We start from the raw sequence: 50,011 nt of genomic DNA, 5'->3' as shown, positions 1-50,011 counted from the left end.
CGTTGGGGGGCGTGGGGGTGTTGGGGGGGGGGCGGGGGGTGGGGGGGTGGTGTGTGGTCGGGGGTGACCCCCCCTCCTACCCCCCCCCCCACAACCCGCGCCGGGGCTCAGCCGAGGTTGATGGCCTTCGCCACGTACGTTCGCGCCGGCGTTTCCAGCTGCGCGTGCAGCTGGAAGAACAGCTCCGCCGCGCGGATCCCCGACCAGTCGCGCGGCAGGAATTCCGCCGGCAGCCCGGGATCGAGGTACGGCATCCGCCGCCAGCCGGTCAGCACCCGGATGTAGTCGGCGAACGCCTGTTCCTCGGTCACCGGCTTGCGGCGCAGGGCCGGGCCGTGCTCGTCGAGGAACGTCGTGTACAGCTCGTCCAGGCGGTCGAGGTCCCACCACTCGCGGACCTTCGCCGCGACGTCGCCGAACGCCAGGTGCTCGGCGCGGAACAGGTCCGCGTACCCGGCCAGGCCGAGGCGGGTCAGGGCCTCCTCGGTCGCGCCGTGGAGGTGGGCCGGCGCGATCCAGACGCCGGAGGCCGCCGTGCCGAAGCCCATCCGGGCCAGCTGGGCGCGCAGCAGGTGGCGCTTGTGACGCTCGGTCTCCGGCACCGAGAACACCGCGAGCAGCCAGCCGTCGGCCGGGGTCGCGCGGCCGCGGCGGAAGATCCGCTCGTCGCCTTCGCGCAGGATCTCCCGGGCCTCGTCGGACAGCTCGTAGCCCGCCGTCGCGTCGCGGCGCACCGCTTCGAGGATCCCGCGCCGCTTCAGCCGGGAGATGGACGAGCGCACGGCGGGCTCGTCGACACCCACGGCGGCGAGCAGGTCGATCAGCGAAGCGACGGAGAGCCAGCCGCCTTCCGTGCGCGAATAGAGGCCGTACACCGTCACGATCAGCTGACGCGGCTGGGCTGCCCGGCCGGAGCCGTCCAGTTCGGTTGCGTCGGGTACGGCCGTCATCGGGCCACGATAGCAACTCCGGCCCGGAACGCTCCGCTACGATTTCGCCGCGATGCTGCCAGCCACCAAGGGGATCTTCGACCGGCTCACCCGCCGCGGCCGCCTGATGACCAAGCGGGCCTGCGACCGGCAGGGCCATGTGGTGCGCGCCGGGCGCTTCCTCTTCCGCACCCCGACCGCGTGGGAGTACGCCGCCGCCGTCGCCTGCGGCAGCGATCCGGCCGCGCAGCGCTGGCTCGGCTGGCAGCGCGATTCGATCGTCGCCGAGCCGGCCCGGGCGGACGCGCTGCGCGTCGTGCCCGGCACCGGCCCGGACTGGGCGGCGCCGGACCCGCAGTCGGTCGACCTGGTGATGATCGACGTCGAGGCCAACCGCTGCGTCGGCCTGGTCAGCGTGCACACCGGCGACGACGGCGGCCCGGAGACCGGCGGCTACCTCGCCCCGGACTACCGCGGCCGCGGCCACGGCCGGGTGCTCTTCGCGGCCGGCCTGACCCTGGCGCACGACCACCTGGGCCTGCCGCGGGTGCGGGCGGGCGCCGAGGTGGGCAACGTGGCGAGCGCGCGGTCGCTGCAGGCCGCCGGGCTCGCCCGGGTCGCCGGCCCGCCGACGTACCGGCTGCCGGACGGCCGGGTCACCGAGGCGTGGTGGTTCCAGCACGACGTCCCGCGCGTGACGCGCTGCGGCGGCCCGCAGGCGACGTGGTTCCCGGTGTCTTCGGTGCTGTAAAACTTCGGCCGCGACCGACGTTTCCCGTGGCTAACTTCGCCGTATGACACCGCTTTCCGCTCCGGTCCCGCCCGTTCCCTCCGAAGTTCCGCTCGGGACCGTCGCCTGGCTGCGCGCGTCCGTCGCCCGCTTCAGCAACGGACCCGACCACGTCCGGCGCCGCGCGCTGGCGGTGGACGCGCTGGCGCCGGTCGACGTGGATGCGTTGCAGCGCAATGCTTTCGAGCGCACGAGCCGGATCGCGGCCGGTCTCGACGTCGTCGACGTGATGGCGGACATCGCGCGCCCGGTGCCGGTCGGGGTGCTCGCCGAAGCGCTGGGCCTGCCGGACGTCTCGGCCGACGTGGTGCCGGTGGCGGCCGCCTACCACCCGCACGTGACACCCGATGCGGCCGCCGAAGCGGCGTTGACCCGGCTGATCGCGGCCTGCGGCGGGCCGTCCGAACGCACGGCGGCGCGGATCGGCCTGCTCGTGCAGGCCTGCGACGCCACGGCCGGCCTGATCGGCAACGAGCTTTTCGCGTCCCTGACCGGAAAACCCGCCGGGCAGCCGGTGCTCGCCACCCGCCGCCGGATCGGCGGCGAGGACGTTTCGGTGCCGCTCGCCGGGACGCCGTTCGGCGCCGGCCCGCGCGCCTGCCCGGGCTCGCGGCACGCCGTGGCCCTCGCGACCGGCGTTCTCGAGGCGTTGCGTGGTTTCCGCCTGACAGAACGGGAAACGCCGTGGGTGGGGGCGCCGAACCTCCGGCTGCCCGCGCACCTGTGGGTGACCCGCGGCCGGGCGGTCAGCGGGTTCTGCTAAGACTTACCGCGTTCATCTTCTGGGGGAAGGTCGCGAATTGCTGTACTTGGATGGTCTGCTCGGCTTCGTCACGTTCGGGTTGTGGATCTTCTGCCTGGTCGACGTGATCACGACGGACGAGTCCTCCTGCCGCAACCTGCCGAAGGGGCTGTGGTTGCTGCTGGTGCTGGTGGTGCCGCTGGTCGGCTCGATCGTCTGGCTGGTGGCCGGCCGTCCGGAGCAGGTGGCGCGGGCACGCGGGCGGTACGAGCGCGCCACGCCGGCGTTCCCGGAGTACGACCGCCCGGGCCGGTTCGCGGCCACGAGCCCGGACGACGACGAGGAGTTCCTGCGCCGGTGCCGGGAACGCGCGGAGGCGCAGCGCAAGCTGGCCCGCGAAAAGCGCGGCGAGGACTAGCAGCCGGGGCCTTCGCAGGTGCCGCGTTCGTAGGCTTCCAGCGTCGTGATCACCAGCCGGCGCTCGGCGGGGGTCAACGGCGTCAGGGCGTCACGCCACGCCTGGGCGCCGCGGGCGAGCCAGGAGTCGACGGCCGGGCGCCTGTCCGGGGGGATGCTCACGATGGTCCGGCGCCGGTCGGCCGGGTCCTCCTCGCGGTTCAGCACGCCCTGGCGGCTGAGGTCGCCGACCATCAGGCTCGCCGTCGTCGGTGCCACCTGGAGGCGGGTCGCCAGCTCGGTGACCGTCATCGGGCCGTCGAAGAGCAGGTACGACAGCAGGGAGAGGTGCCGCGGCGCCAGCGCGCAGCCGTTCAGCTCCGCCGGCACCGGTGTCCGCTTCGCGCGGCCTACCAGCCGGGGCATGAGCAGCAGCAGCTGCCGAACGCCGTCCTCGACACTCGGTCCGGCCTCCGTTGACACCGATTGCCTCCCCTCGGTAACTTTGTTTGCAAAGCAAACGCTTTGGCTCGAGCGTACCTTGCGTCCGGTCGAGCGTACCGGCCAGAAACAGGGGATCCCATGACGACGCCATCCGAGATGAACGACTTCAACAAGCAGATCGTCGAGGAGTTCCGGGCCAACGAGGGCAAGGTCGGCGGCATGTTCGAGGGCAAGAACGTGCTCTTGCTCACGACAATCGGAGCGAAGAGCGGCGCCGAGCGCCTGTCGCCCCTGGTCTACACCCGCGACGGCGACCGCTACGTGATCGCGGCCTCGATGGGCGGCGCGCCGAAGAACCCGGCCTGGTACCACAACCTGGTGGCGAACCCGAAGGTGACGGTCGAGGTCGGCACGGAGAAGTTCGAGGCCACGGCGACGGCGATCGCCGACCGCGCGGAGCGGGACCGCCTGTACGCGGGGATGGTCGCGCACGCGGAGGGCTTCGCGGACTACGAGAAGAAGACGGACCGGGTCATCCCGATCGTCGTTCTGGAGCGCTAGGAGCCGACGGGAGCCGGCTCGGTGGGCGATGGCGCCGGTCGAGCCGGCTCCAGGCGCCGCTCGCGGCGCTCCTCCTTGCGGGCGATCACGCGCTTGCCCACGTCGATCAGCGGCTTCTCCACCCAGCGGTGGATCAGGTCCGCGATCGCCAGGCCGACCAGGAACACCACCAGCGCCGAGACCGTCCGGCTCTGGGCGAGCCCGGGCACCGCCTGCACGACGACGAAGTGCACCGGCCCCTGCAGCAGGTACAGCGAGTACGACCGCTCGCCGACGAACCGCATCGGGGCCGTGCCGAGGAGCGCGCGCAGCGGGCCCGGGCTCACCAGCACGATCAGCAGCAGCATCGTCAGCCCCGCGTACGCCACCAGCCACCACAGGTTCTGCCCCGACGCCGTCCACACCGTGTCCAGGTTGACGTGCAGCAGCCCGAACGCCGCGACGATCGGGATCGCCGCCAGCGGGTGGGTCAGCGGCCGCAGCAGCGCGTAACCGCGGCGGTAGTGCAGCGTGATCGCCAGCAGGCAGCCGCCCGCGAGGATGAAGTAGTGGATGGTCGAGTGGTAGATCGCGACCTTCGAACCCTCGAGCGCCCAGCCGCTGGTCAGCGGCACCAGCGCGAGCAGCACGGCCATTGCCGCGGCCACCAGCACGAACTTGCGCTTCGCCGCGCCGATCCCGATCGCGACCAGCAGGAACGGCCAGACGAGGTAGAACTTCTCCTCGATCCCGAGCGTCCACGAGCCGCTGAAAAAGTTGTCCGCGGCGTGGTCGGCCGTCGACGGGAAGAACTCGTTCATGAACGTCAGGTAGTACTTCAGCGCGCGCGGGAAACCGCGTTCGAGGAACTCGGCGCGCAGCAGGACGAACGCGATGATCCCGCCGAGGATCACCAGGTACGGCGGCAGGATCCGGAACACGCGCCGCAGGTAGAAGTTCGACAGCGAAATCCGGCCGGTCCGGTCCTGTTCACGCAGCAGCAGCGTCGTGATCAGGAAACCGGACAGCACGAAGAACAGGTAGACGCCGACCCAGCCCGACAGCCACGTCCAGTTCGGCCCGCCGAAGTGGAAGAAGATGACCATCGTCGCGGCGAGTGCGCGCAGGCCGTCGAGCCCCGGAAACCGCCGCATGCCGAGGTAGTCCTCGTGGCTCATCGTGCGCAAGGCGGTCCCCCATCGGTGTGATCGACCGGCCGAGTATATGGCCCCGTTTTCGCGGCCATTTCCCCGGCCGGATCCCCTTTACCGGGCCCGGAAGACGTTCCGCGGGTCGAACCGGCGGCGGAGTTCGCCGAGCCGTCGCAGGTCCGCGGCCGGGTAAACGCTCTCCGTGACCTCCTCCGGCGCGTGCTCGCCGTAGACGAACGGCAGCAGGCGGCCGGTCGTCCACGGCGCCAGCGCGTCGAACAGCTTCGCGTGCGTCCGCCGGACGGCCGCGACGCCGTCGTCCCCGACCATCGACAGGGCCCGGACGACGAACTCGGCCGAGCGGTCCCAGCCCACGCCGGGGGTCTCCGGCGTCCGGGCGAGCGCGCCGCCCAGCCGGTCGACGATCAGCACCGGCGGGGTCGCCGCGCCCGGGCCGGCGTGTTCGAGGACCGCGTCGAGCATGGCGTCGTTCAGCTGGGACACGGTCGCGTTGGTGCCGTGGTAGCCGTGCGGCTGCCGCGGCTCGGCGGCGATCGAGCCGGACTCGGTGAACGGCAGCACCCGCAGCGTGTCCGCCAGGGCAGGAGCGACCGCCCGCAGCGGCGCCACCAGGTCGTCGCCGCCGTCACCGAGGTAGGCGATCCGGACCTGGGCGACGTGCCGGCCGCGCAGGGCCTCCGGCAGCACCGGCAGGTCGGGGTAGCGGATCAGGGCGATCGACGTCGTCAGCGTGTCCGGCGCGGCCGCCGACCACGTCCGCCACGCCCGCAGCACCGACGGCACGTCCGCGCTGTCGAAGGTGAGGCTGCCGCCGTAGAGCTCGGCCACCGGGACCAGGCCGAACTCGATCGCCGTCACGACGCCGAAGCCGTCACGGCCGCCGCGCAGCGCCCAGAACAGGTCCGAGCCGGGGCCGACCCGCCGCAGCTCGCCGTCGGCGGTGACGACGTCGAGGGCGGTGACGTGGTCGGCGGCCCGGCCGTACCGGCGGGCCAGCAGCCCGAACCCGCCGCTGAGCGTGTAGCCGACGACGCCGACGTCCGGCGACGAGCCGCTGAGCGGCGCGAGGCCGTGCTTCCCGGCGGCTTCGACGACGGCCTCCCACCGGACACCGGCCTCGACGCGGGCGGTGCGGGACTCGGCGTCGATCTCGACACCGGTCATCCGGCGGGTGCTGATCAGGACGCCGTCGGTGCCGGCGGTCAGGCCGTGCCCGGTCGCCTGGACCGCGACGGCCAGCCCGTGCTCGGCGGCATAGCGGACGGCGGCCACGACGTCCTCGGCGCTTTCGGCGGCGACGACCACCGCGGGCGAGCTCGGGACCGCCGTCTGGAAGCCGGCGACCTCGTCGGCGTAACCGTCTTGACCTGGGCGGAGGGTGTGCATCTCGGCTCCTTTCGTTCGCTGCTTCCAGCTTCGGGCGAACTCGATCAGAAGTCCAAGATCTGATTTGTCTAATAGCTAGAATCAGTGATTATGGAACTGCACCAGCTCGCCTACTTCGTCGCCGTGGCCGAGGAGGGCAACTTCACGCGCGCGGCGGAACGGCTGCACGTCGCCCAGCCCGGGGTGAGTGCGCAGGTGAAACGCCTGGAGCGGGAGCTGGGGCAGGAGCTGCTGGACCGCTCCGGCCGCACGGTCCGGCTCACCGACGTCGGCGCCGCCGCCCTGCCGCACGCCCGGGCGGCGCTCGCCGCGGTCCAGGGTGTGCGCGAAGCCGTCGAGGAGCTCGCCGGGCTGGTCCGCGGCCAGGTCGCGATCGGGGCGGTGACGTCGGTGGGCCCGATCGGGCTGCCCGACATCCTGGCCGGCTTCCACGAGCGGTACCCGGCCGTCGAAATCACGCTCTCGGAGGCCGACTCCGAAACCATGCTGGCGGCGCTGCGCGAGGGACGGCTCGACCTCGCCGTCGTCGGCATCTCGACGGCCCCGCCGCCCGGCATCGCGACGCAGGTGCTGCTGGAGGAGCCCTTCGTGGCCGTCACCGCGCCGTCCGGCCCGCTGTCCGGCCGGGCCGAGGTCGGGATCCCCGACCTCGACGGCCTGCCGCTGATGGCGCTGCCGAAGGGGACGGGCCTGCGGACCGCGCTGGACGCGGCCTTCGCGCAGGCGGGGCGGAAGCCGCGGATCGCGTTCGAGGCGGCCGACCCGAACGTCCTGGTCCAGCTGGCCACGCGGGGTCTCGGGGTGGCGATCGTGCCGGAGTCGCTGGCCCGGTACCACCAGGCGGAGCTGCGGGTCATCGGCATCCGCGGGCCGGGGCTGCGGGGCGCGCTCGCGCTGGCGTGGCGGACGGAGGGGCCGCTGAGCCCGGCGGCACGGGCGTTGATCGCGTTCGCCCGGGCGGCCCAGCGCTCTTGACACGTCGTCAACAGGGGCGTTCCCTGGGTGGGTGACGGACACCGCCCTCCGCGACGCCGTCGTCGGCGCCGGGCTGCTGGTCGGCAGCGCGAACGTGATCATGCAGCTCTCGCGCGCGCCGGTCGGGTACGGCGTGCTGGAGAGCCGCGTCGACAGCGGCAACCTCTTCCGCCACCCGGTGAAGCGGACCCGCACCACGCTGACCTACCTCGCCGTCGCCACGATGGGCACCGACGCCGAGCGCGCGGCCTACCGCCAGGGCGTCGACCGGGCGCACGCGCAGGTGCACTCGACGGCGTCGAGCCCGGTCGCCTACAACGCCTTCGACACCGACCTCCAGCTGTGGGTCGCGGCTTGCCTGTACAAAGGCTTCGAGGACGTCTACCGCGCCTTCGTCGGCGGTGAACCGGAGCGGTTCTACGCCGAAGCCGCGCCGCTGGGCACGACGCTGCAGGTGCGGCCGGAGATGTGGCCCGCGGACCGTGTGGCCTTCGAGGAGTACTGGACCGGCGGGGTGGCCGCGGCCGGCATCGACGACACCGTCCGCCGCTACCTCACCCGGATCGTCGACCTGGAGTTCCTGCCCCGGGTCCTGGCCGTGCCGGGGCGGCGGTTCCACCGGTTCGTGACCACCGGGTTCCTCCCGCCGCGCTTCCGCGACGAAATGCGGCTGCCCTGGACCCCCGCCGACCAGCGCCGCTTCGACGCGCTGCTCGCCGCGCTCGGCCGGGTGGTGCGCGTGCTGCCGGGCCCGGTGCGGCGGTTCCCGTTCAACGTCCTGCTCGCCGATCTGCGGTGGCGGCTGCGCACCGGACGTCCGCCAGTTTGAGAGTTGACCGCTCCCCGCGGGGACGCGAGGGTGGGCCGATGAGCGGCGACGAAATGCGGCACGGCGTCAAGCTGAGCAGTCTCGACCAGGAGGTCTTCCCGGACGCGGGCGTCACCAAGCGCGAACTGCTCGACTACCTCGAGGCCGTGTCCGCCCGGATGCTGCCGGAGCTGCACGACCGGCTGCTGACCGTGCTGCGGGTGCTGCGCGGGCAGGGGCCGTTCATGCAGAAGAACCTGCCGAAGTACACGCCGGACTGGGTCGAGCGGGCCTCGATGTGGGCCGAGACGTCCAAACGGGACGTCTCCTACGCGCTGTGCAACGACCTGCGCACGCTGCTGTGGTTCGGCAACCAGCGCGCGATCGAGTACCACACGTCGTTGTTCCGCCGGGAGGTCGCGAACGGGCCGACGCACCTGGTCCTCGACCTCGACCCGCCCGCGGACGCCCCGTTCTCGCTGGCGGTGGGCGCCGCGAAGCTGGTGCGGGAGGCGTTGCGCAACGACGGCCTCGACGGCGCGGTCAAGACCAGCGGTTCCAAGGGCGTCCACGTCTTCGTGCCGCTCGCGCCGGGACAGGCCATCGAGGACATCGCGGCGGCGACCCGCGCGGTCGCGGTCCGGGCCGAACGCATCGACCCGGCCCTGGGCACGACGGAGTTCGTGGTCGAGCGCCGCGAAGGCAAGGTGTTCCTGGACTCGACCCGCGCCGGCGGTGCGACGGTGGTTTCGGTCTACAGCCCACGCCACCGCCCGGGCGCGCCGGTGTCGTTCCCGGTCCGCTGGGCCGACGTCGACGGCGTCAAGCCGGGCGACTTCACCGTCCACACGGTCCCGGACCTGCTGGACGGCGGTGACCCGTGGACGGAGGAGATGCCGGAGCCGTTCGTGCTGCCGGCGGACCTGGTCGAGGAGGGCCACACGATCCCGATCGCCCGGGTGGCCGCGATGCACGAGGGCAAACGCCGGGCCCGCGCGGCCCGCGAGTCCGGCTGAGAGGACTCAGGCCGCCTGGTTGTGGCCGTAGCCCAGCGGGCGGCGCAGGGTCGGCCGGGTGAGCGTGATGATCCGCGCCGGTGCCACGCGGTGCCGGGCCAGCCACACGACGTCCCGGCCGAACGACCACGCCAGCGACGCCAGCGCGAGCGCGACCGCCGTGAGCGTCACCGACGACGGCAGCAGCCCGGACACCGCCACCACCAGCACGACCCCCTGCACGGCCGCCACCGTCTTGCGGGCCATGCTCGGGTACAGCGGCGCCGTCAGCCACGGCATCGTCCACGACGCCGCGACGAACGCGTAGCGCATCAGGCCGATCGCCAGCACCCACAGCCCCAGCGTGCGGGACACCTGGATGCACAGCAGCAGGATCAGGAACGCGTCGACCTCCATGTCGAAGCGCGCGCCGAACTCCGACGTCGTGCCGGTGCGGCGGGCCACCTGCCCGTCGAGGCCGTCCAGCAGCAGCGCGACGCCGACCAGGCCGACCAGCCAGCCGAGCGAGAAGTCACCGGCGGCGATCAGGGACGCGGCGCAGCCGACGAGCACCGCGCGGGCGAACGTGATCCAGTCCGCCGGCCCGAAGGCGGGACGCCCGCTGCGGCGCAGGCCGACTTCGGTGAGCAGCACCAGCGCGAGGCCGTAGACGACGCCGGTCGCCCAGGCCAGCGGGCCGGAACCGCCCGCGACGACCCCCGCGGCGAGCACCGGCGCCGGGATCACCGAGCGCAGGAGAAGGTCCTGTTTGATCATCGTCGACTCCGCGAATTGCTCATAGGGTGGCGACACCAGCCTCCGGTCGCCCGCTGAGGAGAAACACGTGGAACAGGCTTTCTGGGTTCAACGGCCCGGCTCGGGTCAGCTGTGGGAGGAGCGGCTGCCCGAGCCCGGGCCGGACGACGTCCTCGTCCGCACGCTGTACTCCGGCGTCAGCCGTGGCACCGAAACCCTCGTCTTCCGCGGCGGCGTCCCGGCGAGCCAGCACGACGTCATGCGCGCGCCCTTCCAGGAGGGCGAGTTCCCCGGCCCGGTCAAGTACGGCTACCTCAACGTCGGCGTCGTCGAACGCGGCCCGGCGCACCTGACGGGCAGGACCGTCTTCTGTCTCTACCCGCACCAGACCGCCTACGTCGTCCCGGCGAGCGCGGTGACGCCGGTGCCGGACGCCGTCCCGCCCGGGCGCGCGATCCTCGCCGGCACGGTCGAGACCGCGGTGAACGCCGTGTGGGACGCCCGCCCGCGGCTCGGCGACCGGATCGCGGTCATCGGCGCCGGGATGGTCGGCGCGAGCGTCGCCAAGCTCCTCAGCGGCTTTCCGGCGACCCGGGTCCAGCTGGTCGACGTCGATCCGGCGCGGGCCGAAACCGCCGCCGCGCTCGGCGTCGACTTCTCGGCTCCCGAGGAGGCCCGGGGCGACTGCGACCTCGTCGTGCACGCGAGCGCGTCCGAACAGGGCCTCGCCCGAGCCCTGGAGCTGCTCGCGCCGGGAGGGGAGGTAGTCGAGCTGTCCTGGTACGGCGACCGCCGGGTGAGCGTCCCGCTCGGTGAAAACTTCCATTCGCGGCGCCTGGTGATCCGCAGCAGCCAGGTCGGGACGGTCGGGCGGCCGGACCGCAGCTACGCCCAGCGCCTCGGCGTCGCCCTGGAACTGCTCGCCGATCCGGCGTTCGAAGCGCTGGTCAGCGGCGAGTGCGCGTTTAAAGATCTTCCGTCCGTGCTACCCGGCCTCGCCGCGAATGAACTTTCCGCCCTGTGCCTCCGTGTTGTGTATCAGCCGCAGTGACCACGTCCACCCGAACGCATCGGAGGTCTTGGTGTTCAGCATCACCGTCCGTGACCACGTGATGGTCGCCCACAGCTTCCGCGGGGAGGTCTTCGGACCCGCGCAACGCCTGCACGGCGCGACCTTCGTGGTGGATGCGACCTTCCGCCGGGCCGAGCTCGACGAGGACAACATCGTCGTCGACATCGGCAAGGCCACGGAAGAGCTCAAGGCGGTGCTGAGCGACCTGAACTACCGCAACCTCGACGACGAGCCGGAGTTCAAGGGCGTCAACACCTCCACCGAGTTCCTCGCGAAGGTCATCGCCGACCGTCTCGCCGACGCCGTCCACGCCGGACGCCTCGGCGAAGGCGCGCGCGGCCTCGAAGGCATCGCCGTCTCGCTGCACGAATCGCACGTCGCCTGGGCGAGTTACGAGCGTGCGCTGTGAACTCCCTCTACGTGATCCTCCCGGGGGACGTCGACGACTCGTCCGTCCCCAGCGGCGGCAACACCTACGACCGGCGGATGTGCGACCGGCTCGCCGCGGCCGGCCTCGACGTGCACGAGATCGCCGTCGCCGGCAGCTGGCCGCGGCCGGACACCGAGGCCCGCGCGGTCCTCGGCCACCTGCTCGCCGCGCTGCCCACCGGCTCGGCCGTGCTGCTCGACGGCCTGGTCGCGTGCGGGGTGCCCGAGGTCGTCGTCCCGCAGGCGCGGCGCCTTTCGCTCTCGGTGCTGGTGCACCTGCCGCTGGCCGACGAAACGGGCCTGCCGCCCGCCCTCGCCGCCGAGCTCGACGCGCTGGAGCGCGAGACGCTGCAGGCGGCCGGCTCGGTCGTCGCGACCAGCGAGTGGGCCGCGCGTCGCCTGATCGCCCACCACGGCCTGGCCCCGCACCGCGTCCACGCGGTGACGCCGGGCGTCGACGAAGCACCGCTGGCCATCGGCACCGACGGCGTGTCCCGGCTGGTCTGCGTGGCCAACGTGACCCCGCGCAAGGGCCAGGGCGTGCTCGCCCAAGCCCTCGAAACCGTCGCCGACCTGCGCTGGACCTGCGAGTGCGTCGGCGGGATCCGCCGCGAGACCAAGTACGTCGAGCGGCTGCGCGAGCACCGGCTCGGCGCCCGCTTCACGCTCACCGGCCCGCGCACCGGCGCGGCACTCGAAGCGACCTACCACACCGCCGACCTGCTCGTGCTGCCTTCGCGCGCCGAGACCTTCGGCATGGTCGTCACCGAGGCCCTCGCCCGCGGCGTGCCGGTGCTGACCACCGACGTCGACGCGCTGCCGGACACGGTCGGCGTCGCCCCGGACGGCTCGGTGCCCGGGATGCTCGTCCCCGGCGACGACGTCGAAGCGCTGGGCGCCGCCCTGCGCCGCTGGCTCACCGAGCCGGCCCTGCGGACGCGGCTGCGCGCGTCGGCGAGGTCGCGGCGCGAGACCCTGACCGGCTGGGACGACACCGCCCGCCGGATCGCCGACATCCTCCTGCGGCAGGAGGCGGCGGCATGACCGCGTTCGCCCCGGACTGGCTCTACCTGCGGGAACCCGCGGACGCCGCGGCCCGCGCCACCGAACTGCTCGACCCGCTGCGCGCCCATCTGACCGACGACTTCACCGTCCGCGACCTCGGCTGCGGCACCGGCTCGCTCGGCCGCTGGCTGGCCGCGCGCCTGCCCGGCACCCAGCACTGGATCCTGCACGACCACGACACCGAGCTGCTCACCCACGCGCAGGCGAGCCTGCCCGGCACCGCCCTCGACGGCAGCCCGGTCGACGTCGTCGCCGAGCAGCGGGACGTCACCGCGCTGCGGGCCGCCGACCTCGCCGGGACGTCGCTGGTCACCGCGTCGGCGCTGCTCGACCTGCTGACCCGGGACGAGATCACCGCACTGGCCACGGCGGTCGTCGAAGCCGGCTGCGCGGCGCTGCTGATGCTGTCGGTCACCGGCAAGGTGGAGCTCTCGCCCGCCGATCCGCTCGACCCGGCCATCGCCGCCGCGTTCAACGCCCACCAGCGCCGGATCGCCGAGAACGGCCGCCGGCTGCTCGGCCCCAACGCGGTCGACGTCGCCGCGACGGCGTTCGGGCGGCTCGGCGCCACCGTCCGGCGCGCCGACAGCGCCTGGCGGCTCGGCCCCGACCAGGCGGAACTGCAGCGGCAGTGGCTCGAGGGCTGGGTCGCCGCCGCCGTCGAGCAGCTGCCGCAGCTGCGCCCGGTCGCCGACGTCTACCTGCAGCGGCGGCTCGAAATGGCGGCGGCCGGCGAGCTGCACGCGGTCATCCACCACGGCGACCTGCTGGTCCTGCCGCCGAGCCTGGAGGTGGCGGCGTGAAGCGCTTGTTCGCGTGGCTGCGGATCCTCGGTGCCTTCGCCATCCTCGCCGTCCTGGTCTGGCAGCTCGGCAGCGCCGCCTTCCTCGACGGCCTCGGCCGGATCAGCGTGCCCGGCGTGGCGGCCGCGCTGGTCATCGGGTGCGCGACGACGCTGTTCAGCGCGGGCCGCTGGCAGATCGTCGCCACCCGGCTCGGCCTGCGGCTTTCGCTGCGCACCGCGGTCGGCGACTACTACCGCGCGCTGTTCCTCAACGGCGTGCTGCCCGCGGGCGTCCTCGGTGACGTCCACCGCGCGGTGCAGCACGGCCGCGACAGCGGGGACGTGCCGCGCGGCGTGCGGGCCGTCGTCCTGGAACGCACCGCGGGCCAGGTCGTGCTGATCGCCTCCGCGGTCACCGTCGTGCTCGGGGCGCCGGACGTCGTGCCCGCCGCGTTCCGCGAGGTCGTCGTGGTGGCCGGGGTGGTCGTCGTGCTGGCCGCCGTCGCCGCGCTGGTCGTGGGCCGGCTGCTCGGCGGGCGCTGGATCCACAGCCCGTCGAAGGTCCGCCGCGGCTTCGCCGTCACCCTCGCCGACGTCCGGCTCGGCCTGCTGACCCGCGAGACCTGGCCCGCCGTCGGCTTCCTGTCGGTCGCGACGCTGGCCGGGCACCTGGCGCTGTTCGTCGTCGCGGCCCGTGTCGCCGGGGTCGGGGCGCCGGTGTGGCAGCTCGTGCCCCTGATGGTCCTCGCACTGCTCGCGATGGGCCTCCCGCTCAACATCGGCGGCTTCGGCCCGCGCGAGGGCGTCTGCGCCCTGCTCTTCGGCGCGGCCGGTCTGGGTGCCGCCCAAGGTGTCACCGTCGCCGTGGTCTACGGCGTGCTCACGCTGGTCGCGAGCCTGCCCGGCGCCGGTGTCCTGCTCGTCCGCAGCGTGGCCGGGGTGCGCCGGACCGCTCTTTTGCGGGGAAGTGCCGCACGAACAGCCCGTCGCTTCCAGGTGGAAGTGCCGGGATAGAGAGGTGGAGACCATGACAGCAAGCGATCTCGTAGGGGATCTTCCACGCCGGGCGGTGGTCGAGCGCGTCGTCGAGACCCGGTTGCCGACCCGGCACGGGACGTTCCGCGCGGTCGGCTACCTCGACCGCACCGGCACCGAACAGGTCGCGCTCGTGTACGGCGAGATCTCCCCGCTCGGCGCACTGACCCGGGTGCACAGCGAGTGCCTGACCGGCGACGTCTTCGGCTCGACGCACTGCGAATGCGGCGACCAGCTGGCGGCGGCCCTGGACCGGATCGTCGAGGAGGGCTCGGGCGTGCTGGTGTACGTCCAGGGGCACGAGGGCCGCGGGATCGGCCTGCTCGCGAAGCTCGAGGCGATGCGGCTGCAGCAGGACGAGGGCCTCGACACGGTCGACGCGAACGTCGCGCAGGGCCTGCCGGTCGACGCCCGCGACTACCACGCGGCGGCGGGCATCCTGACCGACCTCGGCATCCGCTCGGTCCGGCTGCTGTCCAACAACCCCAAGAAGGTCGAACAGCTCACGCGGTACGGAATCCGCATCAGCGAGCAGGTTCCGCTGCTGGTTCCGCCGAATCCGGAGAACCTGCGGTACCTGCGCACCAAGGCCGAGCGGATGGCCCACCTGCTCCCGCACCTGGACCAGGCGTTCACCGGCTCGTGAGTGGTAAGGCGCGTTCTAACGCGCCTTACCACTCACGAGCACGTCGAGCACCGTGGCGAAGCGCTGGACCAGCGTGTCCAGTACGACGTGCCCCTTCGCCGCGCTCGCCAGCGAAGGACGGCCGACCACCCCCGACTCCGTGTACGCCCGCAGGCCCAGCGTCAGCAGGTGCTCCCGGTCGGTGACGTGGTCGGCCTCCTCGTGTCCCGGGCGGACCAGGTGCGGGTGGGCGTGCAGCAGGATCGACGTCTCCAGCTCGCCCGCGTGCATGTCGTCGTCCAGCGACGTCCGCAGGCCGGCCGCGGTGTGCGCCGCCTGCCAGTCCGCGACCCCCGGGAACAGCGCCAGCGCGCCCGCCGCCTCCTGGACCACATTGGACAGTACGTAGTTGCCGCCGTGCCCGTTGACCAGCACGAGCCGTTCCACGCCCGAGGCCGTCAGCGACGCGGCGACGTCGGTGACCACGGCGTGCAGCGTGCGCGCCGAGATGCTCACCGTGCCGGCCCACCCCGCGTGTTCGTGCGAGCACGAGATCGTGACCGGCGGCAGGTGGAGCACCGGGTACGCCTCGGCGACGGCTTTCGCCAGCGTCGCCGCGATGATCGTGTCGGTCGCCAGCGGCAGGTGCGCGCCGTGCTGCTCGAAGCTGCCGACCGGCAGCACCGCGACCTTCGCGCCCCGCTCCTGCTCGTCGGCGGTGGTGGCGAGCGGGAACAGATCGGTCATGGCCGCGGCCCTTCACTAGGTTGGAGTCATGACCGAGCATGCCGCACTACTGGACGTCGCGCGCGAGGCCGTGGCGAAGGCGACGGAGATCGTCCGGTCGCGCCCGAGTTTTTCCGTTTCCGCGAAAGGCGATCGCGACCTGGTGACCGACGTCGACACGGCGGTCGAGGACGCGCTGCGGGCGTTCCTCGCCGCCGAGACGCCGGAGATCGGCATCCTCGGCGAGGAGCGCGGCCGCAGCGGGCAGCCCGGTGACCGCTGGTGGGCGCTCGACCCCATCGACGGGACGGCCAACTTCGCCCGCGGAATTCCGCTCTGCGGGATTTCCCTGGCCCTGGTGGACGGCGAGCACAGCACGGTCGCCGCGATCGCCCTGCCGTACCTCGGCGTCACGTACACCGCCGCGCGCGGCGAAGGTGCTTTCGCGAACGGAGAGCGCGTTGGCGCGTCAACCGCGACGGAGCTTCGCGACGCGATGATCGCCGTCGGCGACTTCGCGATCGGTGAACTCGCCGAGGAGAAGAACCGCGCCCGGCTGACGCTGCTGTCGGACCTCGGTGCGCGGGCGCAGAAGATCCGGATGCTCGGCACGGCGGCCATCGACCTGTCCTGGGTGGCGGACGGAAAGCTCGACGCCGCACTGATCCTGTCCAACAACCCGTGGGACACCATGGCCGGCGTGCTCCTCGTGCGCGAGGCCGGCGGCGCCGTCGTCGACCGCGACGGCAGCGAGCACACGGTTTCCTCCGCGGCGACGATCGCCGTCGGCGCCGGGCTGCGCAAGGAGATCGTGGACGCACTTGATCGCGCGTACGGGGTTGTTCGTTAGGATTCCGGGGTACACCGTGGGCGGCGCCACAGCGCGCGTTTGCGCTGTCCGCGCAAGGTTTTCGGCTACGTTGGTACCGGTCGGGCGCCCGGCCTGGCATGCTGACCGGATCTCGTCGGCCACATCGGAGAATGGTGGATGCTCGTGGAAAGTCGCCGGATCCGCGATCGGTACCGGCTGGTCGAGCCGATCGGCGGCGGCGCGATGGGCACCGTGTGGCGGGCGCAGGACGAAAAGCTCGACCGCACGGTGGCGATCAAGGAACTCCTGCTGCCGCACGACCACGACGAGCAGCGCACCGAAGAAGCGAAGAACCGCGCGATGCGCGAGGCGCGGATCGCCGCGCGGCTGCAGCATTCCCACGCGATCACCGTGTTCGCTGTCCTCGAGGAGGAGGACCGGCCGTGGCTGGTGATGGAGTACCTGCCGTCGAAGAGCCTGGCGGCGACGCTCGCCGACGGGCCGTCGACGGTGGACGACGCCATCCGCGTCGGCGTGCAGATCAGCTCGGCGCTGGCCGGCGCGCACCGCGCCGGGGTGGTGCACCGCGACGTGAAGCCGGCCAACATCCTGGTCGCCGAGGACGGCACGGCGAAGATCACCGACTTCGGCATCTCGCGCGCGATCGGTGACGTCAAGCTGACGGCCACCGGCGAGATCGCCGGCACGCCCGCGTACCTCGCGCCCGAAGTGGCCCGCGGCGAGGAAGCGGACTTCGCCGCCGACGTCTTCTCGCTCGGCGCCACGCTGTACGCCGCCGTCGAAGGGCAGTCGCCGTACGGCACCGCCGACAACCCGATCGCGTTGCTCTACAAGGCGTCCAGCGGTGAAGTGGTGCCGCCGGAGAAGGCGGCCCGGCTGACGCCGCTGCTGCTGCGGATGCTCGCCACCGAGCCGGCCGAGCGGCCGTCGATGGACGAGGTCGAGCAGGAGCTGCTGGCGCTGCTGCCGGACGCCGAGCCGGGCGACTCGGTGCTCGCCGCGACGGTCCCGGAGAGCGAGCCCCCGGCGGTGCCGCCGGTGCCGGCCGCGGTCACCGTGCCCGCGGGGGAGGTCACCACGGTGTCGCCGGGCGCGCGCAAGGGCCTGATCGCGGTCGGGGCGGGCGCGGCGCTGCTGTGCGTCGCGGTCGTCGTGGCGATCCTGCTGGTCGTGCGGCAGAAGGCCCCGGACGGCAACGTCGCCGCACCGCCGCCGACGTCGTCCACGCCGTCCACCTCGGCGTCCGCGGCCCCTTCGGCCCCGCCGTCGACACCCGCGCCCTCCTCGACGCCGGCGCCGGCGACCTCCGCGCCGCCGACCTCGCCGACGGTGTCGACCGTGGCTTCGTCGAAGACCCCGCTCGATGCCCTCACCGGCTACTACGGGCTGCTGCCGAGCAACCCGGCCGCCGCGTGGAACCTGCTCACGGACCGGTTCAAGGCGTCCCGCAGCCAGACATACGAGACGTACAAGAACTTCTGGAGCCGGTACAAGCAGGTGAGCGTGCTCAACCCCCGCGAGGCCGGGCCCAACCGGGTGTCCGCGACGATCACCTACGACGGCGGGAAGGCCGAGAACGACACCTTCACGCTCGTCCAAGAGGGTGGCGTCTGGAAAATCGACGCGCAGAGCAGCTGAACCATCCCGGCTCGGGGTGCGTGTGACGTATGAGCCGTCACCGCCGTCGACCCACGCTGGAGGTAGCTGTGCCCGTTCCCACCGCCTTGCTCCGGCGCGCGCGATGAGGCCCGCCGACCCGATGGTGTTCATCCTCCCGGCCGCGCCGCCGGGCAGCGACACCTACGACAAGCGGATGTGCCAGAACCTGCCCGCGGTCGGCCAGCCGGTGCTGGAGCTGCCGATCGCCGGCGACTGGCCCGAGCCGGACGCGACGTCGAGACGCAGACTGGCGCGGTCCCTCGCCGCGCTGCCGGACCGCACGGTCGTGCTGCTCGACGGCATGATCGCGGCCGGCGTGCCCGAGATCGTCGTCCCGCACGCGCGGCGCCTGCGCCTGGCCGTGCTGGTGCACCAGCCCCTCGCCGACGAGCCCGGCCTCGCGCCCGCGCACGCCGCGGAGCTGGACGCGTGCGAGCGCGAGACGCTGCGGATGGCCGGGATGGTCGTCGCGACCAGCCCCTGGCTGGCGAGGGTGCTGATCGACCGCCACGACCTGGACCCGGGCCGGGTGTACGTGGCCCGGCCGGGCACCGACGCGGCCCCGCTGGCGGCGGGCGCGGACGGCGTGTCCCGGCTGCTGTGCGTCGGCGACGTCACCCGCCGCAACGGCCACGACGTGCTGGTCCAGGCCCTCGGCGAGGTCGACCACCTGGCGCTGTCCTGCGTGTTCGTCGGTTCGCTGCAGGCGGACCCGGCCTACGTCGACGAGCTCGGCTGGTCGATCGAGCGCCTCGGCCTCGGCAACCGCATCACGTTGGCCGGCGACGCGGTCGACCTGGGCGCGGCCTACAACGCGGCGGACCTCCTGGTGGTCCCGGCCCGCGCGGCGACGTCCGGCATGTTCGTGGCCCAGGCGCTGGCCAGGGGAATCCCGGTACTGGCCACCGAGGTGGGCGGGGTGTACGACGCACTGGGCGTCGACGCGGACGGCGAGATGCCGGGCCTGCTGGTGGAGCCGGACGACCCGTACGGCCTGGCGGACGCCCTGCACCGCTGGTACGCGGACCCGGAGCTGCGGCGGTCGTTGCGCACGGCGGCGCTGGGAAGGGGCAGCGCACTGGAGGAGTGGGACGTGGCGGCCCGCCGGCTGACGCACGTCCTGTCCCGGCTGGCGTCGGAACCGCGGATCGTCGCCTGACGCTTGCCGTGCGGACGGCGGGTCCGAGAACCTGGCCCGATGGCGTCCCAGTCCCAGCGGTCCGGCCCCCACCTAGATTCCGAACGCGGATACCTCGCCGTCGCCGGCCCCGAAGCCGACCGGCCCCTGCGCGAGCTGCTGCTCAAGTTCCGCGACCTGGTCGCGGCCGACATGGAATGGGTGGACAGCCGCCGGCGGATCTTCCGCCGGAACGCCTCGATCGTGCGCATCGCCGCGCTCCTGCTCACCGCGGTCTCGACGGTGGTGCTGGGCATCCCGGAGATCCCGGCCCGCGCGTCGATCGCGCTGCCGATGGTCGCACTGGTCACGGTGCTCGGGGGGCTGGAAACGTTCTTCAGCTGGCGCTCGCGCTGGGTGCTGATGGAGGAGACGCGCTACCGCTTCAACCGGCTGCGCGACGAACTCGACTACTACATCGTCGCGACCCCCGCGGCCGAGCTGAGCCGCGACCGGCTCCAGGAGTTCTTCGACGAGCACCAGGGGACGTGGGCGGACGCGAGCCGCCGGTGGGTCGAATTCCGCAAGCTCGACCGGCCACCACAGGCCCCCGAAGTCCGCGGCTGACCGGTTCTCCTGCTCGCTCGTCACGCCGTCCACCGCGGGTGCGCCGGTTGCGGTTCGGCCTCGTCGAACACGGTCCGTAACACCTCGGACGAACGAAGCGACTGCTTCGGGTGTTGGCGAGGAGGGGAGTCGTGATGGCCGGTCAGGTTGTGCCGATGCGGTTCGGTGACGTCGAGGTGCTGGTGGCGACGGTGCCGGTGGTGGTGACCGGGACCGAACCGACGTCCAAGGCCGGCGAGGCGGGCGCGCGGGCGTTGGATGCGCTCGGGCGGGCGCACGACGTGATCGTGGGTGCGGCGGCGTCGACGGCTCGGCTGCTGGGAAAGCTGGCCGCGGAGTCGGCACGTCCGCAGAAGCTGGAGGTCGAGTTCGGGCTGGGGTTCTCGGCCAAGGGCAACGTGATCGTCGCGGGCGGCTCGGTGGACGCCACGATCAAGGTGAAGCTGACCTACGAGCCGAATCCCGCGGAGTAGGCCGGTGCCTCACGACCCGCGCATCCCCGGCTACCTGGGCCGGGTGCTGACCGACGACGGGACGCCGATCGGCACCTGTTTCCAGGTCTCTCCCGGCGTGCTGGCAACGGCCTGGCACGTGCTGAACGATCTGGGCCGCGGCGCCGAGGACGACGTGGTCGACGTCGACGCCCTCAACGGGGCCGTACCGGCGACGAAGGCGCGGGTGGTGCGGACGGATCCGCTGCGCGATCTGGCCGTGCTGCGGGCCGAGGTGCCGTTGCCGGGTTCGGTGGCCGGCTGGTTCGCGACCGACTGGGTGCCGCTGGGCGATCCCGTGGTCGTGACCGGGGTGTCCGAGGTGGATGATCCCGGGCACGAATTCGACTACCTCGACGCGTCCGGCGAATGGGCCGGCGGGACCACGCGCGACCGGGAGGTCCCGCTCGGGCGGCTCTCGTCCAAGGACGTGGTGAAGGGGATGAGCGGCGCCCCGGTTCGCCGGCGTGCCGACGGCCATGTGGTCGGGGTGGTGTCGGCCCGCTACAACTCGGGCGACGACTGGCTGGTGCACACGGTCTGGGTGGCTCGCAGCGAGGACGTGCAGAGCCTGCTGGCCGGGATCGAGGACGTCGCGGTCGAGGGCGCCCCCGATCTGGGGGAGGCGGTGGACGTCGTTCTGACGGTGGCCGACAGCGAGGTGCGGTTGACGGGACCGTTCCCGGAGGTTTCCGCGCCGCACCGCGGGGTCGGCCCCGGGCTGGCGGCCGCGTTGGGTGACGTGCGCCTGGCCCGTGCCCGCGCCGGCGTGCTCGGCCGTACGGCGGCGCCCGAGGCGGAGCGGGAGGAGTCGGTGGGCGCGGTGTCGCTGCGCCGGGCCGGCCGGCTGCTGGCGGAGTCGTTCCTGCCCGAGCCGGTTTCGGACGCGCTCGCGAAGGTGATGCGGCGGGCGACCGCGGAGCACCTGCCGGTCCGGATCGGCGTCGACGCGCCGGGCTGGTCCGGGCTGCCGTGGGAGGCGATCCCGGACCCGCTCACGGCGCAACCGCTGGCGCTCTGCCCGTTGGTCACCGTGTTCCGGCGGATGAAAGCGCCGAAAGTCCGGGACATCCCGGGGCCGTTGCGGATCCTCGTGGCGATCTCCGCCCCGGAAACCGGCGGCGGGGCCGTACTGGACTACGAACGTGAACTGCGCAACGTGATGGCGGCCGTCCGCGGTGCCCGCGCCGGTGCCGCGGACGTCCGGGTCGTGCCGTTCGCCACGACCGAGGCCATCCGAGCCGCCCTGGACGAGGCGCCGGCGCACGTGCTCCACGTGTCCTGTCACGGCGGTCCGGGCACCCTCGACCTGGAAGACGACCAGGGTGCGCTCCGGCGTATCTCGGCGGCCGACCTGGTGGCGGAGGCGATCCCGCCCGGCAAGATGCCGCCCGTGGTGTGCCTGGCCGCCTGCTACACCGACGTCCCCGGCGAAGACGCCCCGTCGCTGGCGGCGGGTCTGGTCGAGCACGGCGCAAGCGTGGTGATCGGAACGGAAACGTCGGTGACGGACTGGTACGCCACCGCGTTGTTCGCCCGCATCTACCAGCAGCTGGCCCAAACCGAGTTCCCGGACGTGGTCGCGGCCGTGGCCGACGCGCGCCGGACCGTCCAGACGCAGCTGGCGTCGTCCAGGCATCCCCGGGAGAGCCGGTTGGCCGGCCTGGACGAGTGGAGCGTCGTCACCGTGCTGGCGGCGACCGGCTCGACCAAGGTGTTCGACCCGGCGACCACCTCGGCGGTGCCGCACCGGCACCGGAAATCCGTGAAAGGGCTGCTGCAACGCGACTACGGAGAATTCGTGGGGCGACGGCGCGAGCAGCGCACGTTGCCGGCGGCGCTCGCCGGACCGGACACCAGCGGCGTGGTGCTGCACGGCATCGGCGGGGTCGGCAAGACCACGTTGGCCGCGGAACTGGTCCAGCACCTGAAATTCGGCGTCGTCGCGGTCATCCAGGGCGAAGCGTCGGTGGACGACATCCTGGCCAAGGTGACCGGCGCGGTCCGCCGTTATCTCGCCGTCAAGGGCGACCAGGACTCGCTGATGAGAGCCCTCGACTACGCCCGGAGTGTGGACGCGCCGTGGCAGGAGCGGTTCACCGTGCTGCGGGAACAGGTCATCGACCACGTTCCGGTGCTGGTGGTGCTGGACAACTTCGAGGACAACCTCACCGAACGCCGGATCGAAGACGGCACACTCGCCGAACTTCTGGCTTCCTGGGCCGGAGACCCGGGCGAAAGCCGGCTGCTGATCACTTCCCGCTACTCCTTCACCCTGCCCGAGCAGGCGCACGAGAACCTTCGGTTCTCGCTGGTGGGGCCGATGTCGATGGCGGAAACGCTGAAGTTGATCTGGGCCCTGCCGGCCCTGGACCTGCTGGACACCGACGATATCGAGCAGGTCTGGCGGCTTGTCGGCGGCCATCCCCGCAGCCTGGAATACCTCGACGCCCTTCTCAACGGCGGCCACGCCCGGTTCCGCGATGTGACCAGACGTCTCGCCAACGCCGTCAAAGCCCGGCCCGACACGCAACCGGCGCTGACGGCGGACACCCTCGATGCCGCGCTGGCCCAGACGTTGACCTTGATCGCCGACGACATCCTGCTCGACGAACTCCTGAAATCCCTGGAGAGCTATCCCCGCGCTCGTGACCTGCTGCTCGGTGCCTCCGTGTACCGGGAGTCGGTGGATCTGAACGCGCTCCTGTTCCAGATCGGGGAAGTGGACGAATCCGCGGAGTACCGGCCGGATTACAAAGGTGCCTGGGATCGCATCAACGGTGTCTTCGAGCAACACGGGATCGATGCGGAGACTTTCGAACCCGGCTTGCTGCCCCCCTCGGTGCTTGCCCAGATCCGGTCCGACTTCGAAGAGCTGGAAACGCCGCCACGTCCACCGCGGCGGACGGCTCTCGACCTGACCGCACTCATCACCGAGCTGGCGGCGACGAGTCTCCTGACCGTCGACTGGGCCGAGAAGTCGGTCTTCGTCCACCGATGGACGGCGTACGAGATCGACCGCCAGATGCGCAAGCAGGACCGGGTGGAGGAGATCCGGCGTGCCCATGCGCGTGCCGCGGAATACTGGGAATGGCGGGTCGGCGTCTGGCCGCAGGATCGCGATCGCGACCTGCACGACAACCTCGAAGCCCGCTACCACCTCATCGCTGCGGACCAGCCGCAGGACGCGGAAGAAGTCACCCGGTTCATCGTGCAGCGGCTGCACGTCATCGGTGCCTGGGATCACGAACACACCCTCATCCACGACACGCTCGACCGCCTGACCGATGCGCCGGATCTGCAAGCCGTCTGGCAGCACCAGCTGGGCATTGTCGCGCAAGCGCGCGGCGATTACGACGAGGCCGAACGCCGCTACCTGGTGGCCCTCACCATCAACGAGGAACTCGGCAACCGCGACCGGATTCCCACCAGCTACCACCAGCTGGGGACGCTTGCCGAATCGCGGGGCGACTACGCCGAGGCTGAGCGTCGCTACACCGCGTCCCTCACCATGAAGGAGGAACTGGGCGACCGCGCCGGTATGGCCAGCAGCCACCACCAGCTCGGCAACCTTGCCTACCTGCAGAGCGACTACGCCGAAGCCGAACGCCGGTACACCGAATCCCTCGCCATCAACGAGGAAACGGGCCGACGCACCGGTCTGGCCGTCGGCTACCACCAGCTGGGGATTCTCGCCGAGGCGCGGGGCGACTACGCCGAGGCCGAGCGTCGCTACACCGCATCCCTCACGATCAAGGAGGAACTGGGCGACCGCGCCGGTATGGCCAGCAGTTACCACCAGCTCGGGGTTCTCGCCGAGGCGCGGGGCGACTACGCCGAGGCCGAACGCCGCTATACGGCCTCTCTCACGATCAGTGAAGAGCTCGGCGACCGCGCCGGTCTGGCCATCAGTTATCACCAGCTGGGCACCCTCGCCTACCTTCGGGGCGACTACGCCGAGGCCGAACGCCGGTACACCGCATCCCTGGCGATCAGAGAGCAGCTCGGTGACCGCGCCGGCATGGGCACCGTCTACCACCAGCTCGGCATGCTCGCCCAGGTGCGCGGCAACTACGAGGAAGCGCAACGCCGGTACACCGAATCCCTCGTCGTCGACGAGGAACTCGGAAACCGGGCCGGGGTGGCCGTGAGTTACCACCAGCTGGGGGTGCTCGCCCAGTTGCGGGGTGACTTCGAGGAGGCCGAACGCCTCTGTTCCGCCTCCTTGGCTCTGAAGGAGGAACTCGGGAACCGGGCCGGGGTGGCCGTGAGTTATCACCAGCTGGGGGTGCTCGCCCAGTTGCGGGGTGACTTCGAGGAGGCCGAACGTCGCTACGCCAGGTCCTTGGCCCTCAAGGAGGAGACCGGCAACCGTGCCGGAATCGCCATCAGCTACAGCGCGCTCGGCATGCTTGCCCACGAGCGTGGTGACCTGAAGGAGGCGGAAGACCGGTACATCGCAGCCCTCACGATCCAAACCGGACTCGGCGACCGCGCCGGTGTGGCCGCCAGCTACCACCAGCTCGGCACGCTCGCCCAGACGTGTGGGGAGTACGCCGAGGCTGAGCGTCGCTTCGTCGCATCTCTCGCCATCAACAGCGAACTGGGCAACCGTGCCAGTGCGGCCACGAATCTCAGTCAGCTCGGCATTCTGGCCGACGACAAGGACGAGCTCGCGGAGGCCGTCGAGTGGCACAGCCGAGCCGTTTCGATCTGTGTGCAGCTGAATCTCCCCGCCATGGAGTTCAACCTGAAACGTCTGCGCTCACTTCGTGAGAGGCTCGGCCGGGAACTGTTCGCCGAACGAGCCTCTCGTGTCCTGCCGCCCGCCGACCTGAGCGCAGTGACCGCCCTGCTGGACAGTGCTGGTCCGGCATGAACCACCGGCGGCCACTGCTGACGCTCGTCAGGCCAGGGTGAGGGCGTAGATCTCCACCCGCGGATCGTTCGGCAGGCTCACCGACTGCACGGTCTTCCCAGCATCCAGCCCCGCCGAAATCCCGAACAACCGCACCGGCGGCCCGTCGACCCCGCTGCCCGCCTTGATCCGGTGCGGCATCTCCAGCACCACCGGACTCCCCGACCCCGCCCAGTCGCCGAACGTCAACGCCGAATCAGCGCTCGTCCCGTCCGTGTAGTGCGCGGTCACCGTGGTCGACACCGGGCCGTTGTGCGACGCCCCGACCAGGCGGAGGGTCGCATGCTGACCCGCCGGGAGCAGCAGCGACTGCCCTCGGGCCTCCACGAAGTTGGGTGCAGTCCCCGAAGCGTCCGGAGCCGCGTACGTGACGCCGTCCCAAACCACCGGGCCGGCCGCCGGCAGGAGGGAAGCGTCGTAGCTCCAGCCGCCGCCGTCGAAGTTGCCTTCCGTGGACGCGGCCACGGTTGCCGTGCCGTCGTGGTTCAGGTCGCGGCTCAGGTCCACGGCGCACTGCGGGCCGGGTGACACGCACGTCGACGGCGTCCGGACCTCGATCGTCGCCGTGCGGGTCACCGTGTTCGGGCCGGACACCCTGACCTGCACCGGGTACGTCCCGACAGCGGTGCCCGCGGGCACGGTCACCGTGATCGGCGCCGTCCGCTGCACCGGCAGCCGTCCCGACCAGACCACGAGAAACGGCTGGACCCGCGACTTCCACGGTGAAGTGACCGAGACCGTCACCGGCTGCACCGCCGGGTTCTGCACCACCACGTCCAGGTCGAGGTGCACCTGCTGCGCCGCACCGGACGGGATCACCACCGACGTCTGGCGCAGCGAAGCGTCGACGTGCCGCCGTGAGTCGCCCGGTGCGTTGTTCACCGACGGCGGCGCCGCGGACGGCGACGTCCCCCACGAAGACGGGCGAGCACCCAGCTTGTGCGACAGCGTCCCGCCGTGCGCCAGGGCCGCCCAGTCCAGGGACGTCTGCCGGACGTCGCGGCCGTCGAGGGACACGCTCTGGATGTACCGGTTCGTGTCGCTCGCGCCCGGGGCCGACACCGTCAGCGTGCCGCCCTGCGACCGGCCGTACTGTCCGATCCGGACGGTCGCCGACTCGAACTGCGGGCTCGACACGGCCAGGAAGTTCGCGCCGCTCATCGTCGGGTACAGGCCCAGCGACGAGAAGACGTACCAGGCCGACATCGTGCCGAGGTCGTCGTTGCCGGTCATGCCGTCGGGACCGGTGGTGAACAGCGTCATCGCCGCGCGGACGACCGTCGCCGTCTTCGCCGGGGCGCCGACCCAGTTGTACGTGTAGGGCGCCAGCAGGTCGGGCTCGTTGTTCGGGTTGTACGTCGCCTTGCCGTAGTAGTCGTACGGGCTGGCGATCCAGTCCTTCCGCGCGGTCCCCGCCGGGTCCTTCAGCAGGTTGCTGTAGGCGAAGAACGAGTCGAGGCGCTTCTCGGTCGCCGTCCGGCCGCCCATCAGCGAGACGAGCCCGGCCGGGTCCTGCGGCACGAGCCACTGGTACTGGTAGGCGCCGCCTTCGTGGAACTGGTGGTCGGCGTCGATCGGGTTGTACGGCGTGAGGAACGTGCCTTCGGTGGTGCGCGGGCGGAACGCTTGCGTCGAGGAGTCCCACAGGTTGCGGTACCACTGGCCGCGGTCGGCGAACATCCGCGCGTCGGCCTGGTGGCCCAGACCACGAGCCATCAACGCCAGCGCCGCGTCGGCCGCCGAGTACTCCATGGTCGCCGACGCCGGGTGCTCGCAGTCGTTGTCGCCGCCCTTGGCCGCGCAGTCCTTGCCCAGTTCGAGGCCACTCGGGATGTATCCGCGGTCGTTGTAGTAGTTGACGCCGGAGCGGCCGTTGTACGGCGAGTCGGCGGGCGGCGTGCTCGTCGCGTTCTTCTTGAGCAGCGCGTACGCCTCTTCTTCGTGCCCGGCGAGCAGGCCTTTCGACCACGCTTCGACGAGGAACGGCGTCACCGGGTCGCCGGTCATGATGTTCGTTTCGCTCTCCGCCAGCGCCCACCGCGGCAGCCACCCGCCGTCCCGCCCGATCGCGACGACCGACAGGGCGACATCCCGCGCGACCTGCGGTTCCAGCATCTCCAGCAGCTGGTTCTGCGGCCGGTAGGTGTCCCACAGCGAGAAGTTCTGATACGGCGTGTAGCCGCTCGCGGTGTGCACCTTGCCGTCGAAGCCGGTGTACGCGCCGTCGGTGTCGCCGGCCAGGTTCGGGTGCAGTTGCGCGTGGTAGAGCGCGGTGTAGAACGCCGTCTGCCGCTCGGTCGTGCCGCCGCCGATCTTGATCGCGCCGAGCCGGTCCGCCCACTGCTGGTGCAGCGCCGCCCGCGTCGCGTCGAAGTCGTAGTTCGACGTCTCCGCGGCGAGGTTCTTCCGGGCGCCGTCCGGACCGGTGTAGGACAGGCCGACCTTGAGGACGACGTCGTGGTCGGTGGTCGCGTCGAAGCTCGCCCAGGCGCCGTTGCCGCCGGTGCCCGCGGCGTCGCGGTTGCCGGGGGTGCGCGTCGAGCCGCGCCAGGTGCCGAACGAGCTGAACGGCCGGTCGAAGGTCGCCGTGAAGTAGACGGTGTGCTCGTCGTGCCCGGCGCAGAACCCGCCGGCCTTGACCCGCCCTTCGAGCGTCCGGTCGCCGACGACGTGGATCTCGGAGTCCTTGACCGACTGGTTGGCCTGGCCGGTGTTGAACAGGACGTTCGCCTGGCCGGTCGACGGGAACGTGTAGCGCTGCCAGCCGGTGCGCGCGGTCGCCGTCAGCTCGGCGTTGATCCCGTACTTCTGCAGGCCGACGCGGTAGTAGCCCGGCTCGGCGTGCTCGTCGTCGTGGCTGTACTCGGACTTGTAGGCGTCCTTGTCAACGTTGTCCACGGCACCGGTCGTCGGCATGATCGGCAGCTCGCCCATCACGCCGCAGCCGACGCCGGACAGGTGCGTCTGGCTGAAGCCGTAGATCGCGTTCTGCAGGTAGTCGTACCCGCCCTGGCCGCCGGTGTCCGGGCTGACCTGCACCATCCCGAACGGCGCACTGGCACCGGGGAACGTGTTGCCGAAGTTCTGCGTGCCGACGAACGGGTTGACCAGGCTCACCGGATCGACCGGCGCGGCGGCGGCCGCGGTGGCCTGGCCCGTGGCGGCGACCACCAGCCCGACGGCCGCGGCGGCGACCAGCCGTCTGCTCTGCTGCGACCCCATGGGGCGCACCTCCCAGTGGTGACAACGTTGTCAGAAGCGGACTGTTCAGCAGCCTTTCACATCGGCGGCCCGGTTGGGAAGGCGGCAACCAGGTCAAACCGTTGTCATAGCCCGCCGAAGCAGCCGCGCGGCGGCTTCGACACCGGTGTCGGCGAGGTTGCCGTAGCCGAGGACGAGCGCGGGCTCGCCGGGCGCGGTCCGGTAGCCGTCGAGGTCGGCCACCTTGACGCCGGCCGCTTTCGCCGCCCGGACGACGGCCGCGGCGTCCCGGTCGAGGTGGAGCACCAGGTGCAGGCCGGCCGCGACGCCGGAAAGCCGCGCCGGCCCGAGCGCTTCGACGAGCTTGTCGCGCCGCGCCCGGTAGCGCAGCCGCGCGGCGCGCAAGTACCGGTCGTAGCCACCGCTTTCGACGAACCCCGCCAGCGCCAGCTGGTCGACCACGGACGGCGGGTGCGCGCGCACTGTCCACTGTGGAGGAAGCACGGCCCAGCCGAGCCCGAGGGCGGGGCTGAGCGTCTTGCTGACCGACCCGAAGAGCGCGACCCGGCCCGGATCGGTGCCCTGGAGGGTCCCGACGGGCCGCCGGTCGTACCGGAATTCGGCGTCGTAGTCGTCTTCGAGGATCAGCCCGCCGACGTCCCGCGCCCAGGTGAGGAGCTCGGTCCGCCGCCGCGGCGAGAGGACGCAGCCGGTGGGGAACTGGTGCGCGGGCGTGACGAGCACCGCGCGGACACCGGCCGGAATCCCTGCGACGTCGAGGCCTTCGTCGTCGACCGGCACCGGCTCGACGGTCATCCCGGCGCCTTCGGCCGCCCGCCGCAACCGCGTCCACCCGGGATCCTCGACCGCCAGCCGGGTGCTGCCGCGCTCGACCAGGGCGCGGCAGACGCTCCGCACGCCGTCGGTGACGCCGCCGCAGACCAGCACGGTGCCGGGCGCGGCGCCGCGGACGCGCCGGAGGTAGTCCGCGAGCACCCGCCGCAGCCGGGGGTGGCCGTCCGGTTCGGGCAGCCCGAAATCGGTGTGCGGCGCGTTCGCGAGGACCTCGCGCACCGCCTCCGCCCACGGCCGGCGGGGGAAGTTGCGCAGGTCGGGCAGGCCCGGAGCGAGGTCGTACCGCGGCGGCGCCGCGCGTGCCGGTTCCTTCGCCGCCACCGCGTCACCCACCTGCCGGACCCGGGTGGCCGATCCGGTCTGCCCGGCCAGGTAGCCCTCGGCGACGAGCTGGGCGTACGCCTGCGTGACGACCCACCGCGAGCACCCGAGCTCGGCCGCGAGCCGGCGGCTCGGCGGAACCGTGCCGGCCAGGACGCCGTCCCGGATCGCCTTGCGCAGGACCCTGGCCAGCTGCTCGTGCTTCGGCCCCGGGCCGGTGAGCTCCAGCAGCACGCCCCAATCGGTCTGTGATCCCACCACGGAATCGGACTGTAGTACCGGACCGATCCGCGCCTAGCGTGATCGGCATGAAGAAGGTGGAACTGGGCCGGACCGGCCAGTACGTGAGCCAGGTGTCGCTGGGCTGCATGACGATGGGCACCTCGACCGACGAGCAGGCGTCGGCCCGCATCCTGGACGCGTACCTCGACGCCGGCGGCGACTTCCTGGACACGGCGAACTGCTACGCGTGGTGGGCGGGCGAGCAGTTTTCCGGTGGCGAAAGCGAAACCCTGCTGGGCCGGTTGCTGCGGGGCCGGCGCGACCGGGTCTTCCTGGCGACGAAGGTGGGCGCGGGCATCACGGACTTCCCAGCCGCCCGCGCGGCTTCCCGCCCGGACGGCACGACGGACTGGGAAGCGCGCGAGCGGACGTACGAAGGGGCCGGGGCCGCGGTGATCGAGCGCGAGGCCGAGGCGAGCCTGCGGCGGCTGGGCACCGACCACCTCGACCTCTACTACGTCCACGTCGACGACCGGCGCACCCCGCTCGAGGAGACACTGTCCGCTTTGGACGGACTGGTGCGGTCGGGCAAGGTGCGGTACACCGGCTGGAGCAACGTCCGCACCTGGCGCCTGGAGCGCATCCGCGCGCTGGCGCAGGCCAACGGCTGGGCGTCCCCGGTGGCGGTCCAGGTCCAGCACTCGTACCTGCGCCCGGCCGGCGCCGACGTCCCGTCCATCGCCGGCGGCGAGCTCCTGGACTGGCTGTCACAGCACCCGGACGTCTCGCTGGCGGCGTATTCCTCGCTGCTGCGCGGGATCTACGACGACGCAGCCTATCGAGAGTCCACTTCGGTCTGGCGGTCCTACGCGGGCCCGGACTCGGAGGCACGCCTGGCCGCGGTCGCGAAGGTGGCGTCGTCGCTGGGGGCGACGGGCAACCAGGTGGCGCTGGCGTGGCTGCGGCACCACGGCGTCATCCCGCTGATCGGGCCGCGCACGTGGGAGCACTACGAGTCGATCGCCCCGGCGTTCACTTTGGACCTGCCGGCCGAGCTGCTGTCCTTGCTGGACAACGCGTAGGCGGTGGCGAGCAGCGCGGCGACACCCGGCTTGTGCTCGTCGCGACGCCGCCACGTCATGGTGACGCCGGTGGTCGCGCCGGCCAGCGGGACGGCGACCGCGCCCGCGTGCTCGACGAGGGCGGGCACGAGCCCGCAGCCGAGGCCGGCGGCCACGCACCGCGCGAGGGCGGCGAGGCTGCCGACCTCGGCCTCGACGACCGGCCCGTCGAGCCGGTCCAGCATCTCCCGGAAGCCGCAGCCCTTCGGCGTGGCGAGGAAACCGACGCCGTCGAGGTCGCCGGGCCGGATTTCCCCCTGGTCCGCCAACGGGTGTCCCGGCGGGACGATGACGACGAGCGGCTCGGTGCCGAGTGACGCGCTCGCGAGGGCCGGGTCGGCGGGCGCGTCACCGAAGGTGAAGCAAACGTCCACTTCGGACTGTTGAACGGCTTGGTAGAGCTCGCCGCGGCCGCCCTCCCGGAGCGTGACGCGCACGCGCGGCCACCGCGTCCGGTACGCACCGAAGAGGGCTGGAATCCGTTGCGCGCACAGCGTTTCGAGGGCGCCGATGGTCAGGTCGCCTTCGGGTTCGCCGCGTTCCTCGTCGACCGCGGCCCTGGCCTCCTCGACGAGTTCGAGCACCTGGTCGGCGTACCCGACGAGCCGTTCATCGGCCGCGGTGAGCCTCAGCTGCCGCCCGCGTTCGAACAGCTTCGAACCGAGCGTGCCTTCCAGGGCCTGGATCTGCTCGGTGACGCTGGACTGCGCGTAGTGCAGCTCGGCGGCGGCGCGGGTGAAGTTGAGCGTCCGCGCGACGACGCGGAAAGTGCGCAGGTGACGCAGTTCCATGGCAGCCCCCATCGGCGTTCCCGATCGCCGCCATCGTAACTGCCTGCTTCCGCCGATGTCACCGAGCGTTCAGGCTTTCCCTCGTGGCAAGACTCCTCACCGGCCTTTCGCTGGGTTACTTCCTGGTCATGCTGGACACGACGATCGTGACGGTCGCCCTGCCGGCTCTCTCGCCTTCGTTGCCGGCGCAGCAATGGATTTCGAACGGCTACACGCTGACGTTCGCGGTGTTCCTGCTGCCGGCGGGCGTTTGGGCGGACCGGTTCGGCGCCCGGCGGGTGTTCTTCACCGGCCTGGTCTCCTTCGCGGCCCTGTCCGCTTTGTCGGCGCTCTCCTTTTCGACGTCCCTGCTGATCGCGCTCCGGGTTCTCCTCGGCGTGGCCGGCGCCCTGCTGGTGCCTTCGTCGCTGTCGCTGATCGCGGCGGCGTGGCCGGCGCCGGCCACGCGGGCGAAGGCGATGGGCGTCTGGGCGGCGGTGAGCGGCACGGGCCTGGTGGCCGGGCCCCTGCTCGGAGGTGTGCTGACGGAGGCGTTCGGCTGGCGGGCGATCTTCGTGGTCAACGTCCCGGTGGCCCTGGTCGCGCTGGTCCTGTCCCGGCCGGCGCCGCCGACCCCGCCGAGGTCCGGCCGGATGCTCCCCGCGCGGCTGTTCCGGGTGCGGGCGTTCCCGCTGGGGCTCGCGGCGGGCGCGATCGTGAACTTCGCCCTGTCCGGGGTGCTGTTCGTGCTGTCGCTGTATTTCCAGGAAACCCGCGGATATCCGCCGTCGGCGGCCGGACTGGCCTTTCTTCCGCTGACCGTCCCGACGGCGTTCAACCCGATTCTCACCGGCCGCTTGGTGGCTCGTTTCGGGCCGCGAATTCCGGCGATATCCGGCTTCGTGCTGATGTCCGGGGGCACGCTGGTCCAGGCGTGTTCGACGTCGGTGGCCCTCTCGGTGGTCGCGCTGGCGTTGCTGGGCTTCGGGGTGTCGCTGGCGATCCCGTCGCTGCTGACGGCGGTGGTCGCCGCGGCTCCGGCCGACCTGACCGGCGTCGCCGGCGGGGCGCTGAACGCGGTCCGTCAGGCGGGCGCGGCCCTCGGCGTGGCCGTTCTGGGGGCCGTGCAGGCCGGCGCGACGACGTCGATCGCGCTGGTCACGGCGTCGGGTCTGCTCTTGGTGGGTGCGGCGGCCGCCGCGGCCATCCCGGCGGCGGAGAAGCAGCCGGTGCGCTGAGCCGGAGGCCGCGTTCCCCCCTCGAGAACGCGGCCTCCGGGCGTGCCCGCAGCATCCGCGCCGCGTGTGGACAAGAAGTGGACAGTGCGTGGATGCGGCGGCGGAAACTGTTTCCTGTTCGTTTATGAAACAGGAAACCCCTTGTTGGTGGCGGTGGTGGCGCGAATCCTCTTTGGTGAGCGCGGAAATTCTCCGAAGCGCTCAGAAATCACCGTTTCCGAGGAGGATTCGTCATGTCCAAGAAGCTGCTCAAAATCGGTGGCCCGGCGCTCGCGATCTGCGCGCTGGCGGCCCTGCCGCTGCTCGGTTCCACCACGGCGTCCGCGGACGACAACGGCAGCGCCCCAGCGGCCGCCGTCGTCACCCCGACGCCGACGGACACCACCGACGGCAACCCCTGGCACGGCTGACGCGCCGGCCGTGGGTGGCGGCCGTCCTCGCCGCCACTCACCGGGGGCCGCAGGCGCAGCCGAACGCCGAGCGCTCCTCCCGCACCTCACCGGCTTCGGGCAGGTCGAGGGCGTCGAACTCGGCTTCGGCCGCGGCCCAGTGCGTGACGGCCCTTTCGTGGTCGCCCATCGCGTGCAGCGTTTCGGCGACACCGTGGTGGGCGTGGGCCCGGTAGGCGCGGTTCCCGCTGCCGTCGGCCAGGTCCAGGGCCGATTTGCAGGCCGTGAGCGCTTCCTGCCGGGCGCCGCGGGCCAGCGCCGTCGCGCCGCGGTCGAGGTAGAGCTGGGTGCGCAGGTCGGCGTCCGGCACGTTGGCCGCCACTTCCCGGGCCTTGTCGTGGTAGCGCACGGCCTCGGCGTACCGGCCGAGCTGCCGGTGCGCGTTGCCGATGTTGTTCAGCGCGTACGCCTCGACGCAAAGGTCGCCGATCTCGGCGGCGTGCGCGTGCGCGTCGGTGTAGCTGGCCAGCGCCTCGGTGAGCAGGCCGAGCTTTTCCTGCACCGAGCCCAGGTTGTTCATCGTGTGCGCCACGCCCTGGACGTGGCCGATCTCCCGCAGCATCCGCGCGGCGGATTCGTGCTGCCGCAACGCGACTTCGAGGTGGCCGTGCTGTTCGTTGAGGTAGCCCAGCATGCTCAGCGCGTGGGCCTCGCCCCGCCGGTCCTCGGTCTGCTCGTACTTGGCCAGCGCGGCCTCGAGGTGCGCCATCGCCTGGTCGTGCCGGCCGAGTTCCATGGTCGGGATGGCGAGCGCGCACAGCGTCGCCGCTTCGCCACGCGGATCGCCGAGCCGGCGCCACTTGGGCAGCGCCTGGGCGGCGAGCTCCAGCGCCTCGGCGAGCTGCCCGCGCCGGTCGTGTGCGGTGGCCAGCCGCAGCAGGACGTGCGCCTGGCCGTAGTCGTTGCCCGCGTCGGCGGAGACGATCTTCCAGGCGAGCTCCAGCGTGCCGATCCAGTCTTCGAACTGGTTGGTGGTGTTGAAGTAGCGCCACAGCAGCACGGCGAGGCGCCAGGTGTGCTCGGGCAGCGCGTGCCCGGCGGCGTATCGGATGGCAGCCACGAGGTTGTCGCGCTCGGCGACGATCCACCGCAGCCCGGCGTCGGCGTCGGGGAAGCGCGGCGTCACCGGGCAGGACCGGTCCGTCGTCGAGGGCAGCTGCGCCCGGTCGAAGGGGTACGCGGCGCGGACCGCGCCCGCCAGCGTGACGAGGTAGTAGTCGAGCAGCCGCACCAACGCGTGGGCCGGAGCGGGCTCGACCGCGGCGAACTCCTTGAGCGGGTCGAGCATCTGGTATCGCTCGGGCGCGGCCTCCTCCAGCAGGCTGACCTCGTGCAGGTCGTCGAGCAGCAGCCGCGCCTCGGCGACGTCGCAGCCGGCCAGCGCCGCGCCGCCGGTGACGTCCACGTCCGGCCCGGGCAGGCTCCCGAGCAGCCGGAACAGGGCGCGCTGCGGCTCCCCGAGCTGGTGGAAGGACGCGCGGACGGCGGCCGTGCCGCCGTCGTCTTCGGTGCCCCACGGCCCGTTCTCCTCGAGCAGGCGGAGCAGGTGCTCCAGCGGCCACCGGTCGTGCCGCCGGAACAGCGCGGCGGCGACCCGGATAGGCATCGGCAGGTAACCGCAGCGCCGGACCACCGCGGCCACCTCGGCCGAGCGGCCGCGCACCCGCGCGGGCCCGGTGAGCGTGTGGAACAGCTCGACCGCCTCCTCCGGCGGCAGCGGCGCGAGCCGGAGGGGGTCGCCGGTGTCGGCGTCGCCCATCCGGCGGCTGGTGATGACGGCCAGGCAGCCGTCGGCCTCGGGCAGCAGCGGCCGGATCTGCTCGGGCGACGCGGCGTTGTCCAGTACGACGAGCGTGCGCGTGCCCCAGAGCGTCGCCTGGTAGAGCGTGACTTTCCGGCCGACGGTGGCCGGGATCTGCTCGGCGGGCACGCCGAGTTCGATCAGCAGCTCGCTGAGGGCGTCGCCGACGTCGGCCGGGTCGACGCCGGGGGTGAAGCCGTTCAGCCGGGCCAGCAGCTGGCCGTCCGGGAAGCGGTCGCGCAGCCGGTGCGCGGCCTCGACCACCAGCCCGGTCTTGCCGACCCCGGGCGCACCGCTGACCCAGACGGCCCGCCGCCCGGCCCCGGCGGCGGCCTCGATCGCGGCGATTTCGCCGGCGCGGCCGGTGAACCCGCCGGGCCGCGACGGCAGCGAGCTGGGCGGATCGCCCTGTTCGGCCCGGGCGGCGAGCTTGCGCAGCACGGGTCCGGGCGCCATCCGCAGCGCGGCGAGGGCGTCGCTGGTGCCGTGGAAGACGCGCAGGGCCGCCGCCCGGTCGCCGCCGGCGAGCAGCGCGCGGATGAGCAGTTCGGCGTGCTTCTGGCTGGCCGGATCGGCCTGGACGAGCGGCCGCAGCCGGTCGCGCGCGGAGCGGTGCTCGCCGGCCTCGATCTCCAGCTCGGCCAGGTCGCCGACGACGTCGGAGTAGCTCTCGTCGGGCGAGATCACCTCGGGCCCGCCGACCCGGTCGATGTCGATGTCTTCGAGGAACTTCCCCCGCCACAGCCCGGCGGCCTCGCGCAGCAGCGCGATCGCCCGCCGCGGGTCGTCGGCGCGGACGTCGGCGGCTTCGGCGCGGAGCCGGGCGAACCGCGCGGTGTCGAGCTGGTCGTCGCCGATCCGCAGCAGGTAGCCGGTCGGCGTGGTTTCGATGGTCGCGTCCCCGACGACGTCCCGCAGCCGCTTGATGTAGCTGCGCACCAGGGTGGGCTTGGCTTCGCGGTCGGCCCAGACGATTTCGGCCAGGCGGGCGGGGGTCACGGGCTTGTTGGCGTGCAGGAGCAGCACGACGAGGACGAACCGCTGCTGCTGGTCACCCAGCGGCACCGGCACGCCGTCGTGCCACGCCTCCAGCGGGCCGAGCATCCGAAACTCCACGCGGCCTCCCCGGCGTCAGCTTGCTGTCCTCTTTTCATGTCGCGCAATCGGCCGTCCGGGTTTCGCAAATCCGCATTTCTTCCACGTTCGGTGCACGCGGGGTTGGCAAACTCCACCGGTCGATCAGGGGTGTGAAGGAGAAACCGATATGGGGTCCGACGTGTTGCCGTGTTACGTGGCGTGCGATGTCTCGCTCTCGATGGCCGACCACCTCGACGAGCTGAACGCGGGCCTGCGCGAATTCCGCGGCGCGGTCCACGCGGACGCATCGGTGGCCGACCGGGTGTTCTGCAGCGTGGTCGGTTTCGGCGAGCGGCCGCGGGTGGTCCAGTCGCTGCTGCCGATGGACGCCCTGGCCGAGCTGCCGGAACCCAGTCCGTGCGCGGGCTCCAACTTCGGGCCGGTGTTCACCTTCCTGCGTGCCGAGATCGACCGCGAGGTCTCGGCGCTGCGGCGCCACCGCGTGCGCGTCCACCGCCCCCTGGTGTTCTTCCTGTCCGACGGCCAGCCGACGGACCCGGTGACCTGGCCGGCGGCGTTCACGGCGTTCTCGGACCCCGCGTGGCCCTGCTGTCCCCGGGTGGTGACGTTCGGCCTGGGTGACGCGGACCGCGAAGCGCTGGGCCGGATCGGCACGTTCCGCAGTTATCTCGCCTGCGACGGCATCCGCATGGGGACGGCGTTGATCGCCTCGGTGATGCACGTTCTGTCCACTTCCCGTCCACCGGCCGACCGCACCCTGTCGGCACGGGGCATCGCGAAGGGGTTGCCATGGAAACGCACTGAGGGAGAGAACAGTGGAGCGCGCTGAGCTGGTCCGGGAGCTGAAATCGCTGCGAAAGGGCCGCGGCCTGCAGGCGAGCAGGCTCCCGGACCGCGTGGGGCCGGCCCTGCGGGCGGCCTGCGCGGTCTCGGAGCCGGACGGAATGGTGGTGATCCGCGCGAAGGTGACGGCCAGGTTGTCCGAGCTGTCATCGCATTTGCCGGAGGACCTGAGGGTGGCGGTGCTGGCGGCCTTCGCAATAACACCGGAGGCCCGCCAGCCCCTGTACCAGGAGCGAGTCCGCTGGGCAGCCGGCCGGGTGGACCGCGACCCGCGAACGGTCCGGCGTCGAGTGGACGAGGCGATCGAGCTGCTGGCGGAGCTGGCGACGGGTTCACCGGTAGCAGCATCCCCGGGAAGCTGGCACACGGCGTCGTTGACGCTGGCACTGTCGGAGTCGTGCTTGTTCGAGCACCACAGAGTGGTGGCGGACCAGGACGGCCTGCGGTCGTTCTCCCCGGCCGCCGACGGCGCCGACGGCTTGGTCCTCTACGGCGGAACCCTGATGGAGGGCGACACGGTGGACCTGCCACGTCCGTTGTCCCGGGGAGAGTCGTGGGAGTTCGCGGCGGTGTTCAAGCCGAAGCCGGGTTCGCATTTGGTGTACGTCCCCCGGGACCGGTGCGAGGTGTTCGACCTGCGGGTGCGGTTCGGAATGGAGGGCCCTTCGGAGGTACTCGCGCTGGACGGGGCGTTCGAGCGGGACATCGCGGATCCGGGATACCGGGGCCGCCCGTTCACCCTGGATGCGGCGGGGGAGGTGCACCTGCAGTTCCGGCACCTGACACCGGGGCTGGTGTACGGGGCGCGGTGGGCGGATCGGCCCTGACGCTGGAAGAACGCTCAGCTGAATCGGTTGTGGAGCGACATCGTCCAGCTCGCCGCTCTGGCGCTGTGCTTCTGGGAAGCTTGATCGTTCGCTCATCCCTGTGTGGAACAGGGATGAGCGAACCACTGTGAAGAGTGCTTGCTCGGAAGAGCCAACGACTTCGCAGGTGCCCCCGGCAGGATTCGAACCTGCGACACCCGCTTTAGGAGAGCGGTGCTCTATCCCCTGAGCTACGAGGGCTTGCGTACGTCGAACAGGTTACCCGACGGTCGGCGTACACGCGGCGGGGCCTGCGGGCGCCCAGGGGCTCGGTGATGAGTTGCAAATCGTGACAGATCATCACTCTTTGTAGTGGCTCTGCTCCACGAGAACGCTACGGTCCGTCGAGCGATCCGGATCGTCCCGGACGGAGCAATGAGTTGAAAGCATCAGCGGCTTTCGCGCGCTGGGCGTTGTTGCCGGGGAGGGGACACGCGGTGGACGGGCCAGGATTCCATGTGCAGCTCGACAAGCTCGACGAAGCCGCGAAAGGCATCCGGCAGAGCATCGACGGTCAGGAGAGCTTCAAGCTCCGCAACCTGTGCGGCAACTCGGACGTGTACGGACACTCCGGGCTGCACGACGCGCTGATGGACTTTTGTGTGCGCTGGAGCGACGGTCTCGACATGCTCATTGAGGACGCCGATGCAATAAGCGGCGTGCTGGCCAAATCGGCGCAAGCCTACCGGGCGAACGACGAGGCCGCGGCTCGAAGCCTGAAGATCGACCCTGGTGAGCAGGTGGTCGGCGATGGCTGAGCTTGGGCAGACGCAAGTCCCCGCTGCGCTGGTCCCGGGCAAGCCGGAAGCTGTCGAGGAGAACGCGCGTGTGCTTCGCGCACGTGCGGACCAGGCCGGCCGCGCCTCCGAGGGGCTCAAGGCCATCGACACGGGCGCCTGGGAGGGCCCCGCCGCCCACGCCTTTCACGACAAGTTTTCCTACGAGCCGAGCAAATGGTACAAAGCGGCGGACGCCTTGCTGGCCGCGGCCGATGCCTTGGAGCACTACGCCATCACGTTGCGCTGGGCTCAGGGACAGGCGGCCGAGGCCATCGCCTCTTGGGCGAAAGCCGAGACGATCACTCGGCAGGCGCAAGTCAAACACGACCAGGACGCCGCAAGCGGGCAGCCCGTCCCGCCCTTCGTCGACCCGGGCGCAGCGATCCGTCAGGCTGCCCGGGACACTCTCGACCGAGCCCGCGGGCAGCTCGGCGAAGTCGGCGATGTGGTCGCCGGTGCCATCCGGGACGCGACCGAAGGAGCGCCTCAAGCTTCGAGCTGGCTCGATGACGTCGGCAATTTCTTCGCCGACGCCGGCAGCCACCTGCTCAACGGCGCCGCTTCCGTGCTCAACGCTGTGGTCAACCACCCTGGTGATGCGGTTATGACGGCAGCCGGGATCGGGCTCACCATGATCAGCGCTGCCGGTGAGGGCGGCGGGTTCGTCCTCGACGCGACTGGAGTTGGGGCAATCGCGGGCGTACCGCTGAATGCCGTGTCTGCTGCCGGAATGGTTGCCGGAGGCACCATGGCGGCCGCCGGAGCTGCGAACATCGCGAAGAACGCTTCCGGCGACGACCGCGTCTCACCGATGCGGACCAACCAGAGCGGGACCGGCGGCGGGGCCGCGGAGCCGCCGTTCGAGCCACCCAAGGGAATTTCCGGTAAGACGCAGCACGGCGAGACCCAGATGGCCGGCCGCGATGGCCACGGCGTCAACGATGCCGCTGCTCACGATGCGGTCAACAACCCGGTCAAAGCGCCGCGGTACATACCTGACCAATATGGTGGCACTTACCGTTTCACGGGGAAGGATGCGATCGTGAGTCTCAATGAGAGGGGCGAGGTCGTCACTGCCTGGGCGCGGTCGCGGGCCGGCTGGAGGACTGAATGACCGACGTGTTCGACGAACTGCCCGCGGAATTCCGGGACGTCGTTGTCGAGCTGCTCGGTCAGCGCGATCCCGAGCTGCTCGGTGCCCTACGAAACCAGGCGAAGCCGACCCTTGAACAGCAGGAAGCGGTCATCGACGTTCTGGGGGACGCCTTCACGGAACATCTCGGCGCCGGCCACGAACCCACCGCACGAGGCGTCCTTATCGACAACGCACTTGGCGCGTTCCTGACGAGATGGCCTGCGGAGGAACTCGCAGATTGCTGAGGTCAGCTCTGGGTCAAGAAGGCGATGCGCAAATTCCAGGGTCCGCAACGCTCAGGTGCGCCGCGATGCCCGTGGACATCAGCGCGCCCGCGGGCAGGCGGGCGCGGCCCGGAGCGCACGCCTGCCGGGCGTCCAAAGGTGCGAATCAGGGTCTTGAGCGCGCGCAGGCAAGACTCTCGTCGTCACCCAGGTGAGTGGTTCTCACGGGTCTCCCACATGGCGGATACACCCAGCCGGACGGCGGACCGCACCTGACCTGGACGGACCAGTGGCTCACCTGGTCGTGTCTGGTTTCGAACTGCTGAACAACAGTAGGTAACCTTCGTTAACGGGATGCGGGGAGCCGCCTCCACCGGCTGTTGCGGAGGGCTTCGTTGATCAAGCTCATGTTCGCCGACGACGAGGAACTGGTGCGCTCGGGGCTGCGCGCGATGATGTCCGGGGCTCAGGACATCGAGATCGTGGGCGAGGCCAGCGACGGCAGATCCGCGGTGGAGGTCGCGCGGCGGTACCACCCCGATGTTGCCCTGCTCGACATCAAGATGCGCGCTCCGGACGACGGCATCCGGGCGCTTCGGGCCATCCTCGCCCTTCCCGATCCGCCCACCGTGGCCATGCTGACCACCTTCGACATCGACGAATACGTCAGTCTCGCCCTCCGGCTCGGGGCCAACGGGTTCCTCCTCAAGGACATCGATCCCGCGGCGCTGCTCCGGGCGGTGAGGGACCTCGCAAGGGGCGGTGCGGTCCTGGACCCCGGTGTCGCCGCGCGGATGGTTCAGTCGCACCGGGACGAACAACGCGCCGCCCAGCCCGCCCGGAAGCTGCTCGCCTCGCTGTCCGAACGCGAACGCGAGGTCGTCGCCCTGATCGGGCAGGGCCTCTCCAACGCCGAGATCGGGGGGCGGCTTCACCTCTCCGAAGCCACCGTCAAGGGGTACGTCTCCGCTGTGCTCTCCAAGATCGGTGCCGCCAACCGGGTGCAGGCCGCGCTGCTGGCCTACCGCGGTGGCCTTCTCGACCAATAAATGCTGCTCACGGCGCTGGAGTTCGTCGGGCTCGTCGCCTTCGCCGCGTCCGGGGCGCTCGCCGCGGTGCGGGCGCGGCTCGATGTCTTCGGTGTCGTCGTGGTCGGGCTCACCACCGCTCTCGGCGGGGGCGTCATCCGGGACGTCCTGCTCGGCATCCACCCGCCGACGACGCTGCGGAACTGGCCCTACCTCGCCGTCTGCGCCGGGACCGCCCTGGTCGTCTTCGTCTTTCACCCGCAGGTGGCGCGGCTGCGGCGAGGCGTTCTCCTCGCCGACGCGCTCGGGCTCGGTGTGTTCGCCACCGCCGGGACCACCATCGCGCTCAACGCCGGCGCCACCGTCTACGCCGCGTGTCTGATCGGGATGACCACCGGCATCGGCGGCGGGGCCGTGCGCGATCTGCTGCTCCGGGAAATCCCGCTCGTGCTGCGGAAGGAGATCTACGCCGTGGCCGCGCTGGCCGGCTCGGCGCTGGTCGCCGTCGGTCACGCTGTGCGACTTCCCGAGGGGCCCGTGACCGTCGTCGCGGCCGCCGTGGTGGTCAGCGTGCGGATGATCGCGCTCTGGCGGCACTGGAACGCGCCGGTCGCGCGCGGTCCCGAGTGAGAAATCCTTTGTGAGTTCTGCGTGTGTTCTTAGGCGGGTCTCAGCACGCTGCGTAAAACTGTCGCCATGCGCATCCTTGTGGTGGACGACGACCGCGCCGTCCGTGAGTCGCTTCGGCGGTCCCTGGAGTTCAACGGCTACCAGGTCCAGCTGGCCAGCGACGGTGCGCAGGCGCTGGAAGCGATCATCGCCGACCGGCCGGACGCGATGGTGCTCGACGTCATGATGCCCCGGCTCGACGGCCTGGAGGTCGCCCGCCGCCTGCGCAGCACCGGTGACGACCTGCCGATCCTCGTCCTCACCGCGCGTGACACCGTCTCCGACCGGGTGTCCGGGCTGGACGCCGGCGCCGACGACTACCTGCCGAAGCCCTTCGCCCTCGAAGAACTGCTCGCCCGGCTGCGGGCGCTGCTGCGCCGCGCCATCCCCGACGGCGCGAACGGCCAGGCGTCCGAGATGCTGTCCTTCGCGGACCTGACCCTCGACCCCGGCACGCGGGAGGTCCGCCGCGGCGGCCGCGAGATCAGCCTGACCCGGACCGAGTTCGCACTGCTGGAACTGTTCCTTTCCTACCCGAAGCACGTCCTCACGCGGGGCCGGATCCTGGAGGAAGTATGGGGATACGACTTCCCGACGTCGGGCAACGCCCTGGAGGTCTACGTCGGCTATTTGCGCCGCAAGACGGAGGCCGAGGGGGAGCCGAGGCTGATCCACACGGTGCGGGGGGTGGGGTACGTCCTGAGGGAAACCCCGCCGTGACCGAACCCGGCGACCCCCGCGGCACGCGCTGGGGAGCCCGCCGGTTCTCGCTGCGCGGCCGGGTGACGCTGCTCGCCGCCGCCTGTGTCGCCGGCGCCGTCGCGCTGGTGTCGATCGGCGCGTACATGGTCGTGCGCAGCAACCTCTACCAGCAACTCGACGACAGCCTGATGGCGCGCGCCCAGGCGGCGGCCGACTCGCCGCAGGTGCAGACCGAGCTGCGGCAGGTCCCGGGCGCCTTCCTCGCCAGCGCCGACCTGCAGATCGGGCAGCTCAACGCGGCGCCCGACGTCGCGCACGCCGTGATGACCTACCCGCTGTCGAGCTCGCCGCCGCCGTTCGGCCAGGACGAGCTGGCCGTCGCGAACGGGGACTCGCCGGAGTCGCTGCGGACGGACTTCCGCACCGACAGCCGGGTGGTCGCGCTGCCCACCGGGCACGGCGAGGCCATCGTGCTGGCGCAGTCGATGGGCCCGACCAAGCGCACGCTGAACGAGCTCGCGCTGGTGCTCTTCCTGATCGGCGGGGCCGGCATCCTGGTCGCCGCCGCGGCGGGCACCGCCGTCGCGCGCACCGGCCTGCGCCCGGTCGACCGGCTGACGTCGGCCGCCGAGCGCGTCGCCAAGACCGGCGACCTGCGGCCGATCCCGGTCAGCGGCGACGACGAGCTGGCCCGCCTGACCACGACGTTCAACACCATGCTCGGCACGGTCGCGGACTCGCAGGAACGCCAGCGCCAGCTGGTCGCGGACGCCGGCCACGAGCTGCGGACCCCGCTGACGTCGCTGCGCACGAACCTCGAGCTGCTGCTCGCCGCGAGCAAGCCGGGGTCGCCGCCGCTGCCGGACGAGGACCGCGTCGACATCATCGCGGACATCAGCGGCCAGCTGGACGAGCTGACGCAGCTCATCGGCGACCTGGTCGAGCTCGCCCGCCAGGACGAGCCGCGCGAGCGGTTCGAACGCGTCGAGCTGCTGGAAGTCGTCGAGCGCGCGCTCGACCGGGCGCGGCGCCGCGCGGGCGAGATCAACTTCGACGTCTCGCTGCAGCCGTGGGTGCTCACCGGGGACAACAGTTCACTCGAGCGTGCGGTGCTGAACCTGCTCGACAACGCCGTGAAGTTCTCGCCGCCCGACGCGACGGTCTGGGTGCGGCTGTACCCCCTCGGCGACGGCACGGCCGTCGTGGAGGTCGCCGACGCCGGGCCGGGCATCGCCGACGAGGACCTGCCCAAGGTGTTCGACCGCTTCTACCGCTCATCGGAGGCGCGGACGCTGCCCGGATCTGGCCTCGGCCTGGCGATCGTCAAGCACGCGGCCGAGCGCCACGGCGGGGCCGTGTACGCCTCGCAGGCGCCCGAGGGCGGCGCGCTGATGACGATCCGGCTGCCGGGGGCGCCCGGCTGAGACCCGCCTGCTGTTGCTTGTTCGCGCCTACCGTGGTGGTGTTGTTCAACTCGGTTGCCGCACGCCTGCCCTGACCTGTTGTTTCGAAGTTCACCCGCCTCGGTCCTGCGGATCCTGTGTTGAATCGTGTAGGATTTTGTGTAGTTGACCTGACGGGGACGGAGTTGAACGGTGCTGGCGCGTCAGCGACAGGCGGTGATCCTGGAAGAGGCACGCCGGACCGGTGCGGTCCGGGTCAGTGACCTGGTGACCAGGCTGGGCGTGTCCGACATGACGGTGCGCCGCGACCTCGACGTCCTCGCCGGGCGCGGGCTCGTCGAAAAGGTGTACGGCGGCGCCACCTCGGTCGTCGGCAAGAGCACCGACGAACCCGGGTTCGAGGCCAAGTCCGTGCGCCAGCGCGCGCAGAAGGAAGCCATCGCCGAGCTCGCCGCGACGCTCGTCCGGCCCGGCACCGCGATCGGCATCTCGGCCGGCACCACGACGTGGACGCTGGCGCGGGCGCTCGACGCCATCCCCGGGCTCACCATCGTGACCAACTCGATCCAGGTCGCGGACGTCCTCCGCGGGTCGACGCAGCCGGACCGCACGGTCGTGCTCACCGGCGGCGTCCGGACGCCGTCGGACGCGCTGGTCGGGCCGGTCGCCGTGCACAGCCTGCGGTCGCTGCACCTCGACGTCGTCTTCCTGGGGGTGCACGGGATGGCCGACGGGCCGGGGTTCACCACCCCCAACCTCACCGAGAGCGAAACCGACCGCGCGCTGGTCGAAGCCGGGCGCAAGCTGGTCGTGCTCGCCGACCACACCAAGTGGGGCACCGTCGGGATCTCCACGATCGCCGACCTCGACGAGGCCGACGTCGTCGTCACCGACGACGGCCTGCCCGACGAGGCCAAGGAAATTCTCGCCGAACGGGTGGGAGAACTCATGATCGCCGAGACGGCGGAGACGGACGAGGCCCAAGAAGCGTGAAGCGCACCGTACGACACCTGGCCGACGGCCGGGAGATCATCTACTTCGACCAGCCCGGCGCGCCCGACCGCGTCGCCGAGGACACCCGGGACCTGCCGCCGGTTTCGGCTGCCTCGGAGATCCGGCTGGACCCGCTGACCGGTGAGTGGGTCGCGATGGCCGCGCACCGGCAGACGCGGACCTACAAGCCGCCGGCCGACCTCTGCCCGCTCTGCCCGAGCAAGCCCGGCAAGCCGAGCGAGATCCCGGAAAGCGATTACGACGTCGTCGTCTTCGAGAACCGGTTCCCGTCCTTCGCCGAGGACGTCGTCGGCGAACCGTCCACTGTGGATGATTTCGGGCTGGTGCCGGTGCGGCCCGGCCGTGGCCGCTGCGAGGTCGTCTGCTTCACCAGCGACCACGACGGCGCTTTCTCCCGCCTGAGCCCGGAGCAGGTGCGGGCCGTGGTGGACGCGTGGGCGGACCGCACGACGGCGTTGTCCGAGGTGCCCGGTGTCGAGCAGGTCTTCCCGTTCGAGAACCGCGGCGAGGAAATCGGCGTCACGCTGTCGCACCCGCACGGGCAGATCTACGGTTACCCGTTCGTCACGCCGAAGACCGCGCGGATGATCGATGTCGCCCGCGCCTACCAGGCCGAACGCGGGCGCCCGGTGCTCGGTGACGTGCTGGCCGCCGAGCAGAAGTCGGGCGCGCGCGTGGTCGCTTCCGGCGAACACTGGACGGCGTACGTGCCGCCGGCGGCCCGCTGGCCGGTCGAGGTGCACGTGGTGCCGCACCGGCAGGTCCCGGACATCCCCGCGCTGACCGACGCCGAGCGCGACGACTTCGCCGCGGTCTACCTCGACGTGCTGCGCCGCTGCGACGCGCTGTACGACCGGCCGTTGCCGTACATCGCGGGGTGGCACCAGGCGCCGGTGCGCCGCGACCGGGAGCTCGGCTGGCTGCACCTCGAGCTGTTCTCCGTGCTGCGGGCGAAGGACAAGCTGAAGTACCTGGCGGGGTCCGAATCGGGCATGGCGGTCTGGATCAACGACGCGACGCCGGAGCAGATCGCGGAACGGCTCCGCGCGGCGGGCTGATCCCGGCATACTCATCTCCGATGCACAGGTTCGGCTCAGGAACCTCTCAGGACCATCGCGCAAGGTGAGGACATGACCGAGAACGACCCCAGCGCACACGACCCCGCGGCGCCGAGGCACCCCGAAACCGGCCAGCAGCCGGCCCAGGGCGGTTGGGCGGGGCACCCGTACGGTGAGCAGGCCCAGCCCGAGTCCGGCGGTACACCGCAGTATTCGGAGCCGTCCTACCACGCGGTGACCGGGGCCGATCCGTCGTCGTCGTACGGCGCGCAGAGCGCGAACCCCTGGTCCGCCCAGGGCGCGCAGATGCCGTCCGGCCAGACGCAGCAGAGCGTCTACCCGCCGCCGAACCCGTACGGTCAGCCCGGTACGTCGGTCTACAACACGCCGGCGCCTCCGCAGCCCAAGCGGTCCAGCGGGAAACTGCTGGCCGGCGTCGCGCTGGTCGCGCTGCTGGTCGGCGGGATCGCGGGCGGGGCGGTCGGGTACCTGACCGGCGGGGCGTCGGGTCCGGCCAGCAACGCCCTCGACGCGCCGAAGCCGGCCCAGCAGACCGGCAACGCACCCGCCGGCTCGGTCGAAGCCGTCGCGCAGAAGCTGTCGCCGAGCGTCGTCGAACTGCAGGTCAGCGGCCAGCAGGGGGCGGGCGAGGGCTCCGGCTTCGTCATCAGCACCGACGGCTACATCCTGACCAACAACCACGTCGTCGAGGTCGCCGCGAACGGCGGCCAGATCCAGGCGGTGTTCCAGGACGGCAAGAAGGCCGCCGCCAAGGTCGTCGGCCGCGACCCGACGACCGACATCGCGGTGGTCAAGGTCAGCGGCGTCAACAACCTGACCCCGGTGGAGATCGGCCGGTCCGACGATCTGCGGGTCGGCCAGTCGGTGGTCGCCATCGGTTCGCCGTTCGAGCTGGCCGGCACGGTCACCTCGGGCATCGTCAGCTCGCTGCACCGCCCGGTGCGCGCCGGCGGCAGCAGCGGCGACCAGACCACGGTGATGGACGCGGTCCAGACCGACGCGGCGATCAACCCGGGCAACTCGGGTGGCCCGCTGGCGAACATGGCCGGCCAGGTCATCGGCATCAACTCGGCCATCTACAGCCCGCAGTCGGCGTCCGGTGGCCAGGGCCAGGGCGCGTCCGAAGGCGGCAACGTCGGCATCGGCTTCGCCATCCCGATCGACCAGGCGCGTCGCACGGCGGACACGATCATCAAGACCGGCCAGGCCGTGCAGACCTACATCGGCGCCCAGGTGAAGGACGCCCCGCAGGGCGGCGCGGAGCTCGGCGCCATCTCCGCCGGCAGCCCGGCGGAGAAGGCCGGCCTGAAGGCGGGCGACATCGTCACCAAGATCGACGACCGCACGATCGACTCGGCCGACACGCTGGTCGCGGCGGTCCGCACCCGGGCCCCGGACGAGAAGGCGACGTTCACGCTGTCCGACGGCCGCACGGTCGAGGTGACGCTCGGCGGCCAGCCCGTCCAGCCCAACTGATCCGTTCCCCGACGCTCGGCCGCCGTGGTGCGGCCGAGACCAACTTCGGCTCGACCCCCGTATTCCGGGGCCGGACCCACAAGGCCACGCGCGACCGGGCACTCGATGCCGGTCGCGCGTGGCCGCATTTGTGCCCGGGTCAGGTACCGGGACGGTCGGTTCGCGTATCCGGAGGGTCGGTTCGCGTGCCTGGCGGGTCGGTTGGGGCATCACGCGTGATTGGCGGGGCATCACGGGTGGGTGGGGGGACGGCGCGGCGGGTCAGGGCCGTCAGGGTTACGGCCAGCCAGACCGCGGCCAGGGTGAGGGTCAGGCCGAGGGCCGGGTTGCCGTCGTGGAGGCCGGGCATCGGTGGGGTGCCGTACGGGCGCCAGAGCAGGGGGAACGCCAGGATGGCCAGTACGCCGGTGGTGACCGTGCCGGTGACGACCGGGGTTTTCCAGCGGGGCGGGAGGAGGCGGGCCAAGGCGAGGCCGAGGATCGCCGTCAGCGGGGCGACGACGGCGTCGTTCAGGATCGGGCCGCCGACGATCCAGCCCACCGTGCCGAAGACGTCCGGGCGCAACGGCAGCGCGTATTCGGCGAACAGCACCACACCCCACGCCAGCGCCGCGAGACCCGGCAGCGCGAAGAGCACGCGAGCGGTCTTCACAGCACCTCCAGCTTGGTGACCCACTTCGTCTGCAGCACGCCGGGCCGGTTCGGCGCGATGATCCGGCACGGGAAGCCGTGGTCGGGGGCGAGGACCTCGCCGTTCAGCTCCAGGGCCAGCAGCGTCAGTTCGTCGGCGGTGTGCTCACCGGGCAGCACGCTGACGCCGTAGAGCCCGCCACGCTCCGAAGAGGACACCCGGACTGCCGAGCCGGGTGCCGCGCCGACGGCTTTCAACAGCGTGGGCAGGGAGATCCCACGCCAGCCGGCGGACTGGCTCCAGCCCTCCACGCAGGCGATCGGCAGCTCTGCCGTCGTCTGCGGCAGGGCGCGCAGCTCGTCGAGCGAGAACTTCGTCGTGCCGCGCGTCGTCACCACCGAGAGGCGCCAGGCGGGCGACCACGTGATCCCCGCGGCCGCCGCCGTGCGGTTCACCGGCAGGTTCTGCGTGCCCTTGCCCGTCTTCCAGGACAGGCCGGAGACGCCGCGCAGGAACGGGACTGTGGCACCGGCGGTGGCGACGACCGCGACGCCGGTCGCGAGCCCGGTGGTTCGGAGGAACCCTCGCCGGGACAACCCTTCGGCCGGCGGTTCCGCCACGGTGGTCCGGCTCAGGGCCCGGCGGATGACCGGCAGCTTCACCGCGACGTGCACCAGGATCGACCCGATCGCCAGCCACGCGACCGCGTAGTGCACCTGCGGGAAGTAGAAGCCCCACGGGTAGTTCTGCGCGACGTTCAGCAGCCCGGTCGTCAGCTCGAAGAACGCCGCACCGGACAGCACCAGGATCGAGAGCCGCTCGAGGGCGTGCGGCAGCGAGCGGACGAGCGGCCGGCCGAACAGCTTCGGGTAGACGCTCCACAGTTTCGCCAGCAGCAACGGGATCGACGCCACGCCGCAGATCACGTGCAGTCCCTGGGTGACGCGGTAGAGCCCGGCCGGCCGGCTGGGCCACCAGAACCACTCGGGCGGGTGCTGGATCAGGTGGCTGATCAGCCCCGTCACGAAACACGTGGTGAACGTGATCGCCAAGGCCAGGCCGAGCTTCGACGTCACGCGCTCGTGGTGCGCCGCGGCCCGGAACTGCTCTTCGCGCGGGATCGGGAGCTTCACAGCCGCTCCAACCGTGCGAACCAGCGCTGTCCGCGCCGGATGGTCCAGTCGACGCGCAGTCCGGCGCGCACGGCGACTTCCGCGATCGCGTCCACCCCGACCCAGGCCCAGGTGAACCAGGCGACGTCGGCGTGGCCGGGCCGGAGCCGGACGCGCTCGTGCCGCAGGCCGCGGCCGGGCGGTTCCAGCTCGACGAGGACGTCGCCGTCGGTGGCGAGCAGCCGGGCCGTGCGCCGCAGCAGCGTCGCCGGGTCGCCGCCGATGCCGAGGTTGCCGTCGGCGAGCAGGGCGTGCCGCCACCGGCCTTCACCGGGCAGGCGGTCGAAGATGTTGCGCTGCAACGCAGTTCCGCCACGACGCCGGGTCAGCGCGACGGCGGTGCGCGAGCTGTCCACGCCCAGCGCGACCACCCCACGCCCGGCCAGCGCCGCGGTGAGCCGGCCGGGACCGCACCCGAGGTCGATGGTCGGGCCGGAGCAGGCGTCGAGGAGGACGTCGTCGCCGTCGGACGCCTCGGTCCAGCGTTCGACCGGCAGCTCGACTCGCTCGCCGTTCGCCAGTTCGAGCCAGCAGTGCTGCCCGAGCAGGCCGCGGTCGAACTCGTGGCCGGTGGTCACCGGTGCCGTCATCACGCCACCGC

At 71.8% G+C, this 50,011-nt stretch carries 48 protein-coding genes and 1 tRNA gene (1 of these 49 running past the window's edge); 34 read left to right on the top strand and 15 right to left on the bottom strand.

Annotation, left to right across the window (positions count from 1 at the left end; translation table 11 throughout):
- Positions 1 to 107 precede the first annotated feature (107 nt).
- Positions 108 to 950, bottom strand: coding sequence for a PaaX family transcriptional regulator C-terminal domain-containing protein (locus ABZW17_RS12350; RefSeq protein WP_354812509.1), 843 nt, complete (start codon positions 948 to 950; stop codon positions 108 to 110).
- A 52-nt stretch (positions 951 to 1,002) separates the two neighbouring features.
- On the opposite strand from ABZW17_RS12350, the gene ABZW17_RS12345 reads away from it, so the two are divergent.
- The 3 genes from ABZW17_RS12345 to ABZW17_RS12335 are packed head-to-tail and all read left to right on the top strand — an operon-like array spanning position 1,003 to position 2,879.
- Positions 1,003 to 1,680: a GNAT family protein gene (locus tag ABZW17_RS12345; RefSeq protein WP_354812507.1), complete on the top strand. Its 678-nt coding sequence runs from the start codon at positions 1,003 to 1,005 to the stop codon at positions 1,678 to 1,680.
- 43 nt (positions 1,681 to 1,723) lie between these two features.
- Positions 1,724 to 2,482, top strand: a complete 759-nt coding sequence (locus tag ABZW17_RS12340; RefSeq protein ID WP_354812505.1) for a hypothetical protein — start codon at positions 1,724 to 1,726, stop codon at positions 2,480 to 2,482.
- A gap of 37 nt (positions 2,483 to 2,519) precedes the next feature.
- A complete protein-coding gene (locus tag ABZW17_RS12335) occupies positions 2,520 to 2,879 on the top strand; it encodes a PLDc N-terminal domain-containing protein (protein WP_354812503.1) in 360 nt (119 codons plus the stop codon).
- On the opposite strand, the gene ABZW17_RS12330 is transcribed toward ABZW17_RS12335, so the two are convergent.
- Positions 2,876 to 3,340, bottom strand: a complete 465-nt coding sequence (locus tag ABZW17_RS12330) for a MarR family winged helix-turn-helix transcriptional regulator (RefSeq protein WP_354812501.1) — start codon at positions 3,338 to 3,340, stop codon at positions 2,876 to 2,878. The two genes, ABZW17_RS12335 and ABZW17_RS12330, sit on opposite strands and share 4 nt — an antisense overlap.
- Positions 3,341 to 3,439: 99 nt before the next feature.
- Between ABZW17_RS12330 and ABZW17_RS12325 the strand changes: the two genes are divergently transcribed.
- The gene (locus tag ABZW17_RS12325) at positions 3,440 to 3,862 is read left to right on the top strand and encodes a nitroreductase family deazaflavin-dependent oxidoreductase (protein ID WP_354812499.1); all 423 of its coding nucleotides are present in this window, start codon (positions 3,440 to 3,442) and stop codon (positions 3,860 to 3,862) included.
- Here the strand turns inward: ABZW17_RS12325 and ABZW17_RS12320 are convergent.
- Both ABZW17_RS12320 and ABZW17_RS12315 read right to left on the bottom strand, forming a co-directional pair.
- On the bottom strand, positions 3,859 to 5,019 hold the full coding sequence (locus ABZW17_RS12320) for an acyltransferase (protein ID WP_354812497.1): 1,161 nt from the start codon (positions 5,017 to 5,019) through the stop codon (positions 3,859 to 3,861). The genes ABZW17_RS12325 and ABZW17_RS12320 overlap by 4 nt on opposite strands.
- Positions 5,020 to 5,106: 87 nt before the next feature.
- Positions 5,107 to 6,399, bottom strand: coding sequence for an FAD-binding oxidoreductase (locus ABZW17_RS12315; RefSeq protein ID WP_354812495.1), 1,293 nt, complete (start codon positions 6,397 to 6,399; stop codon positions 5,107 to 5,109).
- Between the two features lie 90 nt (positions 6,400 to 6,489).
- Between ABZW17_RS12315 and ABZW17_RS12310 the strand changes: the two genes are divergently transcribed.
- Genes ABZW17_RS12310 through ABZW17_RS12300 form a run of 3 tightly spaced genes read left to right on the top strand, consistent with a single transcriptional unit; the run spans position 6,490 to position 9,198 of the window.
- Positions 6,490 to 7,374, top strand: a complete 885-nt coding sequence (locus ABZW17_RS12310; RefSeq protein ID WP_354812493.1) for a LysR family transcriptional regulator — start codon at positions 6,490 to 6,492, stop codon at positions 7,372 to 7,374.
- Positions 7,375 to 7,405: 31 nt separating this feature from the next.
- Positions 7,406 to 8,203: an oxygenase MpaB family protein gene (locus ABZW17_RS12305; RefSeq protein ID WP_354812491.1), complete on the top strand. Its 798-nt coding sequence runs from the start codon at positions 7,406 to 7,408 to the stop codon at positions 8,201 to 8,203.
- Positions 8,204 to 8,241: 38 nt separating this feature from the next.
- Entirely contained in the window at positions 8,242 to 9,198 is a 957-nt protein-coding gene (locus ABZW17_RS12300; protein WP_354812490.1) for an ATP-dependent DNA ligase, read from the top strand.
- Between the two features lie 6 nt (positions 9,199 to 9,204).
- On the opposite strand, the gene ABZW17_RS12295 is transcribed toward ABZW17_RS12300, so the two are convergent.
- On the bottom strand, positions 9,205 to 9,954 hold the full coding sequence (locus tag ABZW17_RS12295) for a CDP-alcohol phosphatidyltransferase family protein (RefSeq protein ID WP_354812489.1): 750 nt from the start codon (positions 9,952 to 9,954) through the stop codon (positions 9,205 to 9,207).
- A gap of 67 nt (positions 9,955 to 10,021) precedes the next feature.
- Here ABZW17_RS12295 and ABZW17_RS12290 point away from each other — a divergent pair, with 67 nt between their 5' ends.
- From ABZW17_RS12290 to ribA, 6 genes are read left to right on the top strand one after another with little or no spacing between them, the layout of a single operon-like run.
- On the top strand, positions 10,022 to 10,984 hold the full coding sequence (locus ABZW17_RS12290; RefSeq protein ID WP_354812487.1) for a zinc-binding alcohol dehydrogenase: 963 nt from the start codon (positions 10,022 to 10,024) through the stop codon (positions 10,982 to 10,984).
- A gap of 31 nt (positions 10,985 to 11,015) precedes the next feature.
- Positions 11,016 to 11,414 (top strand): 6-carboxytetrahydropterin synthase, encoded by a 399-nt coding sequence (locus tag ABZW17_RS12285; protein ID WP_103355431.1) that lies wholly within the window; start codon positions 11,016 to 11,018, stop codon positions 11,412 to 11,414.
- Complete coding sequence (locus ABZW17_RS12280) at positions 11,411 to 12,478, top strand: glycosyltransferase family 4 protein (protein ID WP_354812485.1); 1,068 nt, start codon at positions 11,411 to 11,413, stop codon at positions 12,476 to 12,478. The genes ABZW17_RS12285 and ABZW17_RS12280 overlap by 4 nt, the downstream gene beginning before the upstream one ends.
- Positions 12,475 to 13,302 (top strand): class I SAM-dependent methyltransferase, encoded by an 828-nt coding sequence (locus ABZW17_RS12275; protein ID WP_354812483.1) that lies wholly within the window; start codon positions 12,475 to 12,477, stop codon positions 13,300 to 13,302. The genes ABZW17_RS12280 and ABZW17_RS12275 overlap by 4 nt, the downstream gene beginning before the upstream one ends.
- Positions 13,299 to 14,297: a lysylphosphatidylglycerol synthase transmembrane domain-containing protein gene (locus tag ABZW17_RS12270; protein WP_354812481.1), complete on the top strand. Its 999-nt coding sequence runs from the start codon at positions 13,299 to 13,301 to the stop codon at positions 14,295 to 14,297. Before ABZW17_RS12275 ends, ABZW17_RS12270 begins: the two co-directional genes overlap by 4 nt.
- Before the next feature lie 13 nt (positions 14,298 to 14,310).
- Positions 14,311 to 14,964: a GTP cyclohydrolase II gene (gene ribA / locus ABZW17_RS12265; RefSeq protein ID WP_354812479.1), complete on the top strand. Its 654-nt coding sequence runs from the start codon at positions 14,311 to 14,313 to the stop codon at positions 14,962 to 14,964.
- A gap of 15 nt (positions 14,965 to 14,979) precedes the next feature.
- Here ribA and ABZW17_RS12260 read toward each other — a convergent pair whose 3' ends face one another.
- Entirely contained in the window at positions 14,980 to 15,690 is a 711-nt protein-coding gene (locus ABZW17_RS12260; protein WP_354812477.1) for a creatininase family protein, read from the bottom strand.
- 28 nt (positions 15,691 to 15,718) lie between these two features.
- On the opposite strand from ABZW17_RS12260, the gene ABZW17_RS12255 reads away from it, so the two are divergent.
- From ABZW17_RS12255 to ABZW17_RS12230, 6 genes are all read left to right on the top strand, one after another.
- On the top strand, positions 15,719 to 16,519 hold the full coding sequence (locus ABZW17_RS12255; RefSeq protein WP_354812475.1) for an inositol monophosphatase family protein: 801 nt from the start codon (positions 15,719 to 15,721) through the stop codon (positions 16,517 to 16,519).
- Positions 16,520 to 16,657: 138 nt separating this feature from the next.
- A complete protein-coding gene (locus tag ABZW17_RS12250) occupies positions 16,658 to 18,139 on the top strand; it encodes a serine/threonine-protein kinase (protein WP_354812473.1) in 1,482 nt (493 codons plus the stop codon).
- 121 nt (positions 18,140 to 18,260) lie between these two features.
- Entirely contained in the window at positions 18,261 to 19,319 is a 1,059-nt protein-coding gene (locus ABZW17_RS12245; RefSeq protein ID WP_354812533.1) for a glycosyltransferase family 4 protein, read from the top strand.
- Positions 19,320 to 19,358: 39 nt separating this feature from the next.
- A complete protein-coding gene (locus tag ABZW17_RS12240) occupies positions 19,359 to 19,904 on the top strand; it encodes an SLATT domain-containing protein (protein WP_354812471.1) in 546 nt (181 codons plus the stop codon).
- A 134-nt stretch (positions 19,905 to 20,038) separates the two neighbouring features.
- The gene (locus ABZW17_RS12235; protein WP_354812469.1) at positions 20,039 to 20,377 is read left to right on the top strand and encodes a CU044_2847 family protein; all 339 of its coding nucleotides are present in this window, start codon (positions 20,039 to 20,041) and stop codon (positions 20,375 to 20,377) included.
- A gap of 4 nt (positions 20,378 to 20,381) precedes the next feature.
- On the top strand, positions 20,382 to 25,274 hold the full coding sequence (locus tag ABZW17_RS12230) for a tetratricopeptide repeat protein (RefSeq protein WP_354812467.1): 4,893 nt from the start codon (positions 20,382 to 20,384) through the stop codon (positions 25,272 to 25,274).
- A 27-nt stretch (positions 25,275 to 25,301) separates the two neighbouring features.
- Here ABZW17_RS12230 and ABZW17_RS12225 read toward each other — a convergent pair whose 3' ends face one another.
- Together ABZW17_RS12225 and ABZW17_RS12220 are read right to left on the bottom strand one after the other, a co-directional pair.
- Complete coding sequence (locus ABZW17_RS12225; RefSeq protein ID WP_354812465.1) at positions 25,302 to 28,535, bottom strand: GH92 family glycosyl hydrolase; 3,234 nt, start codon at positions 28,533 to 28,535, stop codon at positions 25,302 to 25,304.
- A 93-nt stretch (positions 28,536 to 28,628) separates the two neighbouring features.
- Positions 28,629 to 29,951, bottom strand: coding sequence for a PLP-dependent aminotransferase family protein (locus tag ABZW17_RS12220; protein ID WP_354812463.1), 1,323 nt, complete (start codon positions 29,949 to 29,951; stop codon positions 28,629 to 28,631).
- Positions 29,952 to 29,998: 47 nt separating this feature from the next.
- Here ABZW17_RS12220 and ABZW17_RS12215 point away from each other — a divergent pair, with 47 nt between their 5' ends.
- Positions 29,999 to 30,994: an aldo/keto reductase gene (locus tag ABZW17_RS12215; protein WP_354812461.1), complete on the top strand. Its 996-nt coding sequence runs from the start codon at positions 29,999 to 30,001 to the stop codon at positions 30,992 to 30,994.
- Here ABZW17_RS12215 and ABZW17_RS12210 read toward each other — a convergent pair.
- Entirely contained in the window at positions 30,922 to 31,824 is a 903-nt protein-coding gene (locus ABZW17_RS12210; RefSeq protein WP_354812459.1) for a LysR family transcriptional regulator, read from the bottom strand. The genes ABZW17_RS12215 and ABZW17_RS12210 overlap by 73 nt on opposite strands.
- Positions 31,825 to 31,907: 83 nt before the next feature.
- On the opposite strand from ABZW17_RS12210, the gene ABZW17_RS12205 reads away from it, so the two are divergent.
- Together ABZW17_RS12205 and ABZW17_RS12200 are read left to right on the top strand one after the other, a co-directional pair.
- Positions 31,908 to 33,041 carry an MFS transporter gene (locus ABZW17_RS12205; RefSeq protein ID WP_354812457.1) on the top strand — a complete coding sequence of 378 codons (1,134 nt, stop codon included), beginning with the start codon at positions 31,908 to 31,910 and terminating at the stop codon, positions 33,039 to 33,041.
- A 233-nt stretch (positions 33,042 to 33,274) separates the two neighbouring features.
- A complete protein-coding gene (locus ABZW17_RS12200) occupies positions 33,275 to 33,451 on the top strand; it encodes a hypothetical protein (RefSeq protein WP_354812455.1) in 177 nt (58 codons plus the stop codon).
- Between the two features lie 37 nt (positions 33,452 to 33,488).
- On the opposite strand, the gene ABZW17_RS12195 is transcribed toward ABZW17_RS12200, so the two are convergent.
- A complete protein-coding gene (locus ABZW17_RS12195; RefSeq protein ID WP_354812453.1) occupies positions 33,489 to 36,407 on the bottom strand; it encodes a tetratricopeptide repeat protein in 2,919 nt (972 codons plus the stop codon).
- 148 nt (positions 36,408 to 36,555) lie between these two features.
- Here ABZW17_RS12195 and ABZW17_RS12190 point away from each other — a divergent pair, with 148 nt between their 5' ends.
- Both ABZW17_RS12190 and ABZW17_RS12185 read left to right on the top strand, forming a co-directional pair.
- Positions 36,556 to 37,218: a hypothetical protein gene (locus ABZW17_RS12190; RefSeq protein ID WP_354812451.1), complete on the top strand. Its 663-nt coding sequence runs from the start codon at positions 36,556 to 36,558 to the stop codon at positions 37,216 to 37,218.
- Positions 37,205 to 38,059, top strand: a complete 855-nt coding sequence (locus ABZW17_RS12185; RefSeq protein WP_354812449.1) for a hypothetical protein — start codon at positions 37,205 to 37,207, stop codon at positions 38,057 to 38,059. Before ABZW17_RS12190 ends, ABZW17_RS12185 begins: the two co-directional genes overlap by 14 nt.
- A 167-nt stretch (positions 38,060 to 38,226) precedes the next feature.
- Here the strand turns inward: ABZW17_RS12185 and ABZW17_RS12180 are convergent.
- Positions 38,227 to 38,299, bottom strand: a tRNA-Arg gene (locus ABZW17_RS12180).
- Positions 38,300 to 38,556: 257 nt separating this feature from the next.
- Between ABZW17_RS12180 and ABZW17_RS12175 the strand changes: the two genes are divergently transcribed.
- From ABZW17_RS12175 to ABZW17_RS12130, 10 genes are all read left to right on the top strand, one after another.
- Positions 38,557 to 38,856, top strand: coding sequence for a hypothetical protein (locus tag ABZW17_RS12175; RefSeq protein ID WP_354812447.1), 300 nt, complete (start codon positions 38,557 to 38,559; stop codon positions 38,854 to 38,856).
- Complete coding sequence (locus ABZW17_RS12170) at positions 38,849 to 39,991, top strand: putative T7SS-secreted protein (RefSeq protein ID WP_354812445.1); 1,143 nt, start codon at positions 38,849 to 38,851, stop codon at positions 39,989 to 39,991. The genes ABZW17_RS12175 and ABZW17_RS12170 overlap by 8 nt, the downstream gene beginning before the upstream one ends.
- The gene (locus ABZW17_RS12165) at positions 39,988 to 40,257 is read left to right on the top strand and encodes a hypothetical protein (protein ID WP_354812443.1); all 270 of its coding nucleotides are present in this window, start codon (positions 39,988 to 39,990) and stop codon (positions 40,255 to 40,257) included. The genes ABZW17_RS12170 and ABZW17_RS12165 overlap by 4 nt, the downstream gene beginning before the upstream one ends.
- Before the next feature lie 374 nt (positions 40,258 to 40,631).
- Entirely contained in the window at positions 40,632 to 41,285 is a 654-nt protein-coding gene (locus ABZW17_RS12160; RefSeq protein ID WP_003087851.1) for a response regulator transcription factor, read from the top strand.
- Complete coding sequence (locus ABZW17_RS12155; RefSeq protein ID WP_354812441.1) at positions 41,286 to 41,894, top strand: TRIC cation channel family protein; 609 nt, start codon at positions 41,286 to 41,288, stop codon at positions 41,892 to 41,894. It begins immediately after the preceding gene.
- Positions 41,895 to 41,960: 66 nt separating this feature from the next.
- Positions 41,961 to 42,653, top strand: coding sequence for a response regulator transcription factor (locus ABZW17_RS12150; RefSeq protein WP_354812439.1), 693 nt, complete (start codon positions 41,961 to 41,963; stop codon positions 42,651 to 42,653).
- Positions 42,650 to 44,059, top strand: coding sequence for a HAMP domain-containing sensor histidine kinase (locus tag ABZW17_RS12145; protein WP_354812437.1), 1,410 nt, complete (start codon positions 42,650 to 42,652; stop codon positions 44,057 to 44,059). Before ABZW17_RS12150 ends, ABZW17_RS12145 begins: the two co-directional genes overlap by 4 nt.
- A gap of 171 nt (positions 44,060 to 44,230) precedes the next feature.
- On the top strand, positions 44,231 to 45,031 hold the full coding sequence (locus ABZW17_RS12140) for a DeoR/GlpR family DNA-binding transcription regulator (RefSeq protein ID WP_354812435.1): 801 nt from the start codon (positions 44,231 to 44,233) through the stop codon (positions 45,029 to 45,031).
- Positions 45,028 to 46,110: a galactose-1-phosphate uridylyltransferase gene (gene galT / locus ABZW17_RS12135; RefSeq protein WP_354812433.1), complete on the top strand. Its 1,083-nt coding sequence runs from the start codon at positions 45,028 to 45,030 to the stop codon at positions 46,108 to 46,110. The genes ABZW17_RS12140 and galT overlap by 4 nt, the downstream gene beginning before the upstream one ends.
- 72 nt (positions 46,111 to 46,182) lie before the next feature.
- Positions 46,183 to 47,607, top strand: a complete 1,425-nt coding sequence (locus tag ABZW17_RS12130; RefSeq protein WP_354812431.1) for a trypsin-like peptidase domain-containing protein — start codon at positions 46,183 to 46,185, stop codon at positions 47,605 to 47,607.
- A gap of 139 nt (positions 47,608 to 47,746) precedes the next feature.
- Here the strand turns inward: ABZW17_RS12130 and ABZW17_RS12125 are convergent, their stop codons facing one another.
- The 4 genes in view from ABZW17_RS12125 to ABZW17_RS12110 are tightly spaced (each overlapping or abutting the next) and all read right to left on the bottom strand, a layout consistent with a single transcriptional unit that may run on beyond the window.
- The gene (locus ABZW17_RS12125) at positions 47,747 to 48,259 is read right to left on the bottom strand and encodes a hypothetical protein (RefSeq protein WP_354812429.1); all 513 of its coding nucleotides are present in this window, start codon (positions 48,257 to 48,259) and stop codon (positions 47,747 to 47,749) included.
- A complete protein-coding gene (locus ABZW17_RS12120) occupies positions 48,256 to 49,371 on the bottom strand; it encodes a molybdopterin-dependent oxidoreductase (protein WP_354812427.1) in 1,116 nt (371 codons plus the stop codon). Before ABZW17_RS12120 ends, ABZW17_RS12125 begins: the two co-directional genes overlap by 4 nt.
- A complete protein-coding gene (locus ABZW17_RS12115) occupies positions 49,368 to 50,000 on the bottom strand; it encodes a class I SAM-dependent methyltransferase (protein WP_354812425.1) in 633 nt (210 codons plus the stop codon). Before ABZW17_RS12115 ends, ABZW17_RS12120 begins: the two co-directional genes overlap by 4 nt.
- Positions 50,000 to 50,011 carry the 3' portion of a DUF2064 domain-containing protein gene (locus ABZW17_RS12110; RefSeq protein WP_354812423.1) on the bottom strand. It continues 672 nt past the right edge of the window, so only the last 12 of its 684 coding nucleotides appear in the window; its start codon lies beyond the right edge, outside the window — the gene reads right to left on this strand; the stop codon is at positions 50,000 to 50,002. The genes ABZW17_RS12115 and ABZW17_RS12110 overlap by 1 nt, the downstream gene beginning before the upstream one ends.

It is taken from the genome of Amycolatopsis sp. NPDC004625, from assembly GCF_040609695.1.
Classification (GTDB): Bacteria; Actinomycetota; Actinomycetes; order Mycobacteriales; family Pseudonocardiaceae; genus Amycolatopsis.
The sequence above is the reverse complement of the archived record's forward strand: the minus strand, read 5'-3'. Positions and strand labels throughout refer to the sequence as shown.

Bases quoted from the DNA above. Each gene is read 5' to 3' on its own strand.
- ABZW17_RS12350 (WP_354812509.1), bottom strand. From the start codon at position 950: ATGACGGCCGTACCCGACGCAACCGAACTGGACGGCTCCGGCCGGGCA.
- ABZW17_RS12345 (WP_354812507.1), top strand. From the start codon at position 1,003: ATGCTGCCAGCCACCAAGGGGATCTTCGACCGGCTCACCCGCCGCGGC.
- ABZW17_RS12340 (WP_354812505.1), top strand. From the start codon at position 1,724: ATGACACCGCTTTCCGCTCCGGTCCCGCCCGTTCCCTCCGAAGTTCCG.
- ABZW17_RS12325 (WP_354812499.1), top strand. From the start codon at position 3,440: ATGACGACGCCATCCGAGATGAACGACTTCAACAAGCAGATCGTCGAG.
- ABZW17_RS12320 (WP_354812497.1), bottom strand. From the start codon at position 5,019: ATGAGCCACGAGGACTACCTCGGCATGCGGCGGTTTCCGGGGCTCGAC.
- ABZW17_RS12315 (WP_354812495.1), bottom strand. From the start codon at position 6,399: ATGCACACCCTCCGCCCAGGTCAAGACGGTTACGCCGACGAGGTCGCC.
- ABZW17_RS12310 (WP_354812493.1), top strand. From the start codon at position 6,490: ATGGAACTGCACCAGCTCGCCTACTTCGTCGCCGTGGCCGAGGAGGGC.
- ABZW17_RS12300 (WP_354812490.1), top strand. From the start codon at position 8,242: ATGAGCGGCGACGAAATGCGGCACGGCGTCAAGCTGAGCAGTCTCGAC.
- ABZW17_RS12295 (WP_354812489.1), bottom strand. From the start codon at position 9,954: ATGATCAAACAGGACCTTCTCCTGCGCTCGGTGATCCCGGCGCCGGTG.
- ABZW17_RS12275 (WP_354812483.1), top strand. From the start codon at position 12,475: ATGACCGCGTTCGCCCCGGACTGGCTCTACCTGCGGGAACCCGCGGAC.
- ribA (WP_354812479.1), top strand. From the start codon at position 14,311: ATGACAGCAAGCGATCTCGTAGGGGATCTTCCACGCCGGGCGGTGGTC.
- ABZW17_RS12260 (WP_354812477.1), bottom strand. From the start codon at position 15,690: ATGACCGATCTGTTCCCGCTCGCCACCACCGCCGACGAGCAGGAGCGG.
- ABZW17_RS12255 (WP_354812475.1), top strand. From the start codon at position 15,719: ATGACCGAGCATGCCGCACTACTGGACGTCGCGCGCGAGGCCGTGGCG.
- ABZW17_RS12250 (WP_354812473.1), top strand. From the start codon at position 16,658: ATGCTCGTGGAAAGTCGCCGGATCCGCGATCGGTACCGGCTGGTCGAG.
- ABZW17_RS12245 (WP_354812533.1), top strand. From the start codon at position 18,261: ATGGTGTTCATCCTCCCGGCCGCGCCGCCGGGCAGCGACACCTACGAC.
- ABZW17_RS12240 (WP_354812471.1), top strand. From the start codon at position 19,359: ATGGCGTCCCAGTCCCAGCGGTCCGGCCCCCACCTAGATTCCGAACGC.
- ABZW17_RS12235 (WP_354812469.1), top strand. From the start codon at position 20,039: ATGGCCGGTCAGGTTGTGCCGATGCGGTTCGGTGACGTCGAGGTGCTG.
- ABZW17_RS12225 (WP_354812465.1), bottom strand. From the start codon at position 28,535: ATGGGGTCGCAGCAGAGCAGACGGCTGGTCGCCGCCGCGGCCGTCGGG.
- ABZW17_RS12215 (WP_354812461.1), top strand. From the start codon at position 29,999: ATGAAGAAGGTGGAACTGGGCCGGACCGGCCAGTACGTGAGCCAGGTG.
- ABZW17_RS12210 (WP_354812459.1), bottom strand. From the start codon at position 31,824: ATGGAACTGCGTCACCTGCGCACTTTCCGCGTCGTCGCGCGGACGCTC.
- ABZW17_RS12200 (WP_354812455.1), top strand. From the start codon at position 33,275: ATGTCCAAGAAGCTGCTCAAAATCGGTGGCCCGGCGCTCGCGATCTGC.
- ABZW17_RS12190 (WP_354812451.1), top strand. From the start codon at position 36,556: ATGGGGTCCGACGTGTTGCCGTGTTACGTGGCGTGCGATGTCTCGCTC.
- ABZW17_RS12170 (WP_354812445.1), top strand. From the start codon at position 38,849: ATGGCTGAGCTTGGGCAGACGCAAGTCCCCGCTGCGCTGGTCCCGGGC.
- ABZW17_RS12165 (WP_354812443.1), top strand. From the start codon at position 39,988: ATGACCGACGTGTTCGACGAACTGCCCGCGGAATTCCGGGACGTCGTT.
- ABZW17_RS12155 (WP_354812441.1), top strand. From the start codon at position 41,286: ATGCTGCTCACGGCGCTGGAGTTCGTCGGGCTCGTCGCCTTCGCCGCG.
- ABZW17_RS12150 (WP_354812439.1), top strand. From the start codon at position 41,961: ATGCGCATCCTTGTGGTGGACGACGACCGCGCCGTCCGTGAGTCGCTT.
- ABZW17_RS12130 (WP_354812431.1), top strand. From the start codon at position 46,183: ATGACCGAGAACGACCCCAGCGCACACGACCCCGCGGCGCCGAGGCAC.
- ABZW17_RS12115 (WP_354812425.1), bottom strand. From the start codon at position 50,000: ATGACGGCACCGGTGACCACCGGCCACGAGTTCGACCGCGGCCTGCTC.